41 protein-coding genes, 2 tRNA genes and 1 pseudogene (1 of these 44 running past the window's edge) are annotated in these 52,366 nt (G+C 38.7%); 16 read left to right on the top strand and 28 right to left on the bottom strand.

Annotated elements, in window-relative coordinates:
* Positions 1 to 56: 56 nt before the first annotated feature.
* The 3 genes from RUH60_RS03740 to serS all read right to left on the bottom strand — a co-directional run bounded on the left by RUH60_RS03740 (position 57) and on the right by serS (position 3,519).
* Complete coding sequence (locus RUH60_RS03740; protein WP_313805567.1) at positions 57 to 368, bottom strand: DUF4286 family protein; 312 nt, start codon at positions 366 to 368, stop codon at positions 57 to 59.
* A gap of 25 nt (positions 369 to 393) precedes the next feature.
* Entirely contained in the window at positions 394 to 2,172 is a 1,779-nt protein-coding gene (locus RUH60_RS03735; RefSeq protein WP_313805565.1) for a tetratricopeptide repeat protein, read from the bottom strand.
* A gap of 75 nt (positions 2,173 to 2,247) precedes the next feature.
* Positions 2,248 to 3,519: a serine--tRNA ligase gene (gene serS, locus RUH60_RS03730; RefSeq protein WP_313805563.1), complete on the bottom strand. Its 1,272-nt coding sequence runs from the start codon at positions 3,517 to 3,519 to the stop codon at positions 2,248 to 2,250.
* A 164-nt stretch (positions 3,520 to 3,683) separates the two neighbouring features.
* Here serS and RUH60_RS03725 point away from each other — a divergent pair, with 164 nt between their 5' ends.
* The 4 genes from RUH60_RS03725 to RUH60_RS03710 all read left to right on the top strand — a co-directional run bounded on the left by RUH60_RS03725 (position 3,684) and on the right by RUH60_RS03710 (position 7,583).
* Positions 3,684 to 5,657 carry a M1 family aminopeptidase gene (locus RUH60_RS03725; RefSeq protein ID WP_313805561.1) on the top strand — a complete coding sequence of 658 codons (1,974 nt, stop codon included), beginning with the start codon at positions 3,684 to 3,686 and terminating at the stop codon, positions 5,655 to 5,657.
* Positions 5,658 to 5,734: 77 nt separating this feature from the next.
* Complete coding sequence (locus RUH60_RS03720) at positions 5,735 to 7,327, top strand: site-2 protease family protein (protein ID WP_313805559.1); 1,593 nt, start codon at positions 5,735 to 5,737, stop codon at positions 7,325 to 7,327.
* Between the two features lie 72 nt (positions 7,328 to 7,399).
* A tRNA-Asn gene (locus tag RUH60_RS03715) sits at positions 7,400 to 7,473 on the top strand.
* Between the two features lie 36 nt (positions 7,474 to 7,509).
* Positions 7,510 to 7,583 (top strand) — tRNA-Asn (locus RUH60_RS03710).
* Here the strand turns inward: RUH60_RS03710 and RUH60_RS03705 are convergent.
* The 4 genes from RUH60_RS03705 to RUH60_RS03690 form a co-directional block, all read right to left on the bottom strand.
* Entirely contained in the window at positions 7,549 to 9,090 is a 1,542-nt protein-coding gene (locus RUH60_RS03705; protein WP_313805557.1) for a recombinase family protein, read from the bottom strand. The genes RUH60_RS03710 and RUH60_RS03705 overlap by 35 nt on opposite strands.
* Before the next feature lie 447 nt (positions 9,091 to 9,537).
* On the bottom strand, positions 9,538 to 10,146 hold the full coding sequence (locus RUH60_RS03700) for a recombinase family protein (RefSeq protein ID WP_313805555.1): 609 nt from the start codon (positions 10,144 to 10,146) through the stop codon (positions 9,538 to 9,540).
* Between the two features lie 185 nt (positions 10,147 to 10,331).
* On the bottom strand, positions 10,332 to 10,814 hold the full coding sequence (locus RUH60_RS03695; RefSeq protein ID WP_313805553.1) for a hypothetical protein: 483 nt from the start codon (positions 10,812 to 10,814) through the stop codon (positions 10,332 to 10,334).
* Positions 10,815 to 10,852: 38 nt separating this feature from the next.
* Positions 10,853 to 11,518 (bottom strand): hypothetical protein, encoded by a 666-nt coding sequence (locus RUH60_RS03690; protein ID WP_313805551.1) that lies wholly within the window; start codon positions 11,516 to 11,518, stop codon positions 10,853 to 10,855.
* A 104-nt stretch (positions 11,519 to 11,622) separates the two neighbouring features.
* On the opposite strand from RUH60_RS03690, the gene RUH60_RS03685 reads away from it, so the two are divergent.
* From RUH60_RS03685 to RUH60_RS03675, 3 genes are all read left to right on the top strand, one after another.
* The gene (locus tag RUH60_RS03685) at positions 11,623 to 11,877 is read left to right on the top strand and encodes a hypothetical protein (protein ID WP_313805549.1); all 255 of its coding nucleotides are present in this window, start codon (positions 11,623 to 11,625) and stop codon (positions 11,875 to 11,877) included.
* Between the two features lie 1,262 nt (positions 11,878 to 13,139).
* A complete protein-coding gene (locus tag RUH60_RS03680) occupies positions 13,140 to 14,747 on the top strand; it encodes a hypothetical protein (RefSeq protein ID WP_313805547.1) in 1,608 nt (535 codons plus the stop codon).
* A 130-nt stretch (positions 14,748 to 14,877) separates the two neighbouring features.
* Positions 14,878 to 15,531 carry a hypothetical protein gene (locus RUH60_RS03675; protein WP_313805545.1) on the top strand — a complete coding sequence of 218 codons (654 nt, stop codon included), beginning with the start codon at positions 14,878 to 14,880 and terminating at the stop codon, positions 15,529 to 15,531.
* A gap of 119 nt (positions 15,532 to 15,650) precedes the next feature.
* Here RUH60_RS03675 and RUH60_RS03670 read toward each other — a convergent pair whose 3' ends face one another.
* From RUH60_RS03670 to RUH60_RS03640, 7 genes and pseudogenes are all read right to left on the bottom strand, one after another.
* Positions 15,651 to 15,869 carry a GDCCVxC domain-containing (seleno)protein gene (locus RUH60_RS03670; RefSeq protein WP_313805573.1) on the bottom strand — a complete coding sequence of 73 codons (219 nt, stop codon included), beginning with the start codon at positions 15,867 to 15,869 and terminating at the stop codon, positions 15,651 to 15,653.
* Between the two features lie 51 nt (positions 15,870 to 15,920).
* Positions 15,921 to 16,259, bottom strand: a pseudogene (locus RUH60_RS03665) (MerC domain-containing protein); the annotation flags it as partial.
* Positions 16,249 to 17,049, bottom strand: coding sequence for a cation diffusion facilitator family transporter (locus RUH60_RS03660; protein ID WP_313805543.1), 801 nt, complete (start codon positions 17,047 to 17,049; stop codon positions 16,249 to 16,251). The gene RUH60_RS03660 and the pseudogene RUH60_RS03665, both read right to left, overlap by 11 nt.
* A gap of 4 nt (positions 17,050 to 17,053) precedes the next feature.
* Positions 17,054 to 19,222: a TonB-dependent receptor plug domain-containing protein gene (locus RUH60_RS03655; protein WP_313805541.1), complete on the bottom strand. Its 2,169-nt coding sequence runs from the start codon at positions 19,220 to 19,222 to the stop codon at positions 17,054 to 17,056.
* Between the two features lie 555 nt (positions 19,223 to 19,777).
* Positions 19,778 to 22,024, bottom strand: a complete 2,247-nt coding sequence (locus tag RUH60_RS03650; RefSeq protein WP_313805539.1) for a multicopper oxidase domain-containing protein — start codon at positions 22,022 to 22,024, stop codon at positions 19,778 to 19,780.
* A 64-nt stretch (positions 22,025 to 22,088) separates the two neighbouring features.
* Entirely contained in the window at positions 22,089 to 22,931 is an 843-nt protein-coding gene (locus RUH60_RS03645) for a DUF3347 domain-containing protein (RefSeq protein ID WP_313805537.1), read from the bottom strand.
* An 86-nt stretch (positions 22,932 to 23,017) separates the two neighbouring features.
* On the bottom strand, positions 23,018 to 23,350 hold the full coding sequence (locus RUH60_RS03640) for a hypothetical protein (RefSeq protein WP_313805535.1): 333 nt from the start codon (positions 23,348 to 23,350) through the stop codon (positions 23,018 to 23,020).
* Between the two features lie 260 nt (positions 23,351 to 23,610).
* Between RUH60_RS03640 and RUH60_RS03635 the strand changes: the two genes are divergently transcribed.
* The 4 genes from RUH60_RS03635 to RUH60_RS03620 all read left to right on the top strand — a co-directional run bounded on the left by RUH60_RS03635 (position 23,611) and on the right by RUH60_RS03620 (position 26,566).
* Positions 23,611 to 24,897, top strand: coding sequence for an NAD-dependent succinate-semialdehyde dehydrogenase (locus RUH60_RS03635; RefSeq protein ID WP_313805533.1), 1,287 nt, complete (start codon positions 23,611 to 23,613; stop codon positions 24,895 to 24,897).
* A 10-nt stretch (positions 24,898 to 24,907) separates the two neighbouring features.
* Entirely contained in the window at positions 24,908 to 25,411 is a 504-nt protein-coding gene (locus RUH60_RS03630) for a nuclear transport factor 2 family protein (RefSeq protein ID WP_313805531.1), read from the top strand.
* 113 nt (positions 25,412 to 25,524) lie between these two features.
* Positions 25,525 to 25,962 carry a hypothetical protein gene (locus tag RUH60_RS03625; RefSeq protein ID WP_313805529.1) on the top strand — a complete coding sequence of 146 codons (438 nt, stop codon included), beginning with the start codon at positions 25,525 to 25,527 and terminating at the stop codon, positions 25,960 to 25,962.
* 19 nt (positions 25,963 to 25,981) lie between these two features.
* Complete coding sequence (locus RUH60_RS03620; RefSeq protein ID WP_313805527.1) at positions 25,982 to 26,566, top strand: hypothetical protein; 585 nt, start codon at positions 25,982 to 25,984, stop codon at positions 26,564 to 26,566.
* Between the two features lie 46 nt (positions 26,567 to 26,612).
* On the opposite strand, the gene RUH60_RS03615 is transcribed toward RUH60_RS03620, so the two are convergent.
* Positions 26,613 to 27,557, bottom strand: a complete 945-nt coding sequence (locus RUH60_RS03615; protein WP_313805526.1) for an L-threonine 3-dehydrogenase — start codon at positions 27,555 to 27,557, stop codon at positions 26,613 to 26,615.
* Between the two features lie 166 nt (positions 27,558 to 27,723).
* On the opposite strand from RUH60_RS03615, the gene RUH60_RS03610 reads away from it, so the two are divergent.
* Together RUH60_RS03610 and mfd are read left to right on the top strand one after the other, a co-directional pair.
* Positions 27,724 to 28,365 carry a hypothetical protein gene (locus tag RUH60_RS03610; RefSeq protein WP_313805525.1) on the top strand — a complete coding sequence of 214 codons (642 nt, stop codon included), beginning with the start codon at positions 27,724 to 27,726 and terminating at the stop codon, positions 28,363 to 28,365.
* 69 nt (positions 28,366 to 28,434) lie between these two features.
* Positions 28,435 to 31,737 (top strand): transcription-repair coupling factor, encoded by a 3,303-nt coding sequence (mfd, locus tag RUH60_RS03605; protein ID WP_409559648.1) that lies wholly within the window; start codon positions 28,435 to 28,437, stop codon positions 31,735 to 31,737.
* A 150-nt stretch (positions 31,738 to 31,887) separates the two neighbouring features.
* Here the strand turns inward: mfd and pgi are convergent, their stop codons facing one another.
* The 9 genes from pgi to uvrC all read right to left on the bottom strand — a co-directional run bounded on the left by pgi (position 31,888) and on the right by uvrC (position 44,963).
* The gene (gene pgi, locus RUH60_RS03600) at positions 31,888 to 33,507 is read right to left on the bottom strand and encodes a glucose-6-phosphate isomerase (RefSeq protein ID WP_313805521.1); all 1,620 of its coding nucleotides are present in this window, start codon (positions 33,505 to 33,507) and stop codon (positions 31,888 to 31,890) included.
* On the bottom strand, positions 33,507 to 34,742 hold the full coding sequence (locus tag RUH60_RS03595) for a M23 family metallopeptidase (protein ID WP_313805519.1): 1,236 nt from the start codon (positions 34,740 to 34,742) through the stop codon (positions 33,507 to 33,509). The genes pgi and RUH60_RS03595 overlap by 1 nt, the downstream gene beginning before the upstream one ends.
* Before the next feature lie 29 nt (positions 34,743 to 34,771).
* Positions 34,772 to 35,698 (bottom strand): tryptophan 2,3-dioxygenase family protein, encoded by a 927-nt coding sequence (locus tag RUH60_RS03590; RefSeq protein WP_313805517.1) that lies wholly within the window; start codon positions 35,696 to 35,698, stop codon positions 34,772 to 34,774.
* Position 35,699: 1 nt separating this feature from the next.
* On the bottom strand, positions 35,700 to 36,494 hold the full coding sequence (locus tag RUH60_RS03585) for a DUF3108 domain-containing protein (RefSeq protein WP_313805515.1): 795 nt from the start codon (positions 36,492 to 36,494) through the stop codon (positions 35,700 to 35,702).
* Between the two features lie 300 nt (positions 36,495 to 36,794).
* Positions 36,795 to 37,958, bottom strand: a complete 1,164-nt coding sequence (hppD, locus tag RUH60_RS03580; RefSeq protein WP_313805513.1) for a 4-hydroxyphenylpyruvate dioxygenase — start codon at positions 37,956 to 37,958, stop codon at positions 36,795 to 36,797.
* A gap of 56 nt (positions 37,959 to 38,014) precedes the next feature.
* Entirely contained in the window at positions 38,015 to 39,172 is a 1,158-nt protein-coding gene (locus tag RUH60_RS03575; RefSeq protein WP_313805511.1) for a homogentisate 1,2-dioxygenase, read from the bottom strand.
* A 223-nt stretch (positions 39,173 to 39,395) separates the two neighbouring features.
* Entirely contained in the window at positions 39,396 to 40,841 is a 1,446-nt protein-coding gene (locus RUH60_RS03570) for an amino acid permease (protein ID WP_313805509.1), read from the bottom strand.
* A gap of 110 nt (positions 40,842 to 40,951) precedes the next feature.
* Complete coding sequence (locus tag RUH60_RS03565; RefSeq protein WP_313805507.1) at positions 40,952 to 43,156, bottom strand: patatin-like phospholipase family protein; 2,205 nt, start codon at positions 43,154 to 43,156, stop codon at positions 40,952 to 40,954.
* Between the two features lies 1 nt (position 43,157).
* A complete protein-coding gene (uvrC, locus tag RUH60_RS03560; protein ID WP_313805505.1) occupies positions 43,158 to 44,963 on the bottom strand; it encodes an excinuclease ABC subunit UvrC in 1,806 nt (601 codons plus the stop codon).
* A gap of 120 nt (positions 44,964 to 45,083) precedes the next feature.
* Here uvrC and RUH60_RS03555 point away from each other — a divergent pair, with 120 nt between their 5' ends.
* Genes RUH60_RS03555 through RUH60_RS03545 form a run of 3 tightly spaced genes read left to right on the top strand, consistent with a single transcriptional unit; the run spans position 45,084 to position 46,868 of the window.
* Entirely contained in the window at positions 45,084 to 46,058 is a 975-nt protein-coding gene (locus RUH60_RS03555) for a succinylglutamate desuccinylase/aspartoacylase family protein (protein ID WP_313805503.1), read from the top strand.
* Complete coding sequence (locus tag RUH60_RS03550) at positions 46,051 to 46,623, top strand: 5-formyltetrahydrofolate cyclo-ligase (RefSeq protein WP_313805501.1); 573 nt, start codon at positions 46,051 to 46,053, stop codon at positions 46,621 to 46,623. Before RUH60_RS03555 ends, RUH60_RS03550 begins: the two co-directional genes overlap by 8 nt.
* Positions 46,624 to 46,643: 20 nt before the next feature.
* Positions 46,644 to 46,868: a hypothetical protein gene (locus tag RUH60_RS03545; protein ID WP_313805499.1), complete on the top strand. Its 225-nt coding sequence runs from the start codon at positions 46,644 to 46,646 to the stop codon at positions 46,866 to 46,868.
* A 37-nt stretch (positions 46,869 to 46,905) separates the two neighbouring features.
* On the opposite strand, the gene RUH60_RS03540 is transcribed toward RUH60_RS03545, so the two are convergent.
* The 4 genes from RUH60_RS03540 to RUH60_RS03525 all read right to left on the bottom strand — a co-directional run.
* A complete protein-coding gene (locus RUH60_RS03540) occupies positions 46,906 to 47,508 on the bottom strand; it encodes a lipoprotein signal peptidase (RefSeq protein WP_313805497.1) in 603 nt (200 codons plus the stop codon).
* Positions 47,509 to 47,593: 85 nt separating this feature from the next.
* On the bottom strand, positions 47,594 to 47,974 hold the full coding sequence (locus RUH60_RS03535; RefSeq protein WP_237790972.1) for a TraR/DksA family transcriptional regulator: 381 nt from the start codon (positions 47,972 to 47,974) through the stop codon (positions 47,594 to 47,596).
* A 7-nt stretch (positions 47,975 to 47,981) separates the two neighbouring features.
* Positions 47,982 to 51,383, bottom strand: coding sequence for an isoleucine--tRNA ligase (ileS, locus tag RUH60_RS03530; RefSeq protein WP_313805491.1), 3,402 nt, complete (start codon positions 51,381 to 51,383; stop codon positions 47,982 to 47,984).
* Positions 51,384 to 51,511: 128 nt separating this feature from the next.
* A protein-coding gene (locus RUH60_RS03525; RefSeq protein WP_313805489.1) for a glucose/sorbosone family PQQ-dependent dehydrogenase crosses the window boundary here: on the bottom strand, positions 51,512 to 52,366 show its 3' portion. Its footprint extends 807 nt past the window's final position; the window shows 855 of its 1,662 coding nt (coding positions 808–1,662); the start codon falls outside the window, past its right edge; the stop codon is at positions 51,512 to 51,514.

The raw sequence follows: 52,366 nt of genomic DNA, 5'->3' as shown, positions 1-52,366 counted from the left end.
AGAAAGTGTTGTCCTAAATGTTTTTTGGCTTTTACTTTATCCATCAGTTGTATTTGTTAGTGATCCGAAATCAACTCCAACTCGGTACGGAACGCCAACATATTGTCTCCAAAAAGCCTGTGCCCTTCTTCGCGAAGTCTTGGCGCATCTTCATCGTAATAACGCTGCAAGGTTTCTTTACAATCTGTTGTATATTGAACCGAATAGGTTACACCGCCCATTTCTTCTTCCACCAATACTTTCACCATACGAGCTGATGTGAATTTACCGGTCGCCAAAACATCGGCGATGTGTTTGTTCTGCATCCAGTCCATCCATTGGTCGTGAACGCTTTCGTGTATGTTGATGGTTACGTTGTAAATAATCATATTTTGTATTTTATCAAATCTTCTTTTATAAATTCGTATCTCCTCGTAGTTTTCGGTAATACTGACGCGCTTCCACAAAATAAATGCTGTCCTGATGGTTGAAAATCACTTTTTCATACAGCGCTTTGGCTTTCTCATCGTCTTTGAAATGCTTGCGGTACAATTCTGCAGAAAAGAACAATGCTTCATCCGTATAAATACTCTCCTTCTGTTGTTCTAACAATTGCTGGTACTGATTCAGCGCGTTTTGGTAATCGTTTTGTTGTTCGTACAACTGTCCTATTTTAAGCAACGTTTCGTCTTCGATACTTTGTCCTTTGTGTTCTTTTAAAATTGTTTGAAATTGCTGAAGTGCTTCGGCGGTTTTGTTTTGAAACTTTAAAAAATCGGCTTTGGCGAATTTCTTTAAGGCGACTTGCGTGGAGTCTTCTACCGTGTTGTCGCTAATCAGTAAAAACAATTCTAAAGCATCGTTGGCAATCAATTGAGAAGATGATGATTTCAGCACTTTGAACTGCTTCTGCGCCCAATCGAAATCGCCTTTGTAATAACTCGCTTTCGCCATTTTAAAACTGGCATCGTGGCCCAATTCGTCGTTTTTTAAATCGTCTTCAATCTGTCCGTAATAAATAATCGACTGATTGAATTTCTCATTGAGCAACAACAAATCGGCTAATTCTTCTTTAATGGCGGCCATTTGGTACTTCCCGATTGGAAAAGTCATCGCACGTTCCAAAATGGCTTTGGCTCCGTTAAAATCTTTCAGATAAAAGCCGTAAAAATGCGCCTGAAGAATCTGCAAATCGATGGAATACGGCGTCACGCCATACTTTTTTACCAAAACATCCAACTTGTCCTTAACCGCCGGATACTCTTTTGAAGTCGCTTTGTTCATCTCCATATACACCAACTGATGGTGCGCCTGCAGCTGCAATTCCAAATCCTGCGTGTTTTGTAGGATGAAATTCAGAATATCGGTTGCCACAACCGTTTCGTCTTCGTCTATGGCTAATTTGGCGAGATTGATGAAATTATAGAAATTGTCCGGACTGCGTTTGAAAATTGCTTTTTCCTGCGTAAAGGCTTTTGAATAGTCTTTCTGTTGCACAAAAAACCAACTTAGAAACTGGTTCCAAAAAATATCCTGATTCTTCTGCGTGCGCAACAACAAAGCTTTACGCAACTGGCTGTTAAAAGTTTCCTGCGCGTCTTCGTTCATAAAACGCGTCAGCTGATTTTGCACCAAGGGCAAATTTCCCTGATTGGCGAATGAGAAGTCAAGTAACTTTTCAATCATCAAATCGGTGTTGCCTAATTGTCCTTGTAAAAGTGCTAATTGATAATCGAAATTAAAACTCGGATTGCCAGCTTTTCCTAGTTCGTAGGCTTGAATGGCTTTTTCGACCAAGACTTTCTGTTCAAAAGTGGCAGCAATGCCGTAAACCGTATTCGGATTTTCCTTGATTTTATCTAAGGCGATTTGATAGTATTTATCAGCTTTGGTTTGGTTTTTCTGCAACTGATAATTGTATCCTAATTCTACGTACAGATTGTCCTGTTTCAGTTTTTCGATACGCTCCAAAAGCAGTTTTTCAGCCTTCTCGTATTGTTGCAATTGTTGACAACAGGCAATCATCTTCTGGAAAGCCTGATAGTTGTAGGGTTGCTTTTTAATGACATCATCATAAACCGAAAGCGCTTTTTCAAATTCACCGCGGTCAAAGTAGTTCTGCGCCAGTTGCTCGTTTTGGGAAAAAGCAGCCAGCGAAAGAAAAAACAGGAGAATCAAAAAGCCTTTTTTCATCGGTCTTAAAAAAACAATGTACTAATATAGCCCTTTTTAGCCAATTAGTACATTGCAGCTTGTTATAAGATGTTGTTAATTTATGATGTCGAATCCGGTATACTTGCGCAGTACTTCTGGAATGACAATTCCTTCCGGGGTTTGATAGTTTTCCAAAATTCCGGCTAAAACACGCGGTAAGGCTAACGAACTTCCGTTTAAGGTATGAGCTAACTGGGTTTTTCCGTCTTTCCCTTTGAAGCGTAATTTCAAACGGTTTGCCTGGAAGGTTTCAAAATTTGATACAGAAGAAATTTCCAACCAACGATCCTGAGCTGTAGAAAACACTTCAAAATCATAGGTCAAAGCCGAAGCAAATCCCATATCACCACCACACAAACGTAAAATTCTGAATGGCAAGCCTAACTCGCGCATGATTTCTTTCACGTGTTCTACCATACCGTCCAACGCTTCGTGGGATTTCTCCGGATGCTCGATACGTACAATTTCTACTTTATCAAACTGATGCAAACGGTTCAAACCGCGCACGTGAGCGCCCCAAGAACCCGCTTCTCTACGGAAACATGGCGTATAGCCTGTTGCCAAAATTGGCAATTCGCTTTCCTGCAAAATCACATCGCGAAAAATATTGGTCACCGGCACTTCCGCCGTTGGAATCAGGTATAAATCGTCTTTGGCGTCGTGGTACATTTGTCCGTCTTTGTCCGGCAACTGTCCGGTTCCGTAAGCCGATGCTTCGTTCACCAAATGTGGCACCTGAAACTCTTGGTAGCCAGCGTCTGTATTTTTATCTAAGAAATAAGAAATCAAGGCGCGTTGTAATTTGGCTCCTTTTCCTTTGTAAACCGGAAAACCTGGCGCGGTTATTTTTGTTCCTAATTCGAAGTCGATGATGTCGTATTTTTTAATCAGTTCCCAATGCGGTAAAGCGCCTTCGTGAAGTACCGGAATGGTTCCTTCTTCAAAAACATTCAGATTATCGTCTGCTGATTTACCTTCCGGAACGATATCCGCCGGCGTATTGGGCAACTTGTATAATTCTTGCGTTAACGCATCAGCGGCCACTGCCAAATCTTCGTTCAAAGTCTTGGCCTGCTCGCGCAACTGCGTTGCTTTCTCTTTTAAAATTTCGGCTTTTGCTTTTTCACCGGATTTCATCAGTTCTCCGATGTCTTTGGACAACTTGTTGGATTCGGCCAATACATTATCCAATTCCACTTGAAGGGCGCGGCGTTTCTCATCCATGGCCACCACATTAGCTACCAAGTCTTTTACATCCAAATTTCTTTTGGCTAAAGCTTTGATAACTTGTTCCTGGTTGTCTCTGATAAAAGCAATCTGTAACATAGCTGTATAATTTTAAAGTGAGCAAATTTAAGGATTTGTTCGTTAAAAAAAGGTTTGCTGTAAAAGATAGTTGTATTCTGAAAAAGATTCATTTTCAAATTCACAACAAAACCTCATTACAATGTTGCAAATTTTGCTACATTTGGTAAATTTTTTAAAACAATATGAAAAAGTTTGCCCTATTTTTTACACTATTCTTAGGTTTTTTAGGATTTTCACAAAGTCACGACGAAGACTTTCATAAAATTGTAGAAGCCGAAATGAAATCGGCAGCCTCGGCTATGGCTTTTCAGGCCAATCCTAATACGCAAAACTACGATGTTCGTCATCACAGAATAGAATTAACTACCAATATCGACAATTTTGTCAATGTTAGCGGGCAATACCGATTGAACATTACCGGAAAAGTTACCACGAGTTTCATCCCGAATACCGCAACGAATTCTATTGTTTTCGATTTAACCTACAGTTCCAATCCAACCTATAAATTAACTATCGGAAGTGTTATTTTTCAAGGGAGTCCAATTACCTTCAGCCATAACGCAACTGATGAATTGGTTTTGATATTTCCGAGTAATTTAACTTCCGGAAACACCTATTCGGTTGAAATTAATTATTCCGGATATCCATCCACTAATGAACAGGCTTTTACTTGCTCGTACCATGACAGTACCCCGATTTTGTGGACGCTTTCCGAACCTTTTGGGGCACGCGATTGGTGGCCTTGCAAACAGGATTTGAATGACAAAATTGACAACGGAGTCGATGTGTATATCACGGCACCAATAGCCTATAGTGCAGTTTCCAACGGATTACAGCAATCCGCTATTCCGAATGGGGCTAACAAAACTACACATTTTCATCACGGCTATCCGATACCCGCTTATTTAGTAGCTATTGCCGTAACCAATTACCAAACTTACAATCAACAAGCTGGTTTAGGCACTCCGGAGAGTCCTTTCTTTCCGATTATCAATTATCTTTATCCGGAAAGCAACAATGCCAGTACGCAAAATGCTTTAGCAGTGACTCCTCCTATCATGAATCTGTTTGAATCTTTGTTTGGAGCCTATCCTTTCCGAACCGAAAAATACGGTCATGCACAATTTGGCTGGGGTGGCGGTATGGAACATACTACGGTTTCATTTATGGGCGGATGGTCGCGCGGCTTAATCGCTCACGAATTAGGACATCATTGGTTTGGAGACAAAGTGACCTGCGGTACCTGGAAAGACATTTGGCTTAACGAAGGTTTAACAGAATACATGGCTGGCTTAGTAGTAGAGGCTTTTGATGGAGCTGCTAGTTTTGTAAACTGGAAAGCCAACAAAATAACCAGCATTACTTCACAGCCCGGCGGAAACTTATACTTGACTGATGCGCAAGCTACCAATGTCAATACAATTTTTAGCTCAAGAATATCCTACAACAAAGGCTCCATGGTTACCCACATGTTACGCTACAAACTGGGCGACACGAATTTTTATCAGGGAATGAACAATTACTTGAACGACCCTCTATTGGCTTACGGATATGCGGTTACACCACAATTGCAACAGCATCTGGAGACTGCTTCGGGTATGGATTTGGATGAATTTTTCAACGATTGGGTTTACATGCAAGGCTATCCGATTTATGACATTACAGCTTATAATTTTGGTCCGGGACAAGCGAAAATCACAGTAAATCAAACCACTTCGCATACTTCAGTTCCCTTTTTTGAAATGCCGGTCCCAGTTCGTTTATTGGGTGCTGGTGGATTGACTCATGATGTAATCGTTGACAACACTTCAAACGGACAGGAATTTATCGTTAGTGTTCCGTTTCCTATAACCGATTTAGAATTCGACCCGAATCGTCACATTATTTCTAATGGAAGTACGGCTTCATTGAGTAGCGAAAGTTTCGAGTTGAATCAAATGGCTGCCTTATATCCTAATCCGGCTAATGATAAAATCACCATTCAGTTGCCTAACACAATGCAACTTGAAAACGTATCAATATACAATACCTTAGGGCAGTTGGTTGCTACAAACACCAATACAACACTTGATGTAAGCAGCTTAAGCTCAGGTGTTCATTTGGTAAAAATCGCCACTTCAGAAGGTACGATTCATAAAAATTTTATAAAAAAATAAGCAAACACAAATTAGATGGCAATAAGTAAGGTGAAAACCTTACTTTTGTCGTTTATTACAAAAACATATTTCTCAAAATGATTCAATTAGGACAAATTCTTTTCATCTTATCGGTATTGGTAATTCTTCATGAATTTGGTCATTATATCACAGCAAAATGGTTTAAGGTACGCGTTGAAAAATTCTATCTTTTCATGGATGCCGGTTTTTCCCTTTTAAAGAAAAAAATTGGGGAAACCGAATGGGGAATCGGTTGGTTACCTATCGGAGGTTATGTAAAACTTGCCGGTATGATCGACGAAAGCATGGACACTGAACAGATGAAAGGCGAACCGCAACCATGGGAATTTCGTTCTAAACCGGCCTGGCAACGTTTAATCATCATGTTGGGCGGAATCATAGTGAACATACTTCTCGCTTGGTTTATCTACACCACCGTATACATGACCTTTGGGCAAAAATACATTTCAACCGAAAAAATTCAGGAAAACGGATTGGCTTTTGGCGAAGTTGGCCATAAAGTTGGTTTCCAAAATGGGGATAAAATTATTGCCGTAGATGGTGTACACCAACCGCGTTTCAACCGTATGGTCTTGGATGTTTTGTTGGGTGATAACGTAGAAATTGAACGCAACGGTCAAAAACAAACGATTGTATTATCCGACGAAGACAAAGCAGAAATCATCAGCAAAGAAGGTAAAGAATTCGTAGGCGCCCGTAACCTACTAAAAACCATTGTTATCGATAGTGTTGTCGTGACCAAAAACAAGCTGTCGGTATTCAAACCTGGAGATCAGCTTGTAGGCATCAACAATAAAACTTACACCTATCTTGATGAAATCGATGAAATCATCCGTCAAAATAAAAATAAATCGGTAACGCTTTCCATTCTTAGAGACGGACAAAATTTCAACATCACGCTTCCAGTAAATAAAGAAGGTAAAATAGGATTTGGAGAAGACTTTTTCATTAGCTCTAATTTGGTAATGCAGGAAGCTTCTGTCGATAAAATCCAACCGGATTCTGAAGCAGAAAACATCGGTTTGCAATCTAACGACAAAATCATCGGGTTTAACAACCAAACCTTCAAATACTTCCGTGATTTCAGAACCGCTTTACAAAAAGAAGCCGGAAAAACCATCGAAGTGAACATCATCCGCGACAGCAAACCGCTTACAATGAAAGCTAATATCGGAAAAGACGGAAAATTAGGCTTCAACTTAAAATCCGATACGGAGACCGATTATCAAATCGTAAACAAAATGAGTTTCGGAAGCGCTGTTACCGCAGCAGTAGAAGAATCTTGGCAGTTAATTATCTACAATGTAAAACAGTTCAAATTGATTTTACGTCCTAAAACCGAAGCGTACAAACACGTGAAAAGCCCTGTTGGTATCGCGCGTGCTTTACCAGACACTTGGAACTGGGAGTTTATCTGGAATTTCACCGCCTTATTCTCTATCGGTTTGGCATTCATGAACTTGTTACCGATTCCGGGCTTAGACGGCGGACATGCGTTATTTACCATTGTAGAAATGATTACCGGAAAAACCTTGAACGAAAAAGCAGCCGGGTACGTACAAACCGCCGGAATGATTATCTTACTGACGTTAATGGCCTTAACCTTCGGAAAGGATATTGTCCAGTTGGTCATGGATAAATTTTTCTAAAAAAACTGCATTTTCCTATTGACAGATATAAAATTTCAATTATATTTGCACTCGCTAAAAAGATATTAATCTTCCTCCTTAGCTCAGTTGGTTAGAGCATCTGACTGTTAATCAGAGGGTCCTTGGTTCGAGCCCAAGAGGGGGAGCAACTTTTTAGCAAACACATTTACCGTTAAGGTGATTCCTCCTTAGCTCAGTTGGTTAGAGCATCTGACTGTTAATCAGAGGGTCCTTGGTTCGAGCCCAAGAGGGGGAGCGTAAGTGGAAAAGCCATTCTTCGGAGTGGCTTTTTTCATTTCCATACTTTCGGAAGCCCTTTGTTTACGGGTTAAAAGCTCAATTACTTTGTTCTCGGAATTGGTTCGAAAACCTCCATTTTCGATAACCAAATTTTCAGGGTAAATCACCCTCAAAAAACTCGCTTGAGCCTCACCAGATAAGCGGTTGAATACATTTTCTAAATTGCAAATCAAATCCAACGATTTATTGATATATTTTTTAGATTCGTCCTTCTTCGACATTAAATCTAAAATACTGTTTTCACATTCCTTCTTCCTAGCATTGTACCTCTTTATGACGTTATCAAACTGTTGCTTGTCAATTTCATTACTCATAAGTTTGTCTTCTGCGTTTTCTATCATGCCTTCAATAGTTTTTAGCTCCGTTTCTAACTTGTTTAACCTTATTACGTCTTCTTTGTTACTTGAATCAATAAAATCCTCCAGAATGGCTTTAAACAGGTTTTTGATACCTGCATTAATCGTAATTTGGCTCAACATATCCTTTATTATGATATGAACCTCATCACGCTTATGCCTTACCTTGCATGTTGAAGTACAATGATAATAGAAATAGTAACCTCCGTTTCCCTTACTTTTACTCCCAGTTATTTGCTTCCCGCATACAGGACAAATAATATTTTTCTTTAATGGAAAATCCTCATTTACAACCGATGGAAGTTTAGCTTTCCTTTTTCTTCCTAACAATACCTCTTGAACTTTATCGAATAACTTTTCTGAAACAATTGGTTGGTGTAGACCTATAACAATTTGTTTCTCCTCCTTTTTAAATTCTTTTATTAAAACATATCCTTTGTAAACCACATTTTTCAGCATATTATAGAATTGTTGTTTTTCCAATTTACAATTATATTCATTTTTCAATCTTTTTCTTATAGCTTCAACTGGTTCAATACCTTTAGCAACTTCCTTAAACGCTCTTTCTACTATAAGAGCCTCCGCATTGCGCTTCAATGATGCTTTGTTATCAATTCTAGTTCTTTCGTAACCATAAGGAATTCTGTTAACCCAACAGCCTTCTTTTTGTGCTCGTCTCATTCCGTCTATAGTACGAATTGAAATCTTATCGTTTTCAACTTCTGGCAATATCAAATACATTGATAACATCACTTTGTTATCAGGAATGCTTAAGTCTAATGGTTGTTCCATTGAATTTACTTCAATACCCATATTAGAAAATAGGCGAATAACTGAAAATGCTTGCTCTGCATTTCTGCTGAACCTATCCCATTTTGTAAAAAGTATCAAATCAATACTTTTATTGCTTTTTACAAATTTTTCGAGTTTTTTCCATTCTGGTCTGTCAAAAGTTTTTGCTGAAAAATCATCCTGAAAATGATTAACTACATTAAATTTTTTAAGCTCACAATATTTTTTCAATGCTTCTTCTTGATGTCCCAAACTAAAACCTTTTTCAGCTTGCTCATCTGTACTCACTCTTGTATAGATTACTACGTTTTTCATATTTCTTATTTTTTAGTTTTACTTTTTTCTATTATTTCAACCAATCTGTAAAGCGTTTCCTTTAACAACTCCACATCATCATCACTGTATAAATTTTCTTTTTTATTTAAAATTCGTTTGCACTCCTTATTCGTTAACATTTCACCTCATCCGACTTTCCCATTTTTTCATGTCGTAAGATTATTCGCATCACAAAAATTAGCACCAAAGATTTAGGCATGGAAAATCCACCCCAGGTTTACTCGGTATTTTTTAAATTATGTGATTTTGATTTTTTGAGGAGCACCTTTCCCCTTTAAAGAAATTACTTCAGCCGAAGTAAAAAATGATTATTACATCCTGTAACGAATCCTATATGAGCAAAGATACTAATTAAAGAAACTGGTTGCAAGTTTTTACTTTCACAAAATGTTGACTATCAGTAAAAAAAAAGAAAAGAAGCAGTTTTTAAGCCGCTTCTTTTTCCTGCAATATTCTTTGTATTTTCTGAGCAGTCCCTAAACTACATCCCCCAATTTTAGCCGCTCTTCTGAGTGATTCACCGTTTTTGAGTTCCTTCACTACTGCTTTATACTTAATCAGAACCTCATCGTCATTCATTCGAGTTCCGTATAAACGACCTTTATACGTTCCTTTAGCTTTTGCCAACTCAATACCCTGCCTTTGTCGCTCCAGCATATTATTACGCTCCATTTCAGCTACGTTCCCTAGTACTGATACAATCATTTTAAAACTTGGGTTTGGCTTATTATCAATCAACGAGAACATTCCAATATTTTCAACAAAAACCTTTACTGACTTTTCATTAAAAAACTCAATCATCGTCAAAATATCAATAATTGACCTCCCTAATCTATCTATGGAATTTATGTGTATCTCGGTAATAATACCGCTTTCAATATCTGAAATCAGTTTACTTGCTTCTTTTCGTTCCGAAAACTTAACAGAACCCGATACCTTATCAATGTAAACTTTTGAAAATTCTTTGGAGTTTGTTTCTTGGCGACCTGTGTTTTGTTCTGTTGTTGAAACTCTAACGTATTTTACTTTTGTCATGGCTTATATTTTGATTACACGACAAATGTAGTGTATATTTTTAGAATGGCAAAATTATACACTTAAAAACCAGGCTATTAGCCAAAATAACTGTGCTATTTTCAAGCATGGTCTAAAAATGAACTTTTATCAAAATAAAAAACGAGGCATTACCTCGTTTAATCATTGAAAATTTTAGTTATGGTCTAGTTCCATGGATTTTTGTCACCTTTTCGAATTACATCGTAATTCCCATTTAGCTCCAAAGCGGGATTACTTCCATCAAACACAATCCTGTAATCACTTACACCACTATCGTGTAAATTCACAGTTACATATTTTTTACCCGTATCAGAAAACCTATCCTCTTTAAAATCGTAGCTCCCTGTTCTATCTGGAGTATTTCCCCAGCTACCACTTTGAGGAGTTGCCTCGTAAAGCTCGTAAGTTCCATCTGCTTTGATAATGATTCTTTTCCAAAGTTCCCCAGTTGGTTTTGCAACCCATGTACCAACAACACAACTTTTAACGTCTTCTAGTTCGCTGATGTAGTAGCAAGTGTTTTCGGTGGAGTATTCCGATGAGGTTTCTGGGTTGTTTGATTTTAATTTATCGTTTATAAAGCCAATTAAGAAACCAGCTCCCAATGTTCCAACTACGATAAGTGTCCATAATTTTCCGTTACTCATATTTTTAATATTTAAGAATTAACAATGTTTTTAATCGATTAGAAATTGCGGATGGCTCTAACATTTATTGCCATAGCTGGAGATTCTAAATACAAATGTTGTCGCCAATAGTTGTTATCAGAATGCCAATCCACACTCCATACATTTAATAGCGGAGCTGAATTGTATGGGTTTGGGTCGTCTGGGTCATTGATATCGCAAGACGAACTCCAAGTATTTTCGTTTATGCTAAAAAAGTCAGCAATTGGATGTTCGTACTTAAAGAAATGGAGCATCGTATATAATTCCTCACGGGATGGCAAATACCAGTCGTCTTTTCCATTTAGTACCAAATCATAACAGATTTTAGCTGCATACAGCTCACCGTTATTGTTTCCGATGTGGTTAACGATTTTGGTTGTATTGTCTTTCCCTGTACCGATGGCTACACCAAGTTGAGGTACTGGAACATATATTTGAGTTTGTGGATTTCGTGGTACTTCACCCCATTTTACAAGCCCTAATACTCCAGTTACTTCAAGACCGTGTTGACCAGTAGCATCTAGGGAGAATATACGACCGCCCCCAGGTCCGATACCTCCTAAAGTATAGGTTGTGGGTGTTGGGGTTGGGTCTGGGTTGTTTGGATTGTTTGTTGGTGCATCATCGCCACCGCTACACGATAGTAGAAGCGCAATAAAAGTTAGTACTAATAGTTTTTTCATTGTCCTGATTTTAAGAATTATCGAACAAATATATTAAAAAATGAGACATGTATCATGAAACATGAATCATTGAACGCTATTAGGTAGGATTTTACCTTTAGCGTATGCGAGAAAGAAAAAACGAAATACCAGAAAGCGTAATAAATATTGGTAAGAACATCACCAATATTATAAAGGATAAAGACCTCAAAATCACAGATGTTGCTAATAAAGCTCAAATTGATATTGAGACCTTTAGACGTTATGTTGGTGGTTCAAAAGGTGGTCGTCCATCAATTGTTATGGGAATCGATAAGTTAGTTCGCATCGCTATCGCATTGGAGTTGGACGATTATAATGAATTATTCAAAAAATCTTAATTTTTATTTTTCAACAGGTTTCCGATTTTCAACAACTCGTTTTGGTCAACTTTCGACATCATTATTTCGATTGGGAACTTCGGGGCTTCGGTCTTCAAAACCTCACGGAGCTGGCTTATGGTCAATTTTAATTTCATGGTTTCTCTTTATATATAAATAGGTGTAACCTGAAAATCCACCACAAAAAAATCCCAAAAAATTTTCAACGATTTTCACCCCAAGAAATTTTTAGCAATCAAATTGTAAATATTTGCGCTATACAATTCAGCTACCATCGAAAGGCGGGTAATCGCAGACCATAATCTCCAAAGCCTTGAATATCTTGTGTTTACAGGGAGGGGGTCTGTTGCGGTCACCAGTACAGGGAGGCAGGGGTCAAATTTGGGTCGTTGAGCAAAAACGTGTGAATATACCTACAAAATAATACACTTTTAGCACCATTAAACCCAGGTTTATGCGCTAAATACTTGTTTAAAATCCTGGTTTTCAGTACATTTGTTCGTCTAAAAGCCAACAAACATGAACAATAAAGCCGACTTTCAGAATTTCTTCCCAGTTGACAACTCCAGCCGTACCAATCTACATTATGACCTCGTAGCATCCAAGTTTATGACTGGAATTGAGAACCATAGAAGCACCCAATACAACAACTCAGCATCCGTTAGCGGAGTTTTTTCATTAATTGGCGCTATTGTCCAAATTTTCATCGGTGCGGTGGTAGTCGTCTTTGGAATCCTAAAATTTATTTTCAAATCGTTTCGATAATCGTAGCGCAGATTTCGTGAGTATTTCCGCTATGGAGCAATACGATTGCATTTGTATTGATGTAATTTATTATAAATCAATAAATTGTATAATTACTTCATTTGTATATTATATTTCTATTATTTATTACTTCACTATCTATTCTCATATATGTTACTTATAATATAGTAATACTAATAGTTGTTAATGTCAATAAAATAAGGCTATTACAAAGATTACTATAAAATATACTATGCGCAGATTGCGCTATTATAGTTAAAATTATGTTAATTTGTAAATATAATTCAATAATAGTGGATATTTATTAAATATATTTAAAATTTACTTGCAATAGACTATAAAAATTCGTATCTTTGCATAAATTAAACGATATAACGAGAAATTAACTCGTTAAAATTCTTGGTTGCTGGGTGGTCATGTACCCAGCTTCTCTTACCAAGTGTAGGAGAGCCATGATAATCATCCATAAATTGGGTGAACCGAATAAGAGAATATGAATGTTTGAAAACGATTGCCTCGCCTTAACTGGTGAAACTGGAGACTTACAGGTACTCCACAATGAAGTAAGATTAACCGAATTAGCTAACCTTTTCCCCAATGTTAATTCGATACTGATTCCGAAAAAGGCGGAATACAACCTAAAAAAATACACATCTAAAGCACTTTTAAAAGAAATCGACCCCAATACTGATGTAGCGGTGGAAAAATGCCTATTGCTTTTATCCAACCTCGCTAGTACCTATTACGTTGAGGATAAGGAAAACCCAGAGAACCGCTGGAAGTACCTAAAGGCTGAAATATTCCACCAGCAGACCAAAAACAAGGACAATACCTATATATACCCGAAAATCATTGATGCTTTGGTAGCAGGTACGAGTAACGGAACGATGCTGGAGGTGGATAGTAATTACGCTCCCAATGAATATTCCAGAAGGTACAGGATTCCAGAAAGCTATTATAAAGCGGGTTTAACCGAATATCTAATCAAAGACAGCAAAATTATCCTAAACAGAAATAAAATCTTTTACGAGCAGTATAATGAGGCTCAGGCTAATATTATTTGCAACAATCTGTTGAAAATTTATCCAAAGCTTGACTTGCCTACACCAGAAGAGCTACTGAAAATCGGAAAACAATTGGTTAAGCAAGGTAAAACTACCAAAAAAAATAAAATCCTGACGATGCGCAACAAGCATAAAAACAATTACTGGAAGGATTATAAAAACAGGAGTTTCATTGAGGATAACATCGAATTATTCGGGTTTCTTACCAATCGAGGCTTTATGATACCAACTGCGGGGGATGAGCGTAGCGGTGAGCGTGTTGTGGATTCCATTGGGTTGATGCCGAGCTGGATTCGTAATGAAATTACCATCGATGGCAAAAAACTGGTGGAATGTGATTACAGGGCATTACACCCAAATATAGCCATGAAATTGTACGGAGGTAGTCAAAGCTTTCTAACGCATGAAAGTGTTGCTGAAAAGGCAGATATTGATGTTAAAAAGGTGAAGGTGTCCCATTTAAGCTTTTTTAATATGGAGTGGGAAGACATGATGAAATCCCCATTGTTCAACCATTACCACATACACGAAGCCGATATGCTTTCTAAGATTTACCACGATAAAAACGAGCATGGTCACAAAATCACATCGCAGAAAATGTTTACCGTTGAGGTGGCGATTATGACCGATGTAATAAAACATCTCAACTCGCTTGGTATTTATGTCCTATACGTTTACGATGCTTTGTTATGCGAGGAAAAGGACAAAGCCGTGGTAGTGGAAACGATGAACAGAATTGTACTGGAACATGGGATTAAAACGACCGTTAAGAAAAATGTCAGCGCAAAAATCGATAATGAGTGCGCTATCGTGGATGAGGTTACTGGTGAGGAAACCATTGAAAAAGATACCCAAACGAATGTGGTGTATAGTATAACTGAATTAAAAGTAATGTTAGTCGAGCTAAAGAACCATAAGGAATATAACGGTGTCAAAAGCGCAATTAGCATGCTACTGGATAATATTGACACAAAAACCGTTGAACAGGCGAATATGCATTACTGGCATTTCAAGAACAAGGAGTATTTAGCTATGTTTTAAAGCGTAATGAAATGAAACAGAAAACCCCTGACGGATCGTCAGGGGTTTTGTTGTTTCTAGGTATAGTGATAAAAGTATTGGTTGTTTTATTTAGCTTTGTTGTTCAATCATCATAATTGCAAAAAATACTATGGAAGAAAGCTTTGATAAAGAAAAACTTAAACAGTTCACTTACATCTATCACTTTGACTACATCAAACACGAACTAAAAGACATTGAAGCTTTTATAAAATCTACAGACCGATTTTTAACCGACAACTTACAGTTAAGCAATAAACTTTCTGACGAACCTGATTATGCCAATCCAAGACTTCATCCAGAAGTACAGTTTGGAAGTATTTTTCCTGATATACTTTGGCGTACTGCTTTTCTTCATTCTTACTTTCGCTTTGAATCAACTTTAGATGAGATTTGTAAAAACTTACAAAAAACAGAAAACTATAAACTTGGATTGTCTGATGTGGCTGGAAATGGAATTTTTAGAGCCTCTGTTTATTTGAAGAAAGTTTGTGATATAGCAGAACCATTTACAGATAACTCGTGGAGTAAAATAAATGATTACAATAAATTGAGAAATATTTTTGTGCATGGAGACGGTTTAGTTGCACGAAAAATCGCAATTGATTTAGCAAAACGAAATGAAGGATTGCTAATTGCTTTAATTGACATTGACAAGATTGCCATTCGTTTTTCAAAGGAATTCAATTTAAAAGTTCTTGAAACAATCGAGGATTTTTATAGCATTTTGCAAAAAGCAATGCAGAAAAGCAAAAACGAAAATTAATAAACCAAAGCAGTAGATTACAACAATTGAGCTAGGTATATTGATACCAGTTTTTGATTGGTTTGGATTTAGTGAAAAACAAAGGATGGACACGATTGAACTGCGCCCAACCAAATCAACTAGCAACAATTTTCACCAGCTTGAATCGGTGGACACTTTACCGTCCCATAACTGCAATACACGCAACAATCACCTTCTAATGGTCGTAATCTGGTTTTACAGCACTCACATTCATAGAAAAACTCGCAAGCATTGGTCGGCATCATTTCTGTTTTCTTATGTCCGCATTTCGGGCAAGTAATCGTTGATTCCAATTCAACTTTTTTACCGTTATAGATAGTACAAGTGTCGCAATTTCCGTGAAGTTTGTTTCGATAATAATTTATAGCAGTACTAACAAATAACCCAAACATTCCCGCATAGATAAAATATGCGCCATCGTTGGCAAAATAATAACCATAAAATATTAGAAATGCACTTGGAATACCAACTAACAAAGGATATGTACATCGGTGCTTGCGGTAAGAAACAAAAAGTCCAATTAGCGAAATTAAAACCATGGCTTGAAAAACCCACATTGTCCAACCACCAAATAACTCAAAACTTCCCAGCCCAAGAGCTGAAGCCCCAAATGCAAAAAGAGGAAAACAACAAGGCGAAAAAATAGCTGTTAGGAATAGTCCAACAGTTCCAAGTTTGTCAATATTATTCGTTAAATTATTTCTCATTTGATAATTTTAAAATTCTTAAAGCACCTTTACCCACAACAGCGAAAACTAAAATCCCAATAACCAAATCAGGAATTTTTGAATTGGTGAAATATACCAATACACCTGCAACAATCACCCCAACATTCACAATAACATCATTCGAGGTAAAAATCATACTAGCTTGCATGTGAGCTTCTTTGCTTTTAGATTTCTGCAACAGGTACAGGCATATAGCATTACCAACAAGCGCAAGCAGCGAAATTATTATCATGGTTTGAAATGCTGGTACTTCGGCAAAACCTAAAAATCTTCGTAGTACTTCAATAAACCCCAATATTGCTAACAATAATTGAAAATATCCACTCATTTTTGCAATGTTGTTTTTTCGTGTGATTGCACCACCTACGGCAAATAAAGCAAGAGCGTAAACGATGCTATCAGCTAACATGTCTAAACTGTCTGCAACAAGCCCCATTGAGTTAGAAACAAATCCTGTAACCATTTCTAAAGCAAAGAAAAAAGCATTGATTCCTAACACTTGCCAAAGAAGTTTTCTTTGTTGTGTGTCGTCCGATTGTTTAATACTCTCAGAGGTAATTTCGGTTTTCTCTAAACTGCTATCAAGATTTAAACTGTTAATTTTATCTGTTATCAAGTTCGTATCACCCGAGTGAAACACTTCCAGTTTTCTATTTGGAATATCGAAATTAAGCTGTTGTATTTGTTCGATACCATTTAGTTTAAGCCGTATCAATTGTTCCTCACTGGGACAATCCATCTTCGCTATTTTGTAAATACTCTTATTCATATCGTTACAATTTAATCTTAATTCCCGCATTGATAACAAACCCATCTAATGGAGCATAAATGTCCTTGAATACAGGATTATCAATCGTTCCAGTGTAGATGCTACCAAATCTAGTTTGCCTTGTGTCGGTAAGATTCTCAAAGTTAGAATAAATTGAAAAATGCTCCCAAAGCTTTTCAATCATCACACCATAAATCCAATAATTCTTTCCTGTAGAACCATCACTTAATTTTTGCGGGCTATAATAATAAGCTTCCAATCCAATTTTCCATTTATCTTCAACCTCATACATCAAAACATTATTAAAACGGTGTTTTGCTGTAAGCGGATTTTGTGATTTGATACCGTTTTGATTAATTTGGGCATCGGTATAAGTATATCCGACAAATAGCTTAAAATCCTCATAGCCTAATTTAATATTGGTTTCTGTACCTTTCGTATCAATATGCCCATTAATATTAACAAATTGGGATGTTCCGTCTGAAAGCGGTGTCAGTATTAACGGATTATTGATGTAGGTGTAGTAAAACAATTGATTGATGCTAAACGAAATTTCATCTGTAATATTAGTTTTATAATTAACATCAAAGTTAGTTCCGTAGCTTCTCTCCAGACGATTGAAATCTTTATCAATTGGCAGAACATTTTGATATTGAATTCTTTCGCTTTCATCAGTGAATATCGTTGGGGTTTTATAACCTAATCCACCGCCAATACGTGAAGATAATTTATCCGAAACCTTAAATAACACAGATGCTTTCGGCAATAATGCAAAACCATAATCAACAATATAATCTCCTCTTAAACCAGTTTCAATGTGTAACCATTCTTTAGCTTTCAAGGAATTTTGGACAAAAGCACCAAAAACAATTTGGTTGTAATCACGTAGAGGAAATGTAGTGATTTGTCTTTCAGTAAAGTTATCCGACCAAAGATTTGCTCCTGATACCCAATCTGAAGTTTCCCCATTGTGAGAATATGTGATTTCTGAAAATGTACTGTTCTGCACACCGTCAAACTTATAATTTGGAATAGAAATTACACGATTGAAATTATTTAAACTATTGCGAAAAGTTATACGCTCATTCTCATTAAACTGATGCGTAAAAGTTAGTTGGGTGCTAATCCTGCGAGTATCATTTTTTTCAAAATAAGCTTCTGTATTGCCACCGTTTTTGATGTAATCGATATTTCCACCTATACGATTTTCAAATGCAGTATTTAGCCCAAAATCAAGCTTAGTTTTGTCGTTGAAATAAACAAATAGCTTCGGGTTTACATTGAATCTCTCAAATTTAGGAATGGCTGTCAATTTAATGTTGGCAGGGTCGTACGGTGCATTTCTATTGTGTGAAGCAAACAGTGTTAGACCGACCTTTTTAAAACGTTGTGAGTAGAATCCGTTTACATCAAGACCTAATGCTGATGTTCCGTTGATGTGGAAACGTAGTTCCCTTTCTTCTGACGGGGTTTTTGAAATTAGGTTTACTAATCCAGCAATTGCACCACCACCGTACAATGTTGAAGCAGAACCTTTGATAATTTCAACTTGTTTTAAATCCAGTGGCGGAGTTTGTAAAAGACCCAATCCACTTGACGCACCCGAATATAAGGGAAATCCATCTTTTAGAATTTGTGTATATCTTCCATCAAGTCCCTGTATGCGAATTGATGAATTAGCTGATATTGCAGAAGTTTGTTGTGTTTGAATACCAGTGCTTTCATTGAGTAGCATTCTAATATCTCCAGGTTTCATATTTCCTTTTTCTTCCAATTCTTCACCAGCAATAAACTCAACTCTCGTAGAAATATCTTTTATTGTTCTTGTGCTTCTGGTTGAAGTAATAATTATTTCTTCCATTTCTTCTGCTTCAGATTCTAAAAAGATTTCTAAAATATCTTCTGTTGCTCGTGGGAAAATAAATACTTCAGTTTTCTTTTTGTAACCAATTGAAGAAAAAGTTATTGAATGTTCTCCATCTGGGATGTTGGTAATTAATATTGTACCGTTTTCATCCGACACAGATATATTGCTTGTATCATTTAAAACAGCTGACACACCTATTATTAGCTCTTTAGTGTCATTGTTTTTGACAATTGCCTTAAAACTATTTTGTGCTTGAGCACCCACGACAACAAAAATTGCCATGATTATAAAAAAATATTTTTGCATGATTAATTGCTTAATGTTTATGTATGATTTTATGCTAATGGCTAACCATTAGTGTAAATAACTAAAAAACATTAAACTATTTTTGGCGGTTGCCAGATACTACAAGAAAAGGCAGAATAAATAGGATTCTTGTAGGAGTAGGGTTGCATTGAAGTGTCTTCATGTACAAGTTCTTTGTGAATTTTAAACGATACTATTACTTCAGAAATAAAACCCGTACATGTACCACAAGAATAAAATGGTGAGCAATTACCCTCACAGTTGTCACCACATCTTTTGGAATCTTCATTACAATGTTTCTCAATTTGATGTTTAGTGTCTCCATGATAAGCATAGCATGGCACTACTGAAAGTACCACAACAATAAATGATAATATGCTAACCATTATTTTCATGTAGCAAATTTAGTATTTTTTGGATAAATGCGAATTTTTTAAATCTCACACATTTCACATAGGTTATAAAGCCTCTCTAAATCACGCTTAAATAGGTTCGAAAACTCAATACTTTCGGGAGCAAAACAAAAAAGCCATTCTTTCGAATGGCTTTTGTTTTTTAATAATTCAGCATCAAACCGACACCAAAACCCATATCGCTGTCGTAGTGCGTCCTTACCCCCAAATTTTTATTTAGAATATAGCGCAAATCAGCCATGTACTCTTTATCGGTATTAACCATAAAGCCTGCACGCAGCCTTTTTGACACTGGTATATCTTCCCGCATTAATGACAATCGAACAATACCATCATGATACACTTCGGCTTGAAAATTCACCAACATTTGAAGCGTATACATAAAACCAAGGCTAACCGCACTTCTCTCATCTTTTTTATTAGCCTGTCCAAATAAGTTTTTTTCCTGTTCATCAATTCCCATTTTACGGTATCTCCAGTCGAAACCTATAAACGGCATAAACCATTGCATTTTTCCAAGGTATCGTCCAAGATGTGTTTCTATTTCGTAACCGTGCATATCGTGATAACCTAAACGCCATTCCGTACCAAGACTCCAACGGGTGTTTTGCAACATGGCCATACCATCGTTTCCATTGGTAGCAAAATCATTATCTGCCATAAAATGAGGTTCATTACTTTCCTGCTGGAGTTTTTTATACGCCCATTTCTTATTAGGCAGTAACGGATTATCGGCTTGCTTTTCATAACTAAAAACACGATTCATCCCCGCCATCATATGATACAAAATATGACAATGAAAAAACCAGTCGCCTTCCAGATTCGCTTCAAATTCAATAACATTGGTTTCCATGGGCATAATATCCAACACATTCTTTAACGGCGCATAATCTCCTTGTCCGTTAATCAATCTGAAATCGTGTCCGTGTAAATGCATCGGATGACGCATCATCGAATTATTATACAAGGTTATAAGAACAATTTCTCCTTTTTTAATCAATAATTTATCGGTTTCTGAAAGCACTTTGTTGTCCATACTCCAAACATAACGGTTCATGTTTCCGGTTAGCTCAAATTTGAATTCCCTAACAGGCGCGTCTTTAGAAAGCGTCGTTGGAGTAGGCGATTTCAACATGGCATAATTGAGCGTTACAAGATCTGACGTTGTCATGGCAGCATGGTTCTTATGATCCGAATGATTGTCTTTATCCGTTTGCGTCTGAACTTGCTTTGTTTCACCGGTGATTTCCGGATACATTACAGTATTCATATCCATTTGCTGCAAACTCATGTCCATGCCCATATCATTCATTTCGCCATTCATTTTCATCATGTCATTCATCATCTTCATCCCTTCAAAATATTTCAGTTTTGGCAACGGATTCACCAATTGTTTGATGCCTGAACCGATATAAACAGATGCCGATTTTGTTCGGTCTTCTGGTGTAGCAAGAAACTCATAGGAAGTATCTTCTGCCGGAATCGTTACCACAACATCATAGGTTTCAGAAACTCCAATAATCAATCGATCCACCTCAACAGGTTCTACGTCATTTCCGTCATTCGCAACTACCGTTATTTTGCCTCCTGCATAGGTAAGCCAGAAATAAGAAGATGCCCCGCCATTAGAAATCCGCAAACGGACTTTATCGCCTGCTTTAAACTGCGAAAGCTGACTTTCGTTTTGCCCGTTTATTAAAAATTTATCGTAATAGACATCGCTTACATCCATGGCCAGCATTCGCTTCCATTCGTTAGTCAATTTGGTCTTAAAATGTCCTTCTTTTATAGCTTCGGCATAACTTTGGGTCGCGCCTTTTTTAATCGCAAACCAATCCGTAGCGCTGTGAAGCATCCGGTGTACATTTTCGGGTTTGTAATCCGTCCATTCGCTTAACATGATTGGAACTGTGGGTAAATCATCAATTCCCTTTCTAAATGTCGGATCATCTTGTTTTTTCAACAAGACCAGCGATCCATACATTCCTATTTGCTCTTGCATACCGCTATGACTGTGGTACCAATGTGTTCCGTTTTGAATAATTGGAAAACGGTATACATGAGTGGTGTTAGGCTCAATCGGCATTTGCGTTAAAAAAGGAACGCCGTCTTCTTTGTTGGGTAAATACAAGCCGTGCCAATGCAAAGATGTACTTTCTTTAAGCTGGTTATGAACATGAATTTCTGCCGTATCACCTTCTGTAAAAGTAAGTGTAGGCATTGGAATCTGTCCGTTTACAGCGATAGCTCGTTTTTCTTTACCAGAAAAATTAACTACTGTGTCACGAACATATAAATCGTAACGAACTACCTTTTGTGCGTTACTGTTTTGGGTTGGCAACAGCAAATAAACCATCACCAACAATATTTTATAAAAATTATACTGCATAGTCTTGGGTGTTTTTCATTGAAACAACTAGTAAAAGGGCAGTTCAAAACCACCCTTTTAGATTTTATTTTAATGTTTCCACCGTTTTTCCACAAGTAAGCATTTGAGAACCATAGTACGGATTTTTAACTGCGCTTTCCATACTTAACCAATTGGCTCCTTTTCCGCTATTCGCCATCGGGCAAAACTGATAATACACCGGTTGGGCGTGTTTGGATGCTTTCATCAAAGTATACATGTTCCCCGACAGACTCATAAAATGGTCTCTTTGATGTCCAACATCTTTAGTCTCCTGAATATGCTCTGCATCAAAAACTAAATCCTTCATTACCTTCATCCAAACCGCATGTTCCTGATTGGCGAGTTTACCCATTTCTATCACATTCAGAGCAGCCAATAACGATTTAGCATAGGTAGAAGCCTGAGTCCCGTCAGTTTTCACCAAAGCATCTTTAAGTGAAAAATAGGTGTCAAAAACTGTTTTAAACTGATTCTCCTCTTGTGTTGTAGGTTGTTCCATCACTTGATTTTGATGATGTTTAGAATACTCTTCTTTTACCGTCGTTTTACGCACACGTTCGTATTGACAACATTCCGGAAGTTTGGCATACACGGCATCAGGCGCTAAAAACTGATCACTATCATATCCCGATAAAGCAATTCGTTTTAAAATTTCATTTGGATTGGTTTTGGAAGCATCGTAAGTTAGTGTAGCCATTTTGGTTTCTTCATCCCAATCTACCTGTGCAACTTTTTTGATATTACCTGCTTTTTCAATAGTACTTTCGCACATTCCGCAGTTACCATAAATTTTTACACTTTCGGTTTTAGCATTTTTAATTTGCGCATCACAAGCCGTAACAGACAGCATTACGAATGCTATCATTATATATTTTAATGAATTCATGTTTGTAAAATTTAAATTGTTGAAAAAATTATATAAGAGCCACAAAGCTGTCAACTAAACACACTTTTGGCTGTCAGGATATAAAATCAACTTATTTTTGGAGGCGCCCAAACAGAAAAGCAATCAGAAGAAACACAGCTTTCCTTGTAGACAATAGCTTCTTTTTCAAAGAATATTTGAGGAAGCTTAATTTCGATATCAAAAGACAATACCGTAGCGAAGTTTGACGCCGGACATTGGCAGGAAGTGCTTCCGCATTTGCCTTCACAACCGTCACCATCTTTTTCAGAGTGGTTATCACAACAACTTTTCGTCTCTGAAGTGTTATCGCAACAAGTCTTTTCAGTCTTTTCGGATTTTGCATCGCATGCGAACGCAATAGTTGGCGTCAGGAAGACTACAACCGTCAGTATCAGCATTATGTAAAATCGTTTTGTCATTTTTCTGTTTACAAAGATAAGTCTTTTTTGTTTGTTGACATCATTCGCTATTTTTCTTATACATTCTTTATAAAATACAACTGACAATTGAAATAATCAACTAACAGATTCTGATATATAGCGTACTTACTCCGTATCAAAGCCGAATATAACCCGTACATAAGTTGTATGTAAATCCATCTACTTAACAACCCATCTCAATCAAAAACCGTAACTTTACCTGTCAAGTTTAAAAAACCATGCAAACCAAACTCAATACCGCTCAGGAAGCCTTTTTATACTGGAAGCGAACTCCTCTAACTACCAGAACAGCTTCTCTGTTACAGCTTAAAACCGTTTTACAAACTAAACGTGAGCAACTGGCAACCCTCATCACTAAGGAAATGCACAAACCTATTACCCAATCCTTAGCTGAAATCGATAAATGTACTTGGTTATGTCAGTACTACGCAGATAATGCGCCACAATTTCTAACTCCAAAAACCATCGTTACGGATGCGCACGAGAGTTATATAACCTACGAACCTTTGGGTACCATTTTAGGCGTTATGCCTTGGAATTTTCCGTTTTGGCAAGTGTTCCGATTTGCGGTACCGACCGTTATGGCAGGAAATACAGTTGTCGTAAAACACGCCAGCAATGTACCTGAATGTGCCGAAGCCATTGAAGCTCTGTTTTTGGAAGCGGGTTTTCCCATCGGAATATACCAAAATCTACATATAAACAGTAACAAAGTAGCTGAAGTCATCGCACATCCGCAAATTAAAGCCGTTTCCCTTACCGGAAGCGAAACAGCCGGAATTGCCGTAGCTACCGAAGCCGGAAAACACTTAAAAAAACTCGTTCTGGAATTGGGTGGCAGCAATGCATTCATCGTTTGTAAAGATGCCGATATTGACAAAGCTGTCAGTACTGCTGTCAACGCCCGCATGCAGAATGCCGGACAAAGCTGTATCGCCGCGAAACGCTTCCTAATTCAGGATACTATTCTTCCTATTTTTACTGAAAAATTCAAAGAGGCCGTGAGCAATCTCAAAACAGGCGACCCAATGGACGCAACTACACAAATTGGCGCACTGGCTCGCATCGACTTAGCTGAAGAATTGGAAAAACAAGTTCAAGATTCTGTTGCTATGGGTGCCAAAATAGTTTTAGGCGGAAAACGTAACGGTGCTTTTTACGAACCAACACTTATAACCGATGTTACTACCGAAATGCCCGTTTTTAAAGAAGAAACCTTCGGTCCTGTTGCAGCACTACTATCGTTCAAAACCCTAGAAGAAGCGATTCTGCTCAGCAACCAATCCGAGTTTGGCTTAGGTGTTTCGATTTTTACCGAAGATTTAAATACGATAAAAAGTTATATTTCGCAATTCAACGAAGGCGCTGTCTTTATCAATGAAATGGTCAAATCCGACCCAAGATTACCCTTCGGCGGCATCAAAAAGTCCGGTTATGGCCGAGAATTAGCGGAAGAAGGCATTAAAGAATTCGTCAACATTAAAACCGTAGTCATCAATCCTTAAACTTAATTTTATGAAAAAAATCTTCTCTATCCTTATCGTTACTTTTTTGTTTTCATGCGCATCTTCTGCTCAAAAACAGGCTACTGAAAAACAAGCCATTAACACCGTTTTGGACAATTGGCACAAAGCCGCAGCTGAAGGCAATTTCGACAACTACTTCAATGCTATGTCGGACGAATCCATCTTCATCGGAACCGATGCCACCGAAAACTGGAATAAGAAACAGTTTCAGGACTTCGCCAAACCGTATTTCGACAAAGGAAAAGCCTGGGATTTCAAGCCCTTGCAACGCAATATCTATTTCAGCAAAGACGGTAAAACAGCCTGGTTTAACGAATTACTCGACACTTGGATGAAAATCTGTCAAGGTTCTGGGGTTATGGTTAAAGAAGGAAAGGAATGGAAAATCAAACATTACGTGCTTTCGGTTACCATTCCGAATGATAATGTGGATGAAGTCATCAAAGTGAAAGCACCTATCGAAGACGCACTCCTTCAAAAACTAAAAAAATAAAACAAAGCAACCCGTTCCTTTCGAGCGGGTTTTTTTAATCTTTTCAATTTCTTCTAAAACCACGCTTTCTTTTTTCTCGTAAATACCAATAAGCGAACCCAAAAAGAAAGGTCATGAAAATCAACAAAACACTCCGATGGATTCTTGGCAGCCTACTAGGAACTTTTTTATTACTGTTCATCGTACTTGTGGTACATATCGCCACCGCAAAACCGAAAGTGTACGACAATGCCACTTTACAGTTAAGCCGAATTGACTTCAAAGAACCGCTAGACTCTCTCAAGGCCAAAGAAATACATCGCAACTTAAAATCCATTCCCGGTATAAAAAACGACCGTTTGAATATTAAAACCGGGGTATTAGTGTACTATCACGACAACCGAATTATTGATTCCGAAAAAGCATATAATCTTTTGATTGCTAAAGGAAATTACAAAGCTGAACGTTACCTGATATCTGAAACGATGGCTCAAAAAAAAGTATGTCCCGTGATGAACGAAGACAGTTTCGGTTATAGATTTTCAAATGGAATACAACGTTTGTTCAATTAACCAATAAATTCAAGTACTTATGAAAACATTTTCTAAGATTACCCTAATTGCATTAATACTGGGAACAATTGTTTTTGTTTCCTGTAGTGATAATGACGATGCCGCGCCCACACCAGCTGAGATGTCGCTGTATCAAAAACTGGGTGGAACCACTATGGTTGCCGATCCTAACAATCCTGGCACCATGATTGAACAAGGACGATTAAGTTATCGTTCCGTAGTAGACACGACCATTACTTTAATTGTTGCAGATATCGTAGCTGGATCCGAAGGTAATTTTGGCGCCCATTTTGCCCCACTTGTTGGAGAAGTTTCGGGAGGTAACACTACCAATGTAGCTGTTTTAAGCAAAAACTTAACCGATTTTTTCTCTGCTAATACTGGAGGTGGTGCCACCAACACCTATTCCGGCATGAATATGGCTACTGCGCATAATCCGATGGAAAACCCAAGAATGGGAACCACCGCTTCTAATGAAGACTATGACAAATTCATTGGTTATGTAGGCGCCGCAGCCGGATTAAATGGCGTTACTGACCCTGAAATCATCAGTGAAGTTGTGGCGGTATTGGAATCCTTACGCGATCCTATTGTACAAGAATAATCTTTTTCGGGGTCAAACAAAAAAAGCAGCTTAAAGCTGCTTTTTTTTATTTTTTAGCAAGGTTTTCCAACATCACAGAAGTCATTCTTTCCATGTCAAAATCGTTTTTCCAACCCCAATCCTGACGTGCTACCGAATCATCAATACTCGCTGGCCAAGAATCCGCAATCGCCTGACGAAAATCCGGCGCGTAATCAATGGTAAACTCCGGAATGTGTTTTTTAATGGATTCCGCAATTTCTTTCGGAGTAAAACTAATCGCTGACAAATTGTACGAAGAACGCACTTTAATTTGTTCCGCCGGAGCTTGCATAATGCTGATAGTTGCTTTGATGGCGTCATCCATATACATCATCGGCAAACCCGTATTTTCAGACAGGAAACACGTAAATTTTTTATCAGAAAGTGCCTTGTAATAAATATCCACTGCATAATCTGTGGTTCCGCCTCCCGGTGGTGTCGTCCAGGAAATCAAGCCCGGATAACGGATGCTGCGTACATCCACACCATATTGTTTGTTGTAATATTCACACCAACGCTCTCCCGATTGTTTCGAAATACCATAAACCGTTGACGGCTCCATCACGGTATATTGTGGTGTATTGTTTCTTGGTGTTGTAGGACCAAACACAGCGATACTCGAAGGCCAGAAAATCTTTTGAATCTTTCCGGCTTTGGCCAAATTCAACACGTGAAATAACGAATTCATGTTCAGATCCCAGGCGAAAGCAGGGTTTTTTTCCGCAGTAGCAGAAAGTAAAGCCGCCATCAAATACACGTCAGTAATCTGATATTTTTCGACTAAATTTTCAATCTGGTTATAATCAAGGGCGTTCACTACTTCGAAAATGCCGTTTTGCACGACGTCGTTTTCCAGTTTTCGGATATCCGAAGCAATTACATTTTCTGTTCCGTACGTTTCGCGCAACTTGGCTGTCAACTCGGTACCAATTTGTCCGCAGGCACCAATGATTAATATTTTCGTATTCATTTGTGTTTGTTTGTTCCCTACAAAGATACTCTTTTGCCTAAAAAATAAGATGGTAATCGGTCTTCAAATTTCGGATTCACAAAAATTCAAACTTTAGTTAAGATATTCCCATGAAAAAAAACAGATTCCCAGAACATTTGTACATTTGTTCTCATAAAATTCGACTATGAAATTCAAAATCATATTATTCTTTTTAGTCTTGACATTGGCAGCTTGTTCCGACAAAGACGAACGCGTGGCCAACAGCGCCAAAGCCGAAAAAATGGACAAAGCCGCTTTAGACATCTTATCCAAAAACTGGCATTTCAGTGTTCCTCCGGCCAACCCTAAGGTACAGCAACAAATAGCGAGTTGGAACCAATGGCACGATTTCATGAAAGAATTGCACCAAATTCCCAAAGGTTCCTTGAACGCTTTTCGCAACAAATCAAAAAGTTTAACGTCTAAAGGACAACTTTTGGAACTCAATATTCCAAAACGATTTGACAGACCTGCCGTGCGAAGCCGTATTTCTACCTTGAACACGAAGCTAAAATCACTGGAAACCTACGTAAACTTATCGTACATTCAAACCGACAAGGTTCTGAAATTGCTACCGGAAGTTTCTGCTGAACTGGCATCGGTTCAAAATCAACTGAACGAAATCATCATCAAAAGCGAGATTCCGAAAGAAGAAGGCGAATTAATCATGCTTCAGGCCTTAGACACGACGCGTAATGCCCGTCGTGAAATTCAGGAACAACCTGCGGAAGAAAATCCGGATCAGGCCAAAGCCATGGAACGCAAAAAAAGACTTTTAAACCGTTAACCGCCAAAATACTTTTCGTTGAAAACCGAACCGCAACATTTTTATCACAAAGCACCTAAAACGGCTCAAATTGCCGAACAGCTCAAACAGCGTGAAACCAAAATTCAGATTAAAGGTTTATTGGGTTCGTCGTTGTCGTTTGTATTGGAAGCGCTTTTTCAGAAAACCGAACTTCCGTATTTGCTGATTTTTCAGGATAAGGAAGAAGCCGCCTATTACTTAAACGATTTGGAAAACCTGATTAATGATCAGGATGTGTTATTTTACCCGGGTTCGTACCGTCGTCCGTATCAAATTGAAGAAACCGACAATGCCAATGTTTTGTTGCGTGCCGAAGTGCTGAACCGTATCAATTCCCGTAAAAAACCGGCCATTATCGTTACCTATCCCGATGCGCTTTTCGAAAAAGTGGTTACCCGAAAAGAACTGGACAAAAACACTTTGAAAGTTGCAACCGGCGATACTATTTCTATCGATTTTATCAACGAAGTCTTGTTTGAATACAACTTTAAACGTGTCGATTTTGTAGCCGAACCGGGAGAATTTTCGGTGCGCGGCGGAATTATTGATGTGTTTTCGTTTTCGAATGACAATCCGTATCGTATCGAATTTTTTGGGAACGAAGTCGATTCTATCCGAACCTTTGATGTGGAAACGCAGCTTTCAGTAGAAAAACAGAAAAAAATTACCATCATTCCCAATGTGGAAAACAAGTTTCTGAAGGAAAACCGCGAAAGCTTTTTAGATTACATCAGTAAAGAAACGATTCTTTTCATTCAGAATACCGATTTACTGCTGAACCAACTCGACAAACTCTTCGGGAAAGCGACTGAAGCCTTTGAAAAACTATCGAAAGACATTCAGCATGCCAATCCGGAAACGATGTTTCTCAACCAGCAATCCTTTGTGAAAAAAGCACTGGATTTTACTTTGGTCGAATTGGCTAATAAACCGATTTTCAGAACCACTAAAACTTTTGAATTTCACATACAGCCGCAGCCGTCGTTCAACAAACAGTTCGATTTGTTGCTGAACAACCTAAGCGACAATCATTTTAACGGCATCAAAAACTATTTGTACTGTTCCAATGATGGGCAGGCGAAACGTTTCCATGATATTTTTGAAAGTCTGGACGAAGCCAATCACGAAGACATCCGAAAACATTATCACACGGTTGTTTTTCCTTTGTTTCAGGGTTTTATCGATGAGGAAAATCAAATTGCGTGTTATACAGACCATCAAATTTTTGAGCGTTATCATAAGTTCAACCTGAAAAACGGTTATTCGAAGAAACAGACTATTACGCTGAAAGAACTCAATACCCTTTCTGTTGGCGATTATGTAACACACATCGACCATGGTATCGGGAAATTCGGCGGTTTACAGAAAATTCAGGTGGAAGGCAAAACACAGGAAGCCATCAAATTGGTCTATGCCGACAACGACATTGTGTATGTGAGCATTCACTCGCTGCACAAAATATCGAAGTATAACGGTAAAGACGGTGCGCCTCCAAAAATATACAAATTAGGCTCTTCGGCTTGGAAAACCTTAAAACAAAAGACCAAAGCCCGTGTAAAACATATTGCATTCAACCTGATTCAGTTGTATGCAAAGCGTCGACTAGAAAAAGGATTTGCCTGCCATCCGGACAGTTATTTGCAAGCGGAATTGGAATCGTCTTTCATTTACGAAGACACGCCCGACCAGTTAAAAGCCACCCAAGACGTCAAAGCCGACATGGAAAACGACCGCCCAATGGACCGTTTGGTGTGTGGTGACGTAGGTTTTGGGAAAACGGAAGTGGCCATTCGTGCTGCTTTTAAAGCTGTAGACAATGGTAAACAAGTTGCGATTTTGGTACCGACGACGATTTTAGCGTTTCAGCATTACAAAACCTTCCGCGAACGCTTGAAAGACATGCCGGTGAATGTGAATTATGTAAACCGATTCCGAACTGCTAAACAAAAAGGCGAAATCTTAAAAGATTTGGAAGCCGGAAAACTGGATATCATCATCGGAACGCACCAATTGGTGAATAAAAATGTAGTTTTTAAAGATTTAGGGTTACTGATTGTAGACGAAGAGCAGAAGTTCGGCGTGAACGTAAAAGACAAACTGAAAACCATTGCGCAAAACGTCGATACCCTGACTTTAACAGCAACTCCTATTCCGAGAACCTTACAATTTTCTTTGATGGCAGCTCGCGATTTGTCAGTAATTACAACGCCTCCACCGAATCGTTATCCCATCGATACGCAAGTGGTTGGCTTTAACGAAGAAGTGATTCGTGATGCGATTTCGTATGAGATTGAACGCGGCGGTCAGGTGTATTTCATCAACAACCGCATTGAAAACATTAAGGAAATTGCCGGAATGATTCAGCGTTTGGTACCCGGTGCAAAAGTAGGTGTCGGTCATGGTCAGATGGACGGAAAAAAACTGGAAGAACTGATGTTGGCTTTTATGGATGGTGAATTCGACGTTTTAGTAGCCACCACAATCATCGAAAGTGGTTTGGATGTCCCGAATGCGAATACGATTTTCATCAACAACGCCAACAATTTCGGGTTGTCGGATTTACACCAGATGCGTGGTCGTGTGGGCCGAAGCAATAAAAAAGCGTTCTGTTATTTTATCTGTCCACCATATTCTGCGATGACGGATGAAGCCAGAAAACGTATACAGGCGTTGGAACAGTTCAGCGAATTAGGAAGTGGCTTTAATATTGCCATGAAGGACTTGGAAATTCGTGGTGCCGGAGATTTATTAGGTGGCGAACAAAGCGGTTTCATCAACGAAATCGGGTTTGAAACCTATCAGAAAATCATGAACGAAGCCATCGAAGAACTGAAAGAAAACGAATTCAAGGATTTGTATCCGGAAGACAATGATATCGAAACCAAAGAATACGTTAAAGATTTACAAATTGACACCGATTTCGAATTACTCTTCCCGGACGAATACATCAACAATATTTCGGAACGTCTGAACTTATACAATGAATTGAGTTTAATCAAAACCGAAGAAGCCTTAGACCAATACGAACAAAAACTAATTGACCGTTTCGGAGCATTACCTAAACCAGCAGTAGCTTTATTGAACAGTATCCGTATCAAATGGAAAGCGACGCAACTTGGGATTGAAAAATTAGTTTTGAAACAAGGAAAAATGGTGGGTTATTTTGTTTCGGATCAGCAATCGGATTACTATCAATCAGGTAAATTCATGAAGGTATTGCAGTTTGTCCAGCAAAACGGCAATCTCTGCAAAATGAAGGAGAAAGAAACCAAAAACGGTTTGCGTTTATTACTCACTTTTGAAAATGTAAAATCGATAAAACGCGCCTTAGAACTAATCGAAATGATGTAAAAAATTAAAACCTCCCGTCGCAAGAAAGGAGGTTTTTGAATAATAACACACTAAGCTTACTGAAAAGCTTTGTCAGTGCAAAAGTGATTTATAATTCTGTCAGAAAGGTTATCTAAACTTTATTTGATTGTTACCAAGTTTACCGAATTGTTATTTTCGAAGGTACGCATTCAAAAGAAAAGTGGTTGAAGCATCATGACTCCCAACTGTATTGTTGTCAATTTCCTTTAAAATGGTGTTGGCCAACTGTTTTCCGTATTCCACTCCAAATTGATCGTAACTGAAAATATTCCAGATAATACCTTGTACAAAAATCTTATGCTCGTACATGGCAATTAAAGAACCTAACGATTTAGGCGTCAGTTTATCAATCAGTAAAGTGTTTGTCGGCTTGTTGCCTTCAAAGGTCTTAAACGGCGTTAAAAAGACATTGTTTTCGCCTTCAGCTGCAACTTGCGCTTCGGTTTTACCTAACAATAAGGCTTCGGTTTGAGCAAAGAAGTTTGCCATTAACTTATCGTGATGCTCTTTGTTGCCATGAAGTGACTCTTTGAAGCCAATAAAATCACACGGAATTAATTTCGTTCCTTGATGAATCAACTGAAAAAAAGCATGTTGTGAATTGCTTCCCGGCTCCCCCCAAATAATATTTCCGGTTTGATAGGTAACTCTTTTTCCATGACGATCGATGTGTTTCCCGTTGCTTTCCATAACTGCCTGTTGCAAATAAGGCGCTAACTTTTTCAAATATTGCGAATACGGAATAATCGCCTCGGTTCGGCTGTCGAAGAAATTGTTATACCAAACACTCAACAAAGCTAAAATTACTGGGATGTTTGTATCAAAAGAAGCCGACTGAAAGTGTTCGTCCATCGTATGAGCACCTTCCAATAGCTTCTCAAAATTAGCATAACCAACGGCTAAAGCGATGCTTAAACCTACTGAACTCCATAGTGAAAATCGTCCACCAACCCAATCCCACATTGGAAAAATATTGTTCGTATGAATGCCAAATTCAGTTACTTTTTCAAGGTTGGTGGAAACGGCCACAAAGTGGTTAGCTACATCTTCTTGAGTACCTGATTGCAAAAACCAGTTTTTAATCGTTGTCGCATTGGAAATAGTTTCCTGAGTGGTAAACGTTTTCGAAACAATTACGAACAGTGTCGTTTCCGGATTGAGTTTTTTAAGAATTTCCGTTACATGATCCCCGTCGATATTCGAAACAAAATGAACATTCAGGTGGTTTTTGTAAAACTGCAACGCTTCCACAGCCATATCTGGGCCTAAATCAGAACCACCAATACCAATGTTGACAACATCCGTAAAGGCTTTATCGGTATACCCTTTGCGAATACCTCCAATTACTTCTTCAGTAAAGGTTTTAATCTGGGACTGAACCGCTTTAATTTCGGGGATGACATTTTCCTGTCCGTTATTTCGAATTTCACTTTTTGACGAACGTAAGGCTGTATGAAGAACCGCTCTGTTTTCAGTAACGTTAATAGCATCTCCCGAAAAATAGCTTTGAATGGCTTTCTTCAACTGTGCTTCTTCCGCCAATTGCAAAAGCAGTTTTATAGTGGTTGAATTGATTCGGTTTTTGGAAAAATCCAATAAAAAATCATTCCATTGAATATGAAAATTTGCTGCACGCTGTGCATCTTCTGCAAAAAAATCCTGCATCGAACGATTTTGAATCTCCGAAAAATGCTCCTGTAGTTGTTTCCAACTCGGGGTCAAGGTTGGATTTACGTTCTCTAACGCCATTATTCACCAAATTTAGCTAATGATACACTGTCTAATTCTTTTTTTAATGGTGCCGTTTCTGCCATATATCTGGCTTTGTATTTCGGATCCATTGGCAGAGAATTGGGCAATTTCTGACGTAATGGATCGACCTGCACCCCGTTTTTCCAGAAACGGTAACAAACGTGTGGCCCTGTAGCTAAACCGGTACTTCCTACTTTTCCGATGACTTGTCCTTGCGAAACGTGTTGCCCGCGTCGAACCAGTATTCTGGACATGTGAAGGTATTGTGTTGTGTATGTAGAGTTGTGTCGTACTTTAACAAAATTACCATTTCCTCCGGTATAACCCGTTTGTTCTACGACGCCCGCAGCAGTTGTCATGATTGGGGTTCCGTGGGGTGCGGCATAATCGGTTCCGTTGTGGGCTTTCCAGATTTTCTGCACTGGATGGAAACGGCTTCGGGTATATCGGGATGTGATATTAATAAATTTTAAAGGTGCTTTCAGGAACATATTCTTCAACACTTTTCCTTCTTCATCGTAATAATCGACACGTTTGGAATTCACGTCCTGTTTGAACGGAAACGCATAAATTTTCTTGCCTTTGTATTCAAAATAAGAAGCTTCGATTCCGGCTACTCCTAAGTATTCTCCGCCTTCTAAATATTTTTCATTGATGGTTACGGCAAACTTATCGCCTTTATTGATTTTAAAGAAGTCGATGGACCAAGCATAAATTTTAGACAGTTCCGGAGCCAAAGCGGCCGAAACGCCTTCACGCGCTAAAGTAGCTGAAAGTGACCCATCAATGGCACCCGCTATCGTTCTTCGTTTGATAACGACCGGACGCTCTTTTTTATAAGCAACCGGAATAGAATCGCGCAAATCTACAACAAAGTAACTTGTTTTATCAGGCTGATACACAAATACTTTCAAGCCATTGGGCGCATTTTTCTCCTGGAGTAAAGTAAATGGTTTTCCGATACGGATATCGCGAACGTTGAAAGAATCTTTAACCGTCTGATTGATTTCATGAACTTTGGCAGCGTCAAAACCCTGCTCGCCTAAAATCTTACCAAAGCTGTCTCCGGATTGAATGGTATCGTGAATTACCTTGAAGTCGTTGAGTTTAAACCCAAACTCATACACGATTTTTTCTTTTGGTGCTTCCGGTTTTGCGGCTTTTTCTTTTTCTTCTTTAGTATTACAAGCAAATAGTATTAAGGATAATAATATGATTGCGGTGTATTTCAAGTCAGTTGGTTTTCTAATAGGTTATTGTTTTACTCGCCCCAGTGCGCTAATTCGTCCGTAGTCCAAAGTTCGGGAAAAAATATTCGTCTTTGGTACTTTGGCAGCATATATTTTTTCCAATCGCTGCCTCCGGTGGCTTCGTGATTTCCGGGAACGCTCTCAATGTATTTTTTGGCAGCGTTGTAATGTCCCATAACCCAGGTAATATTAACGGTTTTATCCAAATGGCGCATCGCGGCAACCAATTCAGGATTATTTTGATCGGCTTCCGGCAATTGCTTGAATTTCTGCCAAAGATTTGAAGTATTGTAGACTTCCATCTGACACAAAAATTCTTTCTTGTATTTGCGCTCAAATTCTTTTAACAAATACGACTTTTCTCCTGTTCTGTAATCTTTCCCTGCGGCCTGCCAATACATAAAATCCAAAGCATGCTCAAAAGAGGAATTTCTGTCAAAATCAGCTCGGTATCGTTGGTCGATTAAGTTAATCCAATCTGTGCAGGCGAACTCAATCATGCGGTATTGTGCACTTTGAAACCCGCTGGCCGGCGTTAAGGTATTGCGGAATTTCAGATATTGCTCTACTTCCATTCCATCACCCATAATATCAAAGGAAGTCGTCAGCATGTCAAAATAACGACTGATGCGCATCAAACGTTCAGAGAAAAATTTAGTGGAAAGGGCTTCGGCATGAGCTATCTGGTCTATTTCCCAGAGAATCATTTTGAACAACAATTCGTTCACCTGATGGTACATGATAAAAACCATTTCATCCGGAAGAGTCGTGCGCTGCGTCTGCAAACTCAATAAGGCATCGGTTTGAATATAATCCCAATACGTTATCGGCTTAGACCACAACAGGCCTTCTAAATGCGTTTCGGTTTTCTGATTGATAGCTTTGTATTTCTTTTCAATCTGCTTGATTTTATCGTGAACCTCAGGAGTAATTTCCATTTTAATTTTTAACTTTTACTTTAAAAGAATGTTTCAGTCCTTTGAAACCATCCAAGTCAGCTTTAAGCGAACCTACAGCTAAACTTGCTTTGATGCGAAGCGGTACTTTATTCTCGTCATCGGAAATCCAAACCGTTAAACTTTCTTCTTCTTTGAACACACGACCCGATTGTACATATGGTCTAAATACCATCGAAGAAACCGTTCCGAATTTCGTCTTAATATCTTCTTTTCCAAGATATTTCAACTTAAACTTGTAAATCTCATCGTCGAAAAACATATCGATTACAATGGATTCCCCTTTTGTTAAACGGTCAATATTTGGATGATTTCGCAAATAATAAAACGAAGATACAATATCCTGAACATTTTCGGTAACAGAAAAGGTTTTTTCAGTTTTATTTTTATAATCTTTAACTAAAACCGTATTTTTTGTTTGATTAAAAAATCCTTCCTGATTTTTAGTGTAGCCACCTTCGTCAATTTTTCGGACAAACTGATAGGGCTGACCGTTATCTTTGTCAAAATAACTCTGATAATCGTCATCTACTTTGAAAAACAGCTTCGCCATACCCACGGTATATCCTTTACCTACAGCGTGATAGACTTTTTTATTGCTACGAACGGCTTCTTTTACTTCAAGGGTCGCATAACCGGCATTTACCAGTCCGTAATGAATTCTGAATTTGAAAAACTCTCCGGTTGTAAAGGCTGCATTTTGTTTTTTTGAAGCACTAAAAGAAGCTGCAAAAACTAATAAGCCCAAAAGCGACAACGATAGGATAATCTTTTTCATTGGTTCTATTTTTTTTAGAATTTTACAGAAGTAATGCAATTTCCATTCCAAAATTAAAAAACAAAAAAACCCAGCCAAAAAAATGACTGAGTTTTTATGCTATTAACCAACCAAAAAACTATAAATTATGAAAAATTTACTTGCTCCAATGAGGGGTTATGACTTCCTCATTTTTGCGAGTGCAAATGTACGTTGAATTTTTATCGATTTACAACTAAAAATTCGACTTTAACACATTTTTAGCAAAATTTAGGTTTTTGAAAGGGTTGTTTTTGAAATATTCTCAATAAAAATAACTTTTTAAAGCGTTCCTCTCAGTTCTTGCTCTCTTTCAATAGATTCAAAAAGAGCTTTAAAGTTACCTGCTCCAAAACCACGTGCCCCCATTCTTTGAATAATTTCGAAGAAAAGCGTCGGACGGTCTTCAACCGGTTTGGTGAAAATCTGCAACAAATAGCCTTCTTCATCGGCATCAATCATAATACCCAATTTTTGCAATTCGTTGATGTCTTCTTTGAATTTCGACATATGATCTTTCAAACGCTCCGGAATCGCATCGTAATATGCTTGTGGCGGCGTACTCAAGAACTCAATGCCGCGAGCTTTCATTTCCGCTACTGTTTTAATGATATCATCCGTTGCAATGGCAATATGCTGTACACCTTCATCCTCATAGAAATCTAAATATTCTTCAATCTGAGAACGTTTTTTCCCGTTTGCCGGTTCGTTGATTGGGAATTTGATACGACCATTACCGTTTGACATTACTTTCGACATCAATGCGGAATATTCCGTTGTAATCTGTTTGTCGTCGAACGAAAGGAAGTTCACAAAGCCCATCACGTCTTCAAACCATTTTACGGCTTCGTTCATTCGGTTCCAACCGGTATTCCCAACCATGTGATCAATGTATTTTAAGCCAACCGGTTCTGGATTGTAATCCGATTTCCACTCGCTGTACCCTGGCAAAAAGATCCCGTTGTAGTTTTTACGTTCTACGAAAATGAAAACAGTTTCGCCGTAAGCACCATAGATTCCGGCACGAACCACTTCTCCGTTTTCATCTTTTTCAACTACTGGTTCAAAATAAGGCTTTGCACCGCGTTTTGTGGTTTCTGCGAATGAATGACGCGCATCTTCTACCCAAAGGGCGATTACTTTAACACCATCGCCGTGTTTTTTAACGTGCTCTCCGATTGGTGAATTACTGTTCAAAGCCGTTGTTAAAACCAAACGAATTTTATCCTGCTTCAACACATACGAAGCGCGGTCTTTTACTCCGGTTTCTAATCCAGCATAAGCTAACGACTGAAATCCGAAAGCGGTTTTGTAAAAATGAGCTGCCTGTTTGGCGTTCCCTACGTAAAATTCTACGTAATCGGTTCCCATTAAAGGAAGGAAGTCTTGTGCGCCTTCAAATATTTTTTCTAATCCGTATTCTACTGATTTTATTTCTTGTGACATGATGTATACTATTTTAGTTGAGCAAATACGATTGCTCGAAAGTTGTGTTTATTGAATTAATCTAACCAGGATTGGTAATACTGCTCGTCGGCAATTTTCATCGCATCTTCCGTAACCATTAACGGTTTGAAAGTATCTACCATTACGGCCAATTCCTGAGTTTTAGTTTTTCCGATACTTCTTTCTGTGGCTCCCGGGTGCGGTCCGTGTGGAATTCCTGCCGGATGCAACGAAATATGTCCTGCTTCGATATCGTTTCGGCTCATGAAATCACCGTCTACATAATACAACACCTCATCGGAATCGATATTACTGTGATTGTATGGCGCCGGTATCGACTGCGGATGATAATCGTACAAACGCGGTACGAACGAACACACTACAAACGCATCGGTTTCAAAGGTTTGGTGCACCGGAGGCGGCTGGTGAATTCTACCGGTTATCGGCTCGAAATCATGAATAGACAAAGCATACGGGTAATTGAATCCGTCATACCCAATCACATCAAAAGGATGCGAAGCATAGACCATTTCAAAAATTTCGTCTTTCTTTTTTACTTTGATGATGAATTCTCCCGATTCGTTGTAGGTTTCCAATTCTTCCGGACGACGGATATCGCGTTCACAAAACGGAGAATGTTCCAACAATTGTCCGAACCAGTTACGGTAACGTTTCGGTGTATAAATCGGACGACGGGATTCTACGATAAACAGACGATTGTCGTCGGTATCGAAATCAATTTTATAAATCATTCCACGTGGAATAATTAAGTAATCGCCGTATTTGAAGTCCAGATTACCCAGCATCGTGCGCAGTTTTCCGGTTCCTCTGTGGATGAAAATCATTTCATCGGCATCGGTATTCTTATAAAAATAATCGCGTGTGGATTCTTTTGGTGCGGCTAAGATAATCGTACAATCGCTGTTGGTTAAAACCGGTTTACGACTTTCCAAATAATCATTAACCTGCGGCACTTGAAAACCTCGCAAACGATACGACTGAATGTTATTCGCCTTTGCAATTTTTGGAGCGACACTGTACTGCTTGCGAATTTCCTTTACTTGGGTTGGTCGCTGCTCGTGGTACATATTGGTTGACATTCCATCAAAACCGATGGTTCCAAACAACTGCTCGTAGTATAAGTCTCCGTTTTCCTTACGGAACTGAATGTGTCTTTTATGCGGGATTTTCCCTAATTTATGATAAAATGGCATTTTTTATTTGTTTAAAGTTTGACTTTGTTTCTAAAACTACTCATACCAAATAAAAAAGCACTCACTCAGGATTTCTCTTGATGAGGAATTTTAGATGTGCCAATAAACCACTCCATGGTGTATTCATAACACTACAAATATCGGAATTTTTATCGAAATGCATTATAGAAAAAAACCCAAAAAGCAACTGGTTTGTTAAACTTCTTGGGTCTCAATATGGTTGTTATTCGTTGTTTAGCTTACTGTTGCGCTTACCATACATGAAGTAAATTGCAACTCCAATAGCCATCCATAATATCAATCGAATCCAGCTTTCATACGGCAATGAATACATCAAGTACAAACAAACTAAGATTCCGGCTATCGGTACAAAAGGTACCAAAGGTGTTTTGAATGATCTTGGCGCATCCGGCATTTTCTTACGCATTACCATCACTCCGATACAAACTAATACGAAGGCCAATAAGGTTCCGATACTTACCATGTGTCCTAAATCGCTAACCGGTACAAATCCGGCGAACAAACTCACAAACACCATGAAGAACAAGTTAGTTTTCCACGGTGTGCGGAATTTTTCGTGGATTTCACCAAAGAAACCTGGTAACAAACCGTCTTTACTCATCGTGTAGAACACACGACTTTGTCCCATCAACATTACTAAAATTACCGAAGTATAACCTGCTAAAATTGCTACAATTAAACCGGTTTGTAAAAAAGTATATGGTGTTTTAGCAAAGGCTGTAGCTGCTGGTTTTGCATCACCTGCAAATTCATGATACGGAACTAATCCCGTCATAACGTGTGCAAACAATACGTATAAAATAGTACAGATTACCAATGAACCTAAAATTCCGATTGGCATTCCTTTTTGTGGATTTTTTGCTTCCTGAGCTGCAGTAGATACCGCATCAAAACCAATAAAAGCAAAGAAAACCGTAGCCGCTCCTGCAGCAATTCCGGACATACCAAATTGACCTTTTACTCCAGTATTTGCAGGATTATATGGATCATAGTTTGCCGAATCGATATAACTCCATCCTAAAACGATGAATAAAATTACCACACAAACTTTCAAAACCACTAAGAAATTATTCATCGAAGCCGATTCTTTGGTTCCGCGAATCAACAGTAATGACAACAAGACTACGATGAAAATCGCCGGCAAGTTGATGATTCCGCCTTCAATTACGGTTCCGTCGCTTAGTTTTAAGGTTTCCCATGGCGAACAGATTAAATTGTTGGGCAGATGTATTCCGAATTTATTGAGGAATTCTAAGAAATAACGGGACCAACTTACTCCAACAGTAGCAGCTCCAAGCGCATATTCCAATACCAAATCCCAACCAATAATCCATGCCATAAACTCTCCCATGGTCGCATAAGAATAGGTATACGCACTACCTGCAACCGGAATCATGGAGGCAAATTCAGCATAACACAATCCGGCAAAAGCACAACCTACCGCCGCCAAAACAAACGATAAAGTTACCGCTGGCCCGGCATGTTCAGCAGCTGCAATTCCCGTTAAGGAAAATAAGCCCGCACCGATAATTGCACCAATTCCCAAAGCAACTAAAGCTCGAGATGAAAGTGTTCGTTTTAATCCTTTTTCTGATTCTGACGCTTCTCCTAATAATTGGGTTAGCGATTTCGTTTTCCAAATAGACATATGTATAGTTTTGGTATTTTAATCCCCAAAAATAAGTTTTTTTGAAAAACATTCTCATAAAAATTACAGGAATTGAAAATAAATGCAGCCTTTTTAGCAATTTTTCAATTTTAAAACCAATATCCGACGCTAAACCAAGTGTGGTGATCGTGAGTTTCTGGCGACCAACTATGTTTAATTTCGATTGGACCGATTAAGGTTTCCATTCCATAACCGATGGCATAACCGGTGTATGATGCTTTTGGAATCCAATTATCGCCTTCAAAAATATTATTCCCAATGTTCGCAAAGTTGGCGGCTACATTGACATGGTTTTTTTTGTAAAACTCCCAATCCAAACCGACTTCTCCTTTCACATAACTGTCTCCGGAAAGACTTAAAAAATCGTAGCCGTAAAAATGTCTGAAATTGTTAATCATGCTGTACCCATAGCCACCAAGGACAAAATCGTGAAACGGAACCGTTCGCTCTCCAATAGAAAAACCACCTTCTGTTTGTAGTTTCAAACTGAACTTCTTCCAAAAGGTTTGTACAAATTCCGCATCGGCTTTGGCAATTGAAAAAGGTTCAAAATTTCCGGTATAATCGGTAGAATGAAGTATCGATTTAAAATCTCCGTAAAATTTAAATCCTTTTTTAGGGAAATACTTCTTATCCATAGAATCGAACTTCAAATATCCGTAAACCGAAAAATAGGAACTGTTTTCCAAAACCGGTGTCGTGTTTTGTAGCGTTTCAGACTCTAATCGCAAATACTTATGTTCAACTCCCGCACCTAAAAGAAAGCGCTGCGCAAAAATGGTTTGCGCGTACAATTGATTCGTCAGATCTGAAAATTCCATATTGATGGATTCGATGTTCAAATCCGTCAGAGTTACTCCGTCGGCAAAATCAGTTTTTATGTTTTTATTGAATTCACTATAACGGGAATTAAAGCCAAAACTCCAGTAAAATCCATTGTCGTAATAGTAATTGAAATTGTATCGGATGTTATCGCCCAAAATCAAATCGGCGGAAGCTACATCGTTTTTAAAAAACAATTTCTTTTGGGTTATATTCAGTAAAACGCCGCTTTTGAACAATTCATCATAATGAATTCCGAAACGCAAATAGCGGTTAATTGGGTTTTCTGTAAGATCCAAAACCAATTTGTCGGCTTCTCCTCTTTTCTCAAACGAATAGCCTATGGCGCTAAAATTTTGGGTAGAATTCAGATTGGCTAATCCTTCCGTTAATTTTTTATACGTGACTTTGGTATTCACTTTTAAGCGCATTCTTCCCAACACGTAAGCTCTAGTAAAATTGTTCAACGGATTTACAGAAACATCCGCAATGGCAATTGTATCCAATAGGGTTGTTGGAACAACCGTACGAACTTCTCTAGAACCATTGCCCAATTTGACCAATTCTTCATAAACCGCAAAAGCAGATTCTTCTCCTTTTTTAATAATTTCTTTTCCCTGATCGAATGAAATAACGGAATAACCCTTTATATCGGGTTTGATGTAAATATTGGTTTGCTCGCGCTTGGCATCCATCTTTTCAATCATGCTGAAATTGGTAATCTGCACCAAAACACCAGATGCGCCGCCTAAATTATCGCGATTTTTGAGCCCGTCCTGAACATCGACACCAATGATGATATCAGCACCCATTTTACGAACTTCTTCAATCGGATAGTTATTGGTTACGCCGCCATCAATCAATAAACGTCCGTCAATTTCAACCGGAGTGTATAACGACGGAAAAGCTCCACTGGCAATAATGGCTTGCGGTAAAATCCCTTTATTCAAGACAATCTCTTCACCAGTTTCAATATCGGTAGCAATACACACAAAAGGTATCGGCAACTGACTAAAATCGCGTTCGTAACGCACATGACTCAACAATCGGCTCAATAAATTATAGTTGTACAATCCTTTGGAAAGAGCCGTAGGAACACCGACTTTAAAATTTTTGAAAGGCAACGTAATCGCGTAAACCTCATCATTGCGTTTTTCAAAGAAACTTTTCGAAGTTCTCGGAATATAATCCTGAAGCAACGCATCGGAATCGACAGTACTGAAAATCGAATCCAACTGCTGTGCTGAATAGCCGGAAGCGTACAAACCGCCAACAATCGCTCCCATACTGGTTCCACCGATATAATCGACTTTGACTCCGGCTTCTTCCAATACTTTTAAAACTCCGATATGCGCCAACCCTTTCGCACCACCACCGCTTAAAACCACACCGATTTTAGGCTTTTTGGTCTCTTGGGCAATGGCAGAAAAAACTACGCTAAAAAATACAATCAGCAGAAAAAGCTTCTTCATTTTATGGTTTAGGATTGGTTTCCTTGTAAAATTCGACAATTTTTTTGGCTTTTGAAAGTCCTACGACGTCAGAAATTTCTTTTTCGGTCGCTTTTGATAATCTTTTAACGGATTTGAAATGTTTGATTAACGCTATCATCGTCTTTTCGCCAATGCCCGGAATCATTTCTATCGAAGTCTGTATCGCTGCTTTACTGCGTTTGTCCCGATGAAATGTAATTCCGAAACGGTGTGCTTCGTTGCGCAAATGCTGAATGGTTTTCAAGGTTTCGGATTTTTTATCCAAATACAACGGTACCGAATCTCCAGGATAATAAATCTCTTCCAAACGCTTGGCAATACCGATAATGGCGATTTTTCCGCGCAAACCTAAATCGTCTAAACTTTTTAAAGCCGAAGATAACTGCCCTTTTCCACCGTCAATAATAATCAATTGTGGCAACGGTTCGTTTTCGTCAAGTAAACGCTTATAACGTCGGTACACGACTTCTTCCATAGAAGCAAAATCATTCGGTCCTTCTACGGTTTTGATGTTAAAATGACGGTAATCTTTCTTACTCGGTTTGCCGTCTTTAAACACCACACAAGCAGCAACCGGATTGGTTCCCTGAATATTCGAGTTGTCAAAACATTCGATATGCCGCGGTTCGACAGACAAACGCAAATCTTTTTGCATCTGCGCCATAATTCTGTTGGTATGCCTGTCGGGGTCGACAATTTTTATTTGTTTCAACTGATCCAGACGGTAATATTTCGCGTTGCGTTCCGACAAATCGAGAATTTGTTTTTTATCGCCTAATTTAGGAACGGTCACTTTTATTTTGTCGCCGAAATCGAGTTCAAACGGCAGGATAATTTCTTTGGAATTCAGATGGAAACGCTCACGAAGCTCTACAACTGCCAGCTCTAACAATTCTTCGTTGGTTTCTTCTAGTTTCTTTTTGAGTTCCATCGTATGCGAACGCACAATCGCGCCGTGGGAAATCTGCAGGAAATTGACATACGCCATACTTTCATCAGATACGATTGAAAACACATCAATGTTGGAAATCTTCGGATTCAGAATAGTCGATTTCGCCTGATAGTTTTCTAAAACCTCGATTTTTTCTTTGATTTTCTGGGCTTCTTCGAACTTCATGTCTAGCGCCAAATCGGTCATCAACTTCTTAAACTCTTTCAAGCTTTCTTTGAAATTTCCCTTCAGAATTTCCCGAATCGCCTGCACTTGCTTTTCATAATTGGTAATCGATTCATGCCCTTCACACGGTCCTTTGCAATTGCCGATATGATACTCCAGACACACTTTGAATTTCCCGCTGTCGATATTCGCCTTACTCAAATCGTAATTGCAGGTTCTTAGCGGATACAGTTCTTTGACCAAATCCAGAATCGTATGCACCGTTTTAAAATTGGTATACGGCCCAAAATAATCCGAACCGTCTTTAATCATTTTTCGGGTGGAAAAAATTCGTGGAAAACGCTCGTTTTTGATGCAAATCCAAGGATAGGTTTTATCGTCACGCAGTAACACATTGTACCGTGGCTGCAAGGTTTTTATCAGATTGTTTTCCAACAACAAGGCATCGGTTTCAGTGGGAACAACAATGTGTTTAATTGCTACAATTTTACGAACCAAAACATTCGTCTTGGCATTGTCATGCACTTTATTGAAATAAGACGAAACGCGTTTTTTAAGATTTTTAGCCTTTCCGACATACAGAATTTTACCGTCTTTATCGTAATACTGATACACACCCGGATTATCGGGCAAGGTTTGGATTTGGAGTTCTAAAGCGGAAAGTGACATTGTCTGGATTGAATTCGTATCTAGTTTCAAAGTTACAAATTCCTAACACGAAAACACATTCAACTGCTAATTCCTAACACATAATTTATAATTATTACTATTTTAGCGTTTTAACCGACTATGAACTACCGCAATAACATTCTGAAAATACTCAAAGAAGAAATTCTTCCCGGAGAAAGCAAAACCATCAACATGGAAATTGCCAAACTCCACACCATGACCAAACTGAAAATTCCGATAATTGTGGAACGTTCCAAACTTCCCGGACCAACGGTTTTATTATCGGCAGGATTGCATGGCGACGAAATTAATGGGATTGAAATTGTTCGGCAGCTCATTGTGCAGAAAATCAACAAACCGAAAACCGGTACGATTATTTGTATTCCGATTATCAACGTATTCGGTTTCGTAAACCAAACTAGAGAATTTCCCGATGGTCGCGACTTGAACCGGGTCTTTCCCGGAAGCAAAACCGGGTCGTTAGCCAGTCGTTTTGCGTATTATCTGCTGAAAGAAATCATGCCGCACGTAGATTATGCGATTGATTTTCATGCCGGTGGTGCCGCGCGTTTTAATGCCGCTCAAATTCGGATTGCACCGGGAAATAATGAATTACGAGATTTGGCTTCGGTTTTCAATGCACCGTTTACGTTGTATTCCAACAATATTAGTGGTTCCTTCCGAAATTCCTGTGACAAATTAGGGGTAAAAATGTTGTTGTTTGAAGGAGGAAAGTCGATTGATATCAATCAGGAAATTACTGAACAAGGTATTGAAGGAGCGAAAAGAGTTTTGGAACATTTAAACATGCTTAACAACAGAAAAAAAGCCGTTCCTTCCGAAAAGGAAAGCATTTACATTGAAAAATCGGCTTGGATTCGCGCGCGTTACTCCGGAATGTTTCACGGTTTTACAAAAATTGGTAGTTTTGTCGAAAAAGGACAATTGCTCGCCACCATTTCCGATCCGTATGGCAAAATCGAACATAAGATGAAAGCGCCCAATTCAGGCTACATCATTAACGTGAACGAAGCGCCGATTGTGTATCAGGGCGATGCGATTTACCATATTTCCACCGAACTTGAACATGACTAAGAAAGAACTCCGCATAAAGTATAAAAACGAACGTAAAAAACTGTCGTTTGACGAAATTCAGTTCAACAGTTTGGAGATTGCCAACCTGTGCTTAGGACTTCCCATTTGGGAGAAAACCTATTTCCATTTGTTTTTACCAATTGAAGAACAACGCGAAATCAACACGGAATACATTCTCCAGATTTTAGCCGGTCGCGACAAAGAAATCGTGATTGCCAAAGCGGATTTTGAAAGCCGAAAAATGACGCATTTCCTACTGACGGACAACACCAAAATCAAGAAAAACGACTATGGCATTCCCGAACCGGTTGATGGTTTGGAAGTTCCAGTCTCTAAAATTGACGTGGTTTTTGTTCCTTTATTAGCTTTTGACCAAAAAGGACATCGCGTAGGTTACGGAAAAGGTTTTTACGATCTTTTTTTAGCAGAATGCAAGCCTGATGTGATAAAAATTGGGCTTTCCTATTTTAATCCTGAAGCGGTGATTTCAGACATAGATGGTCATGACATAAAACTTGATTTTTGTATAACTCCTGATGGGATTTACGAATTTAATGTATCTTAGTGTATCCAAAATCAAAAACTATGAGAAACCCTAAATCATACAAATTTGCCTTGAGCATTTTATTTATTGCGTCTGTATTGTCTGCAAGCAGTTGTAAATCAAGAAGCGGTAGCGTAGGTGTTGGCGTAGGCGGCTCTACTAGTAAAACATCGACAACTTCTTCTAAAAAACTGCCACCAGGACAAGCGAAAAAAATATACGGAGGGAAAAGCGCTAAAAAATACGCTCCGGGACAAAACAAATAAAAAAAGACCTCAAAATGAGGTCTTCTCTTTTATAAACTTATTTGCTATTTGCAAAGGCTTTTTTGTTAAAGACAATTAGGATTCCCACTCCGGTAGAAATCGCCACATCGGCTACGTTAAAAATCGCATTGAAAAACGTAAAACGTTCTCCACCCCAGATTGGAAACCAAGAAGGAAACTGCCCATCTTCAATAATCGGAAAATAGAACATGTCTACTACTTTTCCGTGAAACCATTGGCCGTAAGGTTCATTACTGAATAAAGTGGCTACTTGTCCGTAACTGTCGTTAAAAATTCTTCCGTAGAAAACCGAATCTAAAATATTGCCCACCGCACCGGCTAAAATCAAAGCCACGGCAACAATCAGGTAATTGGAGGAATGTTTTTTCACCGCATCCCACAACCAATACGCAATTCCGCCAACCGCTACAATTCGGAAGCTGGTCAATAGTAATTTTCCGAAAGCTCCAGGAATTTCAGCACCCCAAGCCATTCCAGAATTTTCAATAAAATGAATGCGGAACCAATTGAACACATAGACTTCTTCGTCCAATTCAAAATTGGTTTTGATGTATATTTTTGAAATCTGATCGACAATCAGAATCAGAATGACCAATAAATAGGCTTTCTTTAACGACATTACTATGAATTTGAGAACAAAAGTAAACTATTTACCCAAAATAAAAAACGCCCCAAATGGAGCGTTTAGTAAAATTTTGAAAAGATTAACGTTGCAGGTTCTTCGCTTCGATGCTCATTGTGGCATGCGGAACCAGTTTCAGTCTTTCTTTATTGATTAATTTTCCAGTCACTTTACAAATTCCGTACGTTTTGTTTTCAATGCGGATTAACGCATTTTTCAAATCACGGATGAATTTTTCCTGACGAATGGCAAGCTGCGAATTGGCTTCTTTACTCATAGTTTCGCTTCCTTCTTCGAAAGCTTTGAACGTTGGCGACGTATCGTCGGTTCCGTTGTTCAAGTCGTTCAGGTAAGCACTTTTTATCAAGTCCAAATCATTCTTCGCTTTTTCCAGTTTCTTCTGAATCAATTCTTTGAATTCCGCTAAATCCGCGTCGGAATATCTTATTTGTTCATCCACCATAATTTCTTCATTTTGAAATTAATATTCTTGTTTTTAGGTCATCAAACTCAATTTCCGTACCATTTTCGATACGGTCTGTAAAAACAAGCTCTTCCGTTAGGGTTTCCGATTTAATGTATGCTTCGTTATCGTTTACGGCTTCCTGAATGATACCGTCGTGTTGCATTGTCACTTTAATCTTGTCCGTTACTTCAAAACCTGAATCTTTGCGGATATTCTGAATTCGGTTGACCAACTCTCTGGCGATTCCTTCTTTGCGTAAGGCATCGTTTATTGTGATGTCGAGTGCCACTGTTATTCCGCCGGAATTGGCTACCAACCAACCTTCAATATCCTGTGAAGAAATCTCCACATCTTCAGTTGTTAAAGTAACACTATTTCCGGAAATAACAATACTTATTTCGCCCTCTCGCTCTAATTTATTTATCTGTTCCTGACCGAAGTTTTGTATCTCTTTGGAAATCAAGCCCATGTCTTTACCGAAGCGGGGTCCCAAAGTTTTAAAATTCGGTTTAATTTGTTTAACCAATACTCCTGAAGCGTCGTCTAACAACTCTACTTCTTTTACGTTTACCTCAGCTTTGATAAGGTCGGACACTGCTTCAATTTCAGCACGCTGAACTTCGTCAAGTACCGGAATCATTACCTTTTGCAGTGGTTGACGTACCTTAATCATCTCCTTTTTACGAAGTGATAAAACTAGTGACGAAACCGTTTGCGCCTTCAACATTTTGCTTTCCAGCGATTTATCAACAAAATTGTGAACAAATTGCGGGAATTTCGCCAAGTGAATACTTTCAAAACTTTCCTTATTTGTCGCGGCATTCAAGTCTTTATACAAGCGATCCATGAAGAACGGAGCAATCGGTGCCGATAATTTCGCAACCGTTTCTAAACACGTATACAACGTCTGATAGGCCGCAATCTTGTCCGTTCCGTACTCGCCTTTCCAGAATCTGCGACGGCACAAACGCACGTACCAGTTACTCAAATTCTCCTGTACAAAATCGGAAATGGCTCTGGCTGCTTTGGTCGGTTCATATTCTGCATAAGCTTCATCAACGGTTTGAATTAAGGTATGTAATTCCGATAAAATCCAACGGTCGATTTCCGGTCTTTCGTTAAGCGGCACTTCGGCTTCACTGTATGTAAATCCGTCAATGTTGGCATATAACGCAAAGAACGAATAGGTATTATATAAAGTTCCGAAGAATTTACGACGAACTTCTGCCACACCTTCGATGTCAAATTTCAAGTTGTCCCAAGGATTCGCATTGGCAATCATGTACCAACGCGTCGCATCCGGACCGTATTCTTTTAAGGTTTCGAACGGATCTACTGCATTTCCTAGACGTTTGGACATTTTCTGTCCATTTTTGTCTAGCACCAAACCATTGGAAACTACGTTTTTATACGCCACTTGGTCGAAAACTAAAGTTCCGATAGCGTGCAACGTATAGAACCAACCGCGAGTCTGGTCTACTCCTTCTGCGATGAAGTCCGCAGGGAACGATTTATGACCATCAATCAAGTCTTTATTTTCAAACGGATAGTGCCATTGTGCATAAGGCATCGCTCCTGAATCAAACCAAACATCGATCAAATCTGTCTCACGTTTCATTGGTTTTCCTGAAGCCGATACTAAAACGATGTTATCAACTACATTTTTGTGTAAATCCACTAAATCATAGTTCGACTCGTCCATGTTGCCGATTACGAAACCTTTGAACGGATTTTCGGTCATGAAACCAGCGGTAATCGCATTTTCAATTTCGTTGTACAATTCTTCCACCGAACCGATACAAACCGTTTCAGTTCCTTCATCGTTTCTCCATAATGGCAACGGAATTCCCCAATAACGCGAACGCGATAAATTCCAGTCGTTGGCATTTTTCAGCCAATTTCCGAAACGACCTTCTCCGGTTGCTTTTGGCTTCCAGTTGATAGTTTCGTTCAAATCGAACATGCGGTCTTTTACTTCCGTCACCTTGATGAACCAAGAATCTAACGGGTAGTATAAAATCGGCTTGTCGGTTCTCCAGCAATGTGGATAACTGTGGACATATTTCTCAACCTTAAAGGCTTTGTTTTCTTCTTTTAATAAAATCGCGATTTCAACGTCTACTGATTTCTCCGGCGCTTCACCGTCGTTGTAGTATTCGTTTTTCACGTATTTGCCTCCGAAATCACCTAATTGTGCAACGAATTTTCCTTGTAAATCCACTAAAGGAACAGGATTTCCGTTTTCGTCCAACACTAACATTGGCGGAACTTCTGGCGTAGCTTCTTTGGCTACTTTAGCATCATCAGCTCCGAAAGTTGGTGCAGTGTGCACGATACCGGTTCCATCTTCCGTAGTAACGAAATCTCCTGAAATTACTCGGAAAGCATTTTCTGGCGTTTGGTACGGTAAAGCCCAAGGCAATAATTGTTCATATTTAATTCCTACTAAATCGGCTCCTTTTGCTTCGGTTAGGACTTGGTATGGAATCTTTTTATCATCAGATTTGTAATTCGTAAAATCATCTTCCGATTCAGCTACAAAATATTTTCCGACAAATTGTTTTCCAACTAACGGTTTAGCAAGAATCACATTGATTGGCTCGAAAGTATACTGATTGAAGGTTTTTACTAAAGCATAATCGATTTTTGGTCCGACCGTTAAAGCGGTATTAGAAGGCAACGTCCAAGGCGTAGTCGTCCAAGCTAAAAAATGAATTGTTCCAAAACCTTGTAAAAAGCTCGGCAATGTTTCTTCTTTGGCTTTAAACTGTGCTACAATCGTCGTATCAGTAACATCTCGGTACGAACCTGGCTGATTCACTTCGTGCGACGACAAACCCGTTCCTGCTTTTGGCGAATACGGCTGAATCGTGTAACCTTTGTATAGCAAATCTTTGTTGTAAATCTGTTTCAACAACCACCAAACCGATTCCATGTATTTGGATTTGTAGGTTACATACGGATCTTCCATATCTACCCAATAGCCCATTTTTTCGGTTAGGTCGTTCCACACGTCGGTGTAGCGCATAACGGTTCTTTTACACGCTTCGTTGTATTCGGTCACGGAAATTTTGGTTCCGATATCTTCTTTGGTGATGCCTAATTCTTTTTCGGTGCCTAATTCTACAGGTAATCCATGAGTATCCCAACCTGCTTTACGCTTAACTTGGAATCCTTTTTGAGTTTTGTAACGACAAAAAATATCTTTAATCGCACGCGCCATCACGTGGTGAATACCCGGTAAACCGTTAGCAGAAGGTGGCCCTTCAAAAAACACATACGGAGTCGCGCCCTCACGGGACGTTACGGATTGTTCAAAGACATTGTTTTTTTTCCAGAAATCAAGCACTTCAGAAGCCACGGTTGGCAAATCAAGTCCTTTGTATTCAGTGAATTTCATACTCATTTTGTCGTTTTCTAAAATCAATGCGCGAAAGTACGGAATTTTGCGTAATTCTACGTTAATACTATGACAAAATACGCACAAACACAATGTTTTAGTAAAATGCTATGCTGCTACGAAAAAGTGAACTTCTAATTGATTATCAGTTTTTTAGATTGAATTCTTCCGCCAGATGCTTCGACTTTAACCAAATACACGCCTGCAGTAAGATTTTCCACCGAAACCGTTTGGTTTAACGTCGGTTTAGAAATGGTTTTCACAACTCTTCCGTTCATATCCAACACCTTTAAACTTAAAAGCGATTGACTGCTGGTTGGTACACTAATGGTAAAATTGCTTTTTGTCTGGTTCGGAAACAATGTAAAAGCATCCGAAAAACCCACTTCTGAAACCGGCAACGTAGTCCCTGTAAATTGTACTTTCATGATGATTCCCGGATTGGCAATCGCGATGGAATTGTTGTTAGAAGGCCCGGAAGTATTCCCGCTGCTGTCCGTAATGATGTAAAACGTTATTCCATCCGGCGCAATAGCAATGTCGCGGTAGCGGTTTTGGGTGTACCACAATTCTTCAAAATCGTCGTTGGTTCCGTCAGGTTCTGGATTGGAAATTGGTAAAATCGAGTTTCCGTCAGTAGCCAAACTCGCTCGATAGATTCTTCCTCGTTTCAAGGTTGTACTCATCACCGAAGTACCCCAGCCCGGGATTAAGTTATGCTCATAAATTCGCATGCCGGAAGGCGCAACCGTTGGCCAACATACAAAACCACAACCGGATTGGAAATCGTAACTATTATCCACCGTTCCCCAAGTAGCGATTGGTGGCGAAAAATTCGAAGGAACGGCCCAACTGGATTCTAATGCCGGTGTAACGCTAGCCGGGCAATTGTGATCGGAAAAACTTCCGGAATTACAAGGAGATGCTGTTGACCAATTGCAATACGAATACGCCATATTATCATTATAGCCTGCAATATGTGGCCATCC

Source organism: Flavobacterium sp. (assembly GCF_032153895.1).
Lineage (GTDB): Bacteria > Bacteroidota > Bacteroidia > Flavobacteriales > Flavobacteriaceae > Flavobacterium.
The sequence above is the reverse complement of the archived record's forward strand: the minus strand, read 5'-3'. Positions and strand labels throughout refer to the sequence as shown.

What these genes read in the sequence shown, in the direction of transcription:
- RUH60_RS03550 (WP_313805501.1), top strand. Translation starts at nt 46,051, where the DNA reads ATGACTAAGAAAGAACTCCGCATAAAGTATAAAAACGAACGTAAAAAA.
- RUH60_RS03640 (WP_313805535.1), bottom strand. Translation starts at nt 23,350, where the DNA reads ATGCTGATACTGACGGTTGTAGTCTTCCTGACGCCAACTATTGCGTTC.
- RUH60_RS03720 (WP_313805559.1), top strand. Translation starts at nt 5,735, where the DNA reads ATGATTCAATTAGGACAAATTCTTTTCATCTTATCGGTATTGGTAATT.
- RUH60_RS03570 (WP_313805509.1), bottom strand. Translation starts at nt 40,841, where the DNA reads ATGTCTATTTGGAAAACGAAATCGCTAACCCAATTATTAGGAGAAGCG.
- RUH60_RS03650 (WP_313805539.1), bottom strand. Translation starts at nt 22,024, where the DNA reads ATGCAGTATAATTTTTATAAAATATTGTTGGTGATGGTTTATTTGCTG.
- RUH60_RS03620 (WP_313805527.1), top strand. Translation starts at nt 25,982, where the DNA reads ATGAAAACATTTTCTAAGATTACCCTAATTGCATTAATACTGGGAACA.
- RUH60_RS03610 (WP_313805525.1), top strand. Translation starts at nt 27,724, where the DNA reads ATGAAATTCAAAATCATATTATTCTTTTTAGTCTTGACATTGGCAGCT.
- RUH60_RS03700 (WP_313805555.1), bottom strand. Translation starts at nt 10,146, where the DNA reads ATGACAAAAGTAAAATACGTTAGAGTTTCAACAACAGAACAAAACACA.
- RUH60_RS03645 (WP_313805537.1), bottom strand. Translation starts at nt 22,931, where the DNA reads ATGAATTCATTAAAATATATAATGATAGCATTCGTAATGCTGTCTGTT.
- RUH60_RS03625 (WP_313805529.1), top strand. Translation starts at nt 25,525, where the DNA reads ATGAAAATCAACAAAACACTCCGATGGATTCTTGGCAGCCTACTAGGA.
- RUH60_RS03690 (WP_313805551.1), bottom strand. Translation starts at nt 11,518, where the DNA reads ATGAAAAAACTATTAGTACTAACTTTTATTGCGCTTCTACTATCGTGT.
- RUH60_RS03735 (WP_313805565.1), bottom strand. Translation starts at nt 2,172, where the DNA reads ATGAAAAAAGGCTTTTTGATTCTCCTGTTTTTTCTTTCGCTGGCTGCT.
- uvrC (WP_313805505.1), bottom strand. Translation starts at nt 44,963, where the DNA reads ATGTCACTTTCCGCTTTAGAACTCCAAATCCAAACCTTGCCCGATAAT.
- pgi (WP_313805521.1), bottom strand. Translation starts at nt 33,507, where the DNA reads ATGGCGTTAGAGAACGTAAATCCAACCTTGACCCCGAGTTGGAAACAA.
- RUH60_RS03540 (WP_313805497.1), bottom strand. Translation starts at nt 47,508, where the DNA reads ATGTCGTTAAAGAAAGCCTATTTATTGGTCATTCTGATTCTGATTGTC.
- RUH60_RS03615 (WP_313805526.1), bottom strand. Translation starts at nt 27,557, where the DNA reads ATGAATACGAAAATATTAATCATTGGTGCCTGCGGACAAATTGGTACC.
- RUH60_RS03535 (WP_237790972.1), bottom strand. Translation starts at nt 47,974, where the DNA reads ATGGTGGATGAACAAATAAGATATTCCGACGCGGATTTAGCGGAATTC.
- RUH60_RS03695 (WP_313805553.1), bottom strand. Translation starts at nt 10,814, where the DNA reads ATGAGTAACGGAAAATTATGGACACTTATCGTAGTTGGAACATTGGGA.
- RUH60_RS03655 (WP_313805541.1), bottom strand. Translation starts at nt 19,222, where the DNA reads ATGCAAAAATATTTTTTTATAATCATGGCAATTTTTGTTGTCGTGGGT.
- RUH60_RS03675 (WP_313805545.1), top strand. Translation starts at nt 14,878, where the DNA reads ATGGAAGAAAGCTTTGATAAAGAAAAACTTAAACAGTTCACTTACATC.
- ileS (WP_313805491.1), bottom strand. Translation starts at nt 51,383, where the DNA reads ATGAGTATGAAATTCACTGAATACAAAGGACTTGATTTGCCAACCGTG.
- RUH60_RS03725 (WP_313805561.1), top strand. Translation starts at nt 3,684, where the DNA reads ATGAAAAAGTTTGCCCTATTTTTTACACTATTCTTAGGTTTTTTAGGA.
- RUH60_RS03555 (WP_313805503.1), top strand. Translation starts at nt 45,084, where the DNA reads ATGAACTACCGCAATAACATTCTGAAAATACTCAAAGAAGAAATTCTT.
- RUH60_RS03545 (WP_313805499.1), top strand. Translation starts at nt 46,644, where the DNA reads ATGAGAAACCCTAAATCATACAAATTTGCCTTGAGCATTTTATTTATT.
- RUH60_RS03585 (WP_313805515.1), bottom strand. Translation starts at nt 36,494, where the DNA reads ATGAAAAAGATTATCCTATCGTTGTCGCTTTTGGGCTTATTAGTTTTT.
- serS (WP_313805563.1), bottom strand. Translation starts at nt 3,519, where the DNA reads ATGTTACAGATTGCTTTTATCAGAGACAACCAGGAACAAGTTATCAAA.
- RUH60_RS03590 (WP_313805517.1), bottom strand. Translation starts at nt 35,698, where the DNA reads ATGGAAATTACTCCTGAGGTTCACGATAAAATCAAGCAGATTGAAAAG.
- hppD (WP_313805513.1), bottom strand. Translation starts at nt 37,958, where the DNA reads ATGTCACAAGAAATAAAATCAGTAGAATACGGATTAGAAAAAATATTT.
- RUH60_RS03660 (WP_313805543.1), bottom strand. Translation starts at nt 17,049, where the DNA reads ATGAATAAGAGTATTTACAAAATAGCGAAGATGGATTGTCCCAGTGAG.
- RUH60_RS03740 (WP_313805567.1), bottom strand. Translation starts at nt 368, where the DNA reads ATGATTATTTACAACGTAACCATCAACATACACGAAAGCGTTCACGAC.
- RUH60_RS03680 (WP_313805547.1), top strand. Translation starts at nt 13,140, where the DNA reads ATGTTTGAAAACGATTGCCTCGCCTTAACTGGTGAAACTGGAGACTTA.
- RUH60_RS03575 (WP_313805511.1), bottom strand. Translation starts at nt 39,172, where the DNA reads ATGCCATTTTATCATAAATTAGGGAAAATCCCGCATAAAAGACACATT.
- RUH60_RS03635 (WP_313805533.1), top strand. Translation starts at nt 23,611, where the DNA reads ATGCAAACCAAACTCAATACCGCTCAGGAAGCCTTTTTATACTGGAAG.
- RUH60_RS03685 (WP_313805549.1), top strand. Translation starts at nt 11,623, where the DNA reads ATGCGAGAAAGAAAAAACGAAATACCAGAAAGCGTAATAAATATTGGT.
- RUH60_RS03705 (WP_313805557.1), bottom strand. Translation starts at nt 9,090, where the DNA reads ATGAAAAACGTAGTAATCTATACAAGAGTGAGTACAGATGAGCAAGCT.
- RUH60_RS03630 (WP_313805531.1), top strand. Translation starts at nt 24,908, where the DNA reads ATGAAAAAAATCTTCTCTATCCTTATCGTTACTTTTTTGTTTTCATGC.
- RUH60_RS03565 (WP_313805507.1), bottom strand. Translation starts at nt 43,156, where the DNA reads ATGAAGAAGCTTTTTCTGCTGATTGTATTTTTTAGCGTAGTTTTTTCT.